The organism is Paraburkholderia franconis, from assembly GCF_009362735.1.
GTDB classification, from domain to species: Bacteria; Pseudomonadota; Gammaproteobacteria; order Burkholderiales; family Burkholderiaceae; genus Paraburkholderia; species Paraburkholderia franconis.
In genome coordinates, this window is the sequence record NZ_WHNP01000006.1 from 107,205 (window position 1) to 164,552 (window position 57,348).

The 57,348-nt window shown below is 64.3% G+C and carries 52 protein-coding genes and 2 tRNA genes (2 of these 54 running past the window's edge); 26 read left to right on the plus strand and 28 right to left on the minus strand.

The genetic code is table 11. The features are described from left to right. Positions 1–932 carry the end of a valine--tRNA ligase gene (locus tag GCT13_RS08695; protein WP_152756958.1) on the plus strand. The gene continues 1,942 nt to the left of window position 1, outside the view, so only the last 932 of its 2,874 coding nucleotides appear in the window; the start codon falls outside the window, past its left edge; it ends in the stop codon at positions 930–932. Positions 933–1,003: 71 nt separating this feature from the next. After that, positions 1,004–1,885 carry a UTP--glucose-1-phosphate uridylyltransferase GalU gene (gene galU, locus GCT13_RS08700; protein WP_152756961.1) on the plus strand — a complete coding sequence of 294 codons (882 nt, stop codon included), beginning with the start codon at positions 1,004–1,006 and terminating at the stop codon, positions 1,883–1,885. A 142-nt stretch (positions 1,886–2,027) separates the two neighbouring features. Here galU and GCT13_RS08705 read toward each other — a convergent pair whose 3' ends face one another. The 4 genes from GCT13_RS08705 to GCT13_RS08720 form a co-directional block, all read right to left on the minus strand. Continuing rightward, positions 2,028–2,258 carry a sulfurtransferase TusA family protein gene (locus GCT13_RS08705; protein ID WP_087733718.1) on the minus strand — a complete coding sequence of 77 codons (231 nt, stop codon included), beginning with the start codon at positions 2,256–2,258 and terminating at the stop codon, positions 2,028–2,030. A gap of 138 nt (positions 2,259–2,396) precedes the next feature. After that, a complete protein-coding gene (locus GCT13_RS08710; protein WP_152756969.1) occupies positions 2,397–3,419 on the minus strand; it encodes a Gfo/Idh/MocA family oxidoreductase in 1,023 nt (340 codons plus the stop codon). Then, positions 3,419–4,438: an inositol 2-dehydrogenase gene (gene iolG / locus GCT13_RS08715; protein ID WP_152756978.1), complete on the minus strand. Its 1,020-nt coding sequence runs from the start codon at positions 4,436–4,438 to the stop codon at positions 3,419–3,421. The genes GCT13_RS08710 and iolG overlap by 1 nt, the downstream gene beginning before the upstream one ends. Then, complete coding sequence (locus tag GCT13_RS08720) at positions 4,431–5,312, minus strand: MurR/RpiR family transcriptional regulator (RefSeq protein ID WP_152756982.1); 882 nt, start codon at positions 5,310–5,312, stop codon at positions 4,431–4,433. The genes iolG and GCT13_RS08720 overlap by 8 nt, the downstream gene beginning before the upstream one ends. A gap of 274 nt (positions 5,313–5,586) precedes the next feature. Between GCT13_RS08720 and GCT13_RS08725 the strand changes: the two genes are divergently transcribed. The 7 genes from GCT13_RS08725 (at position 5,587) to iolB (ending at position 14,790) form a co-directional block, all read left to right on the plus strand. Then, a complete protein-coding gene (locus GCT13_RS08725; RefSeq protein ID WP_152756985.1) occupies positions 5,587–6,639 on the plus strand; it encodes a sugar ABC transporter substrate-binding protein in 1,053 nt (350 codons plus the stop codon). Between the two features lie 331 nt (positions 6,640–6,970). After that, positions 6,971–8,143, plus strand: a complete 1,173-nt coding sequence (locus GCT13_RS08730; RefSeq protein ID WP_152756986.1) for an ABC transporter permease — start codon at positions 6,971–6,973, stop codon at positions 8,141–8,143. A gap of 72 nt (positions 8,144–8,215) precedes the next feature. Next, positions 8,216–9,019 carry an ATP-binding cassette domain-containing protein gene (locus GCT13_RS08735; RefSeq protein ID WP_152756988.1) on the plus strand — a complete coding sequence of 268 codons (804 nt, stop codon included), beginning with the start codon at positions 8,216–8,218 and terminating at the stop codon, positions 9,017–9,019. A gap of 66 nt (positions 9,020–9,085) precedes the next feature. After that, complete coding sequence (locus GCT13_RS08740) at positions 9,086–11,116, plus strand: bifunctional 5-dehydro-2-deoxygluconokinase/5-dehydro-2-deoxyphosphogluconate aldolase (RefSeq protein WP_152756990.1); 2,031 nt, start codon at positions 9,086–9,088, stop codon at positions 11,114–11,116. Next, complete coding sequence (gene iolD, locus GCT13_RS08745) at positions 11,113–13,059, plus strand: 3D-(3,5/4)-trihydroxycyclohexane-1,2-dione acylhydrolase (decyclizing) (protein WP_152756992.1); 1,947 nt, start codon at positions 11,113–11,115, stop codon at positions 13,057–13,059. Before GCT13_RS08740 ends, iolD begins: the two co-directional genes overlap by 4 nt. A 10-nt stretch (positions 13,060–13,069) precedes the next feature. After that, entirely contained in the window at positions 13,070–13,990 is a 921-nt protein-coding gene (gene iolE / locus GCT13_RS08750) for a myo-inosose-2 dehydratase (protein WP_152756994.1), read from the plus strand. Then, complete coding sequence (iolB, locus tag GCT13_RS08755) at positions 13,987–14,790, plus strand: 5-deoxy-glucuronate isomerase (protein WP_152756996.1); 804 nt, start codon at positions 13,987–13,989, stop codon at positions 14,788–14,790. Before iolE ends, iolB begins: the two co-directional genes overlap by 4 nt. A gap of 676 nt (positions 14,791–15,466) precedes the next feature. On the opposite strand, the gene GCT13_RS08760 is transcribed toward iolB, so the two are convergent. The 8 genes from GCT13_RS08760 to GCT13_RS08795 form a co-directional block, all read right to left on the minus strand. Next, a complete protein-coding gene (locus tag GCT13_RS08760; RefSeq protein WP_152756998.1) occupies positions 15,467–16,180 on the minus strand; it encodes an ABC transporter ATP-binding protein in 714 nt (237 codons plus the stop codon). Next, positions 16,177–16,938 (minus strand): ABC transporter ATP-binding protein, encoded by a 762-nt coding sequence (locus GCT13_RS08765; protein WP_152757000.1) that lies wholly within the window; start codon positions 16,936–16,938, stop codon positions 16,177–16,179. Before GCT13_RS08765 ends, GCT13_RS08760 begins: the two co-directional genes overlap by 4 nt. Then, complete coding sequence (locus GCT13_RS08770) at positions 16,935–18,185, minus strand: branched-chain amino acid ABC transporter permease (RefSeq protein WP_152757002.1); 1,251 nt, start codon at positions 18,183–18,185, stop codon at positions 16,935–16,937. Before GCT13_RS08770 ends, GCT13_RS08765 begins: the two co-directional genes overlap by 4 nt. Further along, the gene (locus GCT13_RS08775) at positions 18,178–19,137 is read right to left on the minus strand and encodes a branched-chain amino acid ABC transporter permease (RefSeq protein WP_321574258.1); all 960 of its coding nucleotides are present in this window, start codon (positions 19,135–19,137) and stop codon (positions 18,178–18,180) included. Before GCT13_RS08775 ends, GCT13_RS08770 begins: the two co-directional genes overlap by 8 nt. Before the next feature lie 3 nt (positions 19,138–19,140). Next, positions 19,141–19,620, minus strand: coding sequence for an acyl-CoA thioesterase (locus tag GCT13_RS08780; RefSeq protein WP_152757004.1), 480 nt, complete (start codon positions 19,618–19,620; stop codon positions 19,141–19,143). A 31-nt stretch (positions 19,621–19,651) separates the two neighbouring features. Continuing rightward, positions 19,652–20,800, minus strand: a complete 1,149-nt coding sequence (locus tag GCT13_RS08785; protein ID WP_152757006.1) for an iron-containing alcohol dehydrogenase — start codon at positions 20,798–20,800, stop codon at positions 19,652–19,654. A gap of 227 nt (positions 20,801–21,027) precedes the next feature. Beyond that, complete coding sequence (locus GCT13_RS08790; protein ID WP_152757008.1) at positions 21,028–22,059, minus strand: threonine aldolase family protein; 1,032 nt, start codon at positions 22,057–22,059, stop codon at positions 21,028–21,030. Between the two features lie 151 nt (positions 22,060–22,210). Then, positions 22,211–23,449 (minus strand): YbfB/YjiJ family MFS transporter, encoded by a 1,239-nt coding sequence (locus GCT13_RS08795; protein ID WP_152757010.1) that lies wholly within the window; start codon positions 23,447–23,449, stop codon positions 22,211–22,213. A gap of 136 nt (positions 23,450–23,585) precedes the next feature. On the opposite strand from GCT13_RS08795, the gene GCT13_RS08800 reads away from it, so the two are divergent. Further along, positions 23,586–24,497: a LysR family transcriptional regulator gene (locus tag GCT13_RS08800; protein ID WP_152757012.1), complete on the plus strand. Its 912-nt coding sequence runs from the start codon at positions 23,586–23,588 to the stop codon at positions 24,495–24,497. A 101-nt stretch (positions 24,498–24,598) separates the two neighbouring features. On the opposite strand, the gene alaS is transcribed toward GCT13_RS08800, so the two are convergent. Continuing rightward, entirely contained in the window at positions 24,599–27,223 is a 2,625-nt protein-coding gene (gene alaS / locus GCT13_RS08805; RefSeq protein WP_152757014.1) for an alanine--tRNA ligase, read from the minus strand. Between the two features lie 319 nt (positions 27,224–27,542). On the opposite strand from alaS, the gene GCT13_RS08810 reads away from it, so the two are divergent. Beyond that, the gene (locus GCT13_RS08810) at positions 27,543–28,763 is read left to right on the plus strand and encodes a CaiB/BaiF CoA transferase family protein (RefSeq protein WP_152757016.1); all 1,221 of its coding nucleotides are present in this window, start codon (positions 27,543–27,545) and stop codon (positions 28,761–28,763) included. A 145-nt stretch (positions 28,764–28,908) separates the two neighbouring features. Here GCT13_RS08810 and GCT13_RS08815 read toward each other — a convergent pair whose 3' ends face one another. After that, a complete protein-coding gene (locus GCT13_RS08815) occupies positions 28,909–29,460 on the minus strand; it encodes an RBBP9/YdeN family alpha/beta hydrolase (RefSeq protein WP_152757018.1) in 552 nt (183 codons plus the stop codon). Positions 29,461–29,513: 53 nt separating this feature from the next. Beyond that, entirely contained in the window at positions 29,514–31,367 is a 1,854-nt protein-coding gene (ggt, locus tag GCT13_RS08820) for a gamma-glutamyltransferase (protein WP_152757020.1), read from the minus strand. A 450-nt stretch (positions 31,368–31,817) separates the two neighbouring features. On the opposite strand from ggt, the gene GCT13_RS08825 reads away from it, so the two are divergent. Continuing rightward, positions 31,818–33,539, plus strand: a complete 1,722-nt coding sequence (locus GCT13_RS08825) for a glutamine--tRNA ligase/YqeY domain fusion protein (protein WP_152757022.1) — start codon at positions 31,818–31,820, stop codon at positions 33,537–33,539. 161 nt (positions 33,540–33,700) lie between these two features. Beyond that, entirely contained in the window at positions 33,701–34,615 is a 915-nt protein-coding gene (locus GCT13_RS08830; protein ID WP_152757024.1) for a transporter substrate-binding domain-containing protein, read from the plus strand. Positions 34,616–34,667: 52 nt separating this feature from the next. Here GCT13_RS08830 and GCT13_RS08835 read toward each other — a convergent pair whose 3' ends face one another. Beyond that, positions 34,668–35,126 carry an NUDIX hydrolase gene (locus GCT13_RS08835; RefSeq protein WP_152757026.1) on the minus strand — a complete coding sequence of 153 codons (459 nt, stop codon included), beginning with the start codon at positions 35,124–35,126 and terminating at the stop codon, positions 34,668–34,670. Then, positions 35,123–35,512 carry an RT0821/Lpp0805 family surface protein gene (locus GCT13_RS08840; RefSeq protein WP_152757029.1) on the minus strand — a complete coding sequence of 130 codons (390 nt, stop codon included), beginning with the start codon at positions 35,510–35,512 and terminating at the stop codon, positions 35,123–35,125. The genes GCT13_RS08835 and GCT13_RS08840 overlap by 4 nt, the downstream gene beginning before the upstream one ends. A 315-nt stretch (positions 35,513–35,827) precedes the next feature. On the opposite strand from GCT13_RS08840, the gene GCT13_RS08845 reads away from it, so the two are divergent. Then, positions 35,828–36,058 (plus strand): hypothetical protein, encoded by a 231-nt coding sequence (locus GCT13_RS08845; protein WP_152757031.1) that lies wholly within the window; start codon positions 35,828–35,830, stop codon positions 36,056–36,058. Here the strand turns inward: GCT13_RS08845 and GCT13_RS08850 are convergent. Further along, complete coding sequence (locus GCT13_RS08850; RefSeq protein ID WP_152757033.1) at positions 36,037–37,467, minus strand: cytochrome-c peroxidase; 1,431 nt, start codon at positions 37,465–37,467, stop codon at positions 36,037–36,039. The genes GCT13_RS08845 and GCT13_RS08850 overlap by 22 nt on opposite strands. Positions 37,468–37,658: 191 nt before the next feature. Here GCT13_RS08850 and GCT13_RS08855 point away from each other — a divergent pair, with 191 nt between their 5' ends. Further along, the gene (locus GCT13_RS08855; protein ID WP_152757035.1) at positions 37,659–39,236 is read left to right on the plus strand and encodes an acid phosphatase; all 1,578 of its coding nucleotides are present in this window, start codon (positions 37,659–37,661) and stop codon (positions 39,234–39,236) included. 196 nt (positions 39,237–39,432) lie between these two features. On the opposite strand, the gene GCT13_RS08860 is transcribed toward GCT13_RS08855, so the two are convergent. From GCT13_RS08860 to GCT13_RS08870, 3 genes are all read right to left on the minus strand, one after another. Continuing rightward, positions 39,433–39,507, minus strand: a tRNA-Arg gene (locus GCT13_RS08860). Between the two features lie 234 nt (positions 39,508–39,741). After that, complete coding sequence (locus tag GCT13_RS08865; RefSeq protein WP_321574259.1) at positions 39,742–40,572, minus strand: undecaprenyl-diphosphate phosphatase; 831 nt, start codon at positions 40,570–40,572, stop codon at positions 39,742–39,744. A 273-nt stretch (positions 40,573–40,845) separates the two neighbouring features. Then, positions 40,846–41,142, minus strand: coding sequence for a hypothetical protein (locus tag GCT13_RS08870; protein WP_152757037.1), 297 nt, complete (start codon positions 41,140–41,142; stop codon positions 40,846–40,848). Here GCT13_RS08870 and GCT13_RS08875 point away from each other — a divergent pair. The 5 genes from GCT13_RS08875 to GCT13_RS08895 all read left to right on the plus strand — a co-directional run bounded on the left by GCT13_RS08875 (position 41,141) and on the right by GCT13_RS08895 (position 45,954). Next, positions 41,141–42,058, plus strand: coding sequence for an aldose epimerase family protein (locus GCT13_RS08875; RefSeq protein ID WP_152757045.1), 918 nt, complete (start codon positions 41,141–41,143; stop codon positions 42,056–42,058). The genes GCT13_RS08870 and GCT13_RS08875 overlap by 2 nt on opposite strands. Positions 42,059–42,199: 141 nt before the next feature. Further along, positions 42,200–42,925: a peptidoglycan DD-metalloendopeptidase family protein gene (locus tag GCT13_RS08880; protein ID WP_193727615.1), complete on the plus strand. Its 726-nt coding sequence runs from the start codon at positions 42,200–42,202 to the stop codon at positions 42,923–42,925. Between the two features lie 250 nt (positions 42,926–43,175). Further along, complete coding sequence (locus GCT13_RS08885; protein ID WP_152757047.1) at positions 43,176–43,505, plus strand: hypothetical protein; 330 nt, start codon at positions 43,176–43,178, stop codon at positions 43,503–43,505. Between the two features lie 746 nt (positions 43,506–44,251). Continuing rightward, positions 44,252–44,560, plus strand: a complete 309-nt coding sequence (locus tag GCT13_RS08890; protein ID WP_152757049.1) for a DUF2288 domain-containing protein — start codon at positions 44,252–44,254, stop codon at positions 44,558–44,560. 38 nt (positions 44,561–44,598) lie between these two features. Beyond that, positions 44,599–45,954 carry an MATE family efflux transporter gene (locus GCT13_RS08895; protein ID WP_227746771.1) on the plus strand — a complete coding sequence of 452 codons (1,356 nt, stop codon included), beginning with the start codon at positions 44,599–44,601 and terminating at the stop codon, positions 45,952–45,954. A gap of 47 nt (positions 45,955–46,001) precedes the next feature. Here the strand turns inward: GCT13_RS08895 and GCT13_RS48255 are convergent, their stop codons facing one another. Beyond that, on the minus strand, positions 46,002–46,175 hold the full coding sequence (locus GCT13_RS48255; RefSeq protein ID WP_193727617.1) for a YajG family lipoprotein: 174 nt from the start codon (positions 46,173–46,175) through the stop codon (positions 46,002–46,004). Between the two features lie 162 nt (positions 46,176–46,337). Between GCT13_RS48255 and GCT13_RS48260 the strand changes: the two genes are divergently transcribed. The 5 genes from GCT13_RS48260 to GCT13_RS08915 all read left to right on the plus strand — a co-directional run bounded on the left by GCT13_RS48260 (position 46,338) and on the right by GCT13_RS08915 (position 48,868). Next, entirely contained in the window at positions 46,338–46,511 is a 174-nt protein-coding gene (locus GCT13_RS48260) for a hypothetical protein (protein ID WP_162849234.1), read from the plus strand. Positions 46,512–46,845: 334 nt separating this feature from the next. Continuing rightward, positions 46,846–47,004: a DUF3309 family protein gene (locus GCT13_RS08900; protein ID WP_152757054.1), complete on the plus strand. Its 159-nt coding sequence runs from the start codon at positions 46,846–46,848 to the stop codon at positions 47,002–47,004. A gap of 134 nt (positions 47,005–47,138) precedes the next feature. Continuing rightward, positions 47,139–47,215: transfer RNA gene (locus GCT13_RS08905), tRNA-Pro, on the plus strand. A gap of 214 nt (positions 47,216–47,429) precedes the next feature. Further along, a complete protein-coding gene (locus GCT13_RS08910; protein ID WP_152757056.1) occupies positions 47,430–47,888 on the plus strand; it encodes a SixA phosphatase family protein in 459 nt (152 codons plus the stop codon). Between the two features lie 164 nt (positions 47,889–48,052). Beyond that, positions 48,053–48,868 (plus strand): GNAT family N-acetyltransferase, encoded by an 816-nt coding sequence (locus tag GCT13_RS08915; RefSeq protein WP_152757059.1) that lies wholly within the window; start codon positions 48,053–48,055, stop codon positions 48,866–48,868. Between the two features lie 198 nt (positions 48,869–49,066). Here GCT13_RS08915 and ppx read toward each other — a convergent pair whose 3' ends face one another. After that, positions 49,067–50,656 (minus strand): exopolyphosphatase, encoded by a 1,590-nt coding sequence (gene ppx / locus GCT13_RS08920; RefSeq protein WP_227746772.1) that lies wholly within the window; start codon positions 50,654–50,656, stop codon positions 49,067–49,069. Between the two features lie 198 nt (positions 50,657–50,854). On the opposite strand from ppx, the gene ppk1 reads away from it, so the two are divergent. After that, complete coding sequence (ppk1, locus tag GCT13_RS08925; protein WP_152757062.1) at positions 50,855–52,918, plus strand: polyphosphate kinase 1; 2,064 nt, start codon at positions 50,855–50,857, stop codon at positions 52,916–52,918. Between the two features lie 100 nt (positions 52,919–53,018). Here the strand turns inward: ppk1 and phoR are convergent, their stop codons facing one another. The 5 genes from phoR to pstA all read right to left on the minus strand — a co-directional run. After that, positions 53,019–54,332: a phosphate regulon sensor histidine kinase PhoR gene (gene phoR, locus GCT13_RS08930; RefSeq protein WP_152757064.1), complete on the minus strand. Its 1,314-nt coding sequence runs from the start codon at positions 54,330–54,332 to the stop codon at positions 53,019–53,021. 102 nt (positions 54,333–54,434) lie between these two features. Next, positions 54,435–55,136: a phosphate regulon transcriptional regulator PhoB gene (gene phoB / locus GCT13_RS08935; RefSeq protein ID WP_007748110.1), complete on the minus strand. Its 702-nt coding sequence runs from the start codon at positions 55,134–55,136 to the stop codon at positions 54,435–54,437. Positions 55,137–55,208: 72 nt separating this feature from the next. Further along, positions 55,209–55,913 carry a phosphate signaling complex protein PhoU gene (gene phoU, locus GCT13_RS08940; RefSeq protein ID WP_152757066.1) on the minus strand — a complete coding sequence of 235 codons (705 nt, stop codon included), beginning with the start codon at positions 55,911–55,913 and terminating at the stop codon, positions 55,209–55,211. A gap of 31 nt (positions 55,914–55,944) precedes the next feature. Next, positions 55,945–56,793, minus strand: a complete 849-nt coding sequence (gene pstB / locus GCT13_RS08945) for a phosphate ABC transporter ATP-binding protein PstB (protein ID WP_152757068.1) — start codon at positions 56,791–56,793, stop codon at positions 55,945–55,947. Between the two features lie 15 nt (positions 56,794–56,808). After that, positions 56,809–57,348 carry the 3' portion of a phosphate ABC transporter permease PstA gene (gene pstA, locus GCT13_RS08950; RefSeq protein ID WP_152757070.1) on the minus strand. Its footprint extends 357 nt past the window's final position, so only the last 540 of its 897 coding nucleotides appear in the window; the start codon falls outside the window, past its right edge; it ends in the stop codon at positions 56,809–56,811.

Below are 57,348 nucleotides of genomic sequence, written 5' to 3' on the forward strand. Positions count from 1 at the left end.
GCCACGACTGCGGCTTCTCGAAGCCGGGCGCGTGCCAGCCTGGCGATTGCGGCCCGGGCGGCTACACGGACTTCTCGCAGGCCGACCGCTGGATCGTGTCGCTGCTTCAACGCGTCGAAGCCGAAATCGAAAAAGGCTTCGCGGATTATCGTTTTGACAATGTGGCGAACGCCCTATACAAGTTCGTGTGGGACGAATACTGTGACTGGTATCTCGAACTCGCGAAGGTGCAGATCCAGACGGGCACGCCGGAACAGCAGCGCGCCACGCGCCGCACGCTGTTGCGTGTGCTCGAAACGGTGCTGCGGCTCGCGCATCCTGTGATTCCTTTCATCACGGAAGCGCTGTGGCAGAAGGTGGCGCCGCTCACGGACAAGTATCCCGAAGGCAAGGCGGAAGGCGAGGCATCGATCATGACGCAGCCCTACCCGATCGCGGAGACGGGCAAGATCGACGAAAAGGCCGAGCAGTGGGCCGCCGATCTGAAGGCTGTGATCGACGCATGCCGAAATCTGCGTGGCGAGATGAACCTGTCGCCGGCGACGAAGGTGCCGCTACTCGTGACGGGCAACGCCGAGCGGCTCACGTCGTTCGCGCCCTACGCGCAGGCGTTGGCGCGTTTGTCGGAGGTGCAGATCATCGCCGACGAAGCAACGCTCGATGCACAGGCACATGGCGCGCCGATTGCTATCGTAGGGACGGACAAGCTCGTGTTGAAGGTGGAAATCGATGTCGCCGCCGAACGCGAACGCCTGTCAAAGGAAATCGCCAGACTGAATGCAGAGGTTTCGAAATGTAACGCCAAGCTCCAGAACGAGAGCTTTGTTGCAAAAGCACCGCCGGCGGTCGTTGAGCAGGAGCAAAGAAGGCTGGCAGAATACCAGACCACGATTGGCAAGCTGACGGCACAACTGTCGCGCTTGCCGGCCTGATTTACGCCCCATGCGTGCCGCGCCAGGCGGCGCATCCACGCATTCCAAACCAGAGGACGCAGGGTACACACATGCTAAAAGTTACTAAGGCAGTTTTTCCGGTCGCGGGTCTCGGTACGCGCTTTCTTCCTGCCACGAAGGCGAGCCCGAAGGAGATGCTGCCTATCGTCGACAAGCCGCTGATCCAGTACGCAGTCGAAGAGGCGATGGCAGCGGGCATCACCGAAATGATCTTCGTGACAGGCCGCAGCAAGCGCGCGATCGAAGACCATTTCGATAAGTCGTACGAAATCGAGGCCGAGCTGGAAGCGCGCGGCAAGGACAAGCTGCTGGAGCTGGTTCGCAGCATCAAGCCGAGCCACGTCGACTGCTTCTACGTGCGTCAGCCGGAAGCGCTGGGTCTCGGCCACGCCGTGCTGTGCGCGGAAAAACTGGTCGGCGACAACCCGTTCGCCGTGATCCTCGCGGACGACCTGCTGTACGGCAAGCCGCCCGTCATGCAGCAGATGATCGAGGTGTTCGATCACTATCACAGCTCGGTGATCGGCGTCGAAGAGATTCCGCCGTCGGAGACGAAGTCGTACGGTATCGTCGACGGCAAGGAGTGGGAAGACGCGATCATCAAGATGTCAGGCATCGTCGAGAAGCCGGCGCCCGAAGTCGCGCCGTCGAATCTCGGCGTGGTCGGCCGCTATGTGCTGAAGCCGCGCATCTTCGATCACATCCGCGCGCTGAAGCCGGGCGCGGGCGGCGAACTGCAACTGACGGACGCGATCCAGTCGCTGCTCGCCGATGAGCAGGTGCTCGCGTACAAGTATCACGGCACGCGCTTCGACTGCGGCAGCAAGCTCGGCTATCTGAAGGCGACCGTCGAATTCGCGCTGCGCCACCCGGAAGTGGCCGCGGACTTCGAAGAGTATCTGCGTACGCGTTCGCCCGTGCTGGAGGGCTGATCGAACGTTCGGCCAGCGTGCAAGTAGCACTGCGGGCCGTCATGCAAGCATGAAGAAAAAGGCGCTGCGCCCCATCGGGGACGCAGCGCCTTTTTTCATGAGCTTGTGACGCGAGATGGCTAAATACAGCCGCGAAGAAACCTCAGCGCCGCCGCATCAGGAAAACGAACACTTTATCGGGCAGCGTCGACGACTCGACGATCTCGTTGCCCGTCTGCTTCGAGAACGCGGCGAAATCGCGCTGCGAGCCGGGATCGGTGGCGAGCACCTTGAGTATCTGGCCGCTTTCCATATCGGCCAGTGCTTTTTTCGCGCGCAGAATGGGCAGCGGGCACTTCAAGCCGCGCGCATCGACTTCCTTGTGAATCTGAATTTCCATCGACGATGACCTTCGTGAGGCGGCGCCCGTGTTCCGCTCGAATGTTCGCGAAAGCGGCGCCATGCAGAGGGTCAAATTCTAACGCATGCGCTTCGAGCGCGCCCAGGCCGCGACAGTCTGGACGTGCTTCGCTTACAGATCGACAGCCCGTCCGCTTGCGAGCGATTCGCGCAGCGCAAAGCCGATGCGTGTCGCCTCCATCGCGTCCGCGAGCGTCGCGCCGCTCTGCCGCCCTTCCCTCACTGCGGCGACGAACGCCCGCGCTTCGCACAGGAACGCCTCTTCGAAGCGATCGAAGAACGTCGGCGTGCACTCGTTGCGGATGCCGCTCGCGTCGGCGATCTCGACGCGGTTCGCGCGCGGATTACGCCCGACATACAGCGCGCCCGCCGTGCCGATCACTTCGCTGCCCGTGTCGTTGCCGTGCGCGAGCGTGCGCGACGCGTAGAACATCGCGATGCGTCCGCCCTCGAACTCGCAGATCGCGACGCCGTTATCGACGTCGCCGAATTCGCGCAGGCCCTCGTGCAGCGCGACCACGCCGCTCGCATAGACGCGCTTCGCTTTCGGCATGCCGAGCAGCCAGCGCGCGACGTCGATGTCGTGCACCGTGCAGTCGAGAAAGATGCCGCCCGAGGTCGGCGCAAAGCGCACGAAAAAGCCTTCGGGATCGTTCTGATCGCAAGTCTGCGAGCGCACCATGAACGGCCGCCCGATCGCGCCCGCCTCGATCTTCTCGAACGCGTTGCGATAGCTCGGATCGAAGCGGCGCATGAAGCCGATCGTCGCCTGCAACTGCGGATAACGCCGCGCCTCTTCGATCACGCGCTCGCATTCGGCGAGATCGAGCGACAGCGGCTTTTCGCAGAACACGTGCTTGCCCGCGCGCAACGCATCGATGATCTGCTGCGCGTGCAGCGCGGACGGCGTGACGAGCCACACGGCATCGACGTCGCGATCGCCGAGCAACGCGTGATAGTCGTCGTAGACGCGCGGCGCGGGCAGCGCGTCGCGCGCCCACGTCCGCTCCGCTTCGACGGGACTGCACGCGGCCACGAGCGCCGCGCCCGACACGCGATACGCAAGATTCTCCGCGTGCCGCTTGCCGAGCCGCCCCAGCCCCACCACGCCAACACGCAATGGCCCCGCGCTCATCACAGCGCCTCGTTGAGCTTGACGGCGCGCCCTTCGCGCCACGAAAGCGTCGCGGCTTCCGCGAGTTCGAGCGCCTTCATGCCATCGGCGACCGTCGTGCGCACCGGCTTGCCTTGCGTGATGGCTTCGAAGAAATGCGCGATTTCGAGCGCGTACGCGGCGCGATAGCGTTCGAGGAAAAAGTGCTCGGGCACGTCGCTGGAGACGGCCGTCTTCGAGTACGCGGTCACTTGCGTCGGACGCACGTTGCCCGCCTGCAGCATGCCGTCGCTGCCAAGCACTTCGAAGCGCTGGTCGTAGCCATACGCGGCGCGCCGCGCCGTATTGATCTGGCACAGACGTCCGTGCTTCGTGCGGATCGTCACGGCTGTCGAGTCGATATCGCCCGCATCGGCGATCGCGGGATCGGACAGACAGCTGCCCGTCGCGTGCAGCGTGTCGGCTTCGTCGTCGAGAATCCAGCGGAAGATGTCGAAGTCGTGAATCAGCATGTCCTTGAAGATGCCGCCCGAGTGCTTGATGTACTCGACGGGCGGCGCGCCGGGATCGCGGCTCGTCACGACGAGCATTTCCGGCGTGCCGATCTCGCCCGCATCGAGACGCGCCTTCAGCGCGGCGAACGTCGGATCGAAGCGCCGCTGAAAGCCGATCATGCACACGACGCCCGCTTTCGCGACGGCATCGGCACAGGCGCGTGCGCGTTCCAGCGTCAGATCGACGGGCTTTTCGCAGAACACGTGCTTCTTCTGCGCGGCCGATTGCAGGATCAGCCCGGCGTGCGTATCGGTGCTCGAACAGATGACGGTCGCGCCCACTGACGCATCGCCCATCGCGCCGTCGACATCCGCGACCTGCGCGCCAAATTGCGCGGCGAGCGCGGCCGCCGCGTCGCGATTCACATCGACCACATATTTGAGCCGCACGCCCGGCTGCCGCGCGAGATTCGACGCATGAATCTTGCCGATGCGTCCCGCGCCGAACACAGCCACGTCGATCGTCTTGCCTGCCACATCAGTCATCGTATCCTCCAGTGTCTGTCGACTCTTCTACGTTCAGTTCCAGCTTGTACGCGAGCGCGATGAACAGCGCCTGGCACAGGCAGATCGTGCTGGTCAGCGAGCGGAACGCGAACGCGCTGCCCTCTTTCACATACAGCTGCGTCGTCGCATAGCGCGCGAGCGGCGACAGCTGGCTATCCGAAATGACGAGTGTCTTCGCCTGATGATGATGCGCGACGCGCAGGCAGTACTGCGTCTCCTTGCCATAGGGCGCGAAGCTGATCGCGATCACGACGTCGCCCTTCTTCACGCTGCGAATCTGCTCGCGATACATCCCGCCGAAACCCGACACGAGATGCACGCGCTTCGGCGTGTGCTGCAACGCATAGACGATGTAGCTCGCGACGGGAAACGAGCGCCGCACGCCGACCACGTAGATGTTCTCGGCCTGCTGCAGCATCTTCACGGCGGCGTCGAACTGCGCGTCGTCGAGCGAGCGGTCCAGCTCGTCGAGACCGTCACGGCACGCAGCGATGAATTCGCGCGCGACGCTGCCGCCCGACAGCCGCCCCGGCTTCTCGTCTATCAGCTTGCGAATGCGCTGTTGATAGCTCTGCGACGACGCGCCCTGCGTCGTGTACGCCTGGCGGAACACCGCCTGCAAATCGGAGAAACCCGAAAACCCGAAACGCTGCGCAAAGCGCACGACGGCGGACGGATGCACGCCGCAACTCATCGCGATGTCACTGGTGCGATCGACCATCACGCTCGACCGGTGCTGCTCGATATACGTCGCGACGCTCTTCAACTGACGCGGCAGCGACTCGTAGTTCTCCGCGATGCGTTGCATCAATTCATCGACGCTCGGCAATTCTTCTGTGCTGTCTTCCGCCATGGTCCTGACCTCTGTGCTTTTTGCAGCGCAAAACCGCGTGCCGCAAGCGTTCGCGGCAATCTCGACGCGCTGTCCCGACGATGCCGAGTATAGGCATAAGCGAAAGCAAATGGAATGGATTTTCCATTTTTCTTTGACATGAAATTTTCATTGCAACTCTCGAAAAGTTGGCCTAATCTTGGTCCTGAGCGATGACGCAACGGCGAGCCGGCATCACCTCGCAAAGCGCCAGACGCTCCCCTCAAAAACGAACAGACCGAGAAAGGTGGAGACAATGAGACTTTGCAAGGGCAAGGCTTCGTTCAAGGTTCTGGCAGCCGCCATTACGCTGGCGGCGGGCATCGGCGCGATGACGGCGCCGGCGGCACAGGCGGCCGACGCTCACTTCGTGCTGATCAGCCACGCGCCGGATTCCGATTCGTGGTGGAACACGATCAAGAATGCGATCAAGCAGGCCGACGAGGATTTCAACGTCGAAACCGACTACCGCAATCCGCCCAACGGCGACATCGCCGACATGTCGCGTCTGATCGAGCAATCGGCGGCGCGCAACTATGACGGCGTGATCGTCACCATCGCCGACTTCGACGTGCTGAAGAGCTCGATCGGCAAGGTCACGGCGAAGAAGATTCCGCTCGTCACGATCAACTCCGGCACGGAAGAGCAAAGCGAGAAGCTCGGCGCGATCATGCACATCGGGCAGCCCGAATACGTGGCGGGCAAGGCGGCGGGCGAAAAGGCGAAGGCAGCGGGCGTGAAGTCGTTCCTGTGCGTGAACCACTTCGCGACCAACGCCGTTTCGTTCGAGCGTTGCCGTGGCTTCGCCGATGCGCTCGGCGTGAACTACAAGAGCTCGACGATCGATTCCGGCCAGGACCCGACCGAAATCCAGTCGAAGGTGAGCGCGTATCTGCGCAACCATCCGAACACGGGCGCAATCCTGACGCTCGGCCCGACGCCTGCGTCGGCGTCGCTGAAGGCCGTGCAGCAGATGGGCCTCGCGGGCAAGATCTACTTCTGCACGTTCGACTTCTCGGATGACATCGCGAAGGGCATCCAGAACGGCACGATTGCGTTTGCGATCGACCAGCAACCGTATCTGCAGGGTTATATCCCCGTCGCCGTGCTCGCGATCGTGAAGAAGGAGCACACGACCGACCCGGCGAAGATCAAGCAGATTCTGGAGGCCAATCCGAAGTTCAAGGCGCGCATGCAAACGTACGGCCTCGAGCCGTCGTATGGGCCGAAGAACATTCGCTCCGGTCCGGGTTTCATCACGAAGGCGAATATCGACACGGTCGTCAAGTACGCGGGCCAGTACCGCTAAGCGACTGACCTTTTATCTGGTCATACGCGGTACCGGGCGCGCCAGCCAATGCGCGACCCCGGCGGCCTCTTGCACTTTCGCAATTTCGCGCTTCGCATTTCGCGTGCGATTTGCAGCCGCCATCGTCGGGCGCCCCGGCCGCGAGATTGACCGGCCTTCTGCGCACTCTCGCCACTCTCACGAGTGAACCGCGCAGCGAGGCCGGGCATCAGCAACTATTCTGCATGTGACGGGAGCAGGCGCTCGCGCACCCACTCCCGTCGACCGCAATTGCTTGCATGGCCCCGAGAAAGGCGCTGACGCGCCGACTCGGGTCCACAAAGGAGACATCATGGGCGTAGCCGGCAAACACTTTCCTTCGCATCGTCACGACGCGGCGGGCAACGACGCGCAATCGTCGCAGTCGGTCCCGGCACCGGCAGGGGACGAGCGAATCAGAAAGGAATCGTTCTTCGGACATCTGCTGAACCGGCCGGAATTCGCCGCGATTTCCGGCACCGTGCTCGTGTTCCTCGTGTTCGCGATCGGCGCGAGCGGCTCGGGGATGTTCAACCTCGATGGCGTGATGAACTGGTCGCAGGTGTCCGCGTATCTGGGCATTCTCGCTGTCGGCGCCTGTCTGCTGATGATCGCGGGCGAGTTCGATCTGTCCATCGGTTCGATGATCGGTTTTGCCGGCATGATGGTCGCGATACCCGCCGTCTATTTTCACTGGCCGATCTGGGCCTCGATTATCTTCGCGTTCGCCGGATCGATGGCGCTCGGTGCGTTGAACGGCTACCTCGTGATGCGCACGCGTCTGCCGTCGTTCATCGTGACGCTCGCGTTCCTGTTCATTCTGCGCGGCCTCACGCTCGCGCTGTCGATCATGGTCGCGGACCGCACGATCATCTCGGGCGTCGGCGATCTCGCGCAGGCCGACCCTGTGACGAACTTCCTGTTCCATGGCGTCGCGCTGCATGGCCTCTTCACGAACCTCGCGCACATGGGCATCGGCTCGCTGCTCGACAACGGCCAGCCGCTCGTGCCCGGCATTCCGAAAGTGCTGCTGTGGTGGTTCGCGCTCGCGGCCATCTGCGCATTCGTGCTCGCGAAGACGCGCTACGGCAACTGGATGCTCGCGGTCGGCGGCGATGCGAACGCCGCGAAGAACGTCGGTGTCCCCGTGCGCCGCGTGAAGATTTCGCTCTTCGTGCTGACGGCCTTCTGCTCGTGTCTTTTCGCCGTGCTGCAAGTGTGCGACATCGGCTCGGCCGCCGCCGACCGTGGTCTGCAAAAGGAATTCGAAGCGATCATCGCCGCAGTGATCGGCGGCACGCTGCTGACGGGCGGTTATGGCTCGGTGGTGGGCGCCTGCTTCGGCGCGCTGATCTTTGGCGTCGTGCAGATCGGCATTACCTATACCAATGTCAGTTCCGACTGGTTCCGCGTGTTCCTCGGCGTGATGCTGCTGATCGCGGTGCTGTTCAACCACTATGTGCGCCGCCGCGTATCTCAATCGTGACCCGGCCGTGACCTTGCAACCCTGACTCTGCAATCGTAACCACGCCATCGCACCAGACACGAGGAAACGGCCATGTCCGACACTCTCAAGCAAGACGACATCATTCTCTCGCTCGAAAACGTCAGCAAGTATTTCGGCAAGGTGATCGCGCTCTCGGGCGTCACGCTACGGTTGAAGCGCGGCGAAGTGCACTGCCTGCTCGGCGACAACGGCGCGGGCAAGTCGACGCTCATCAAGACGCTCGCGGGCGTGCACCAGCCCTCTTCCGGCGACTACCTGGTGGACGGCAAGAAGGTCGTGTTCGAATCGCCGAGCGACGCGCTCGACCTCGGCATCGCGACCGTGTATCAGGATCTCGCGCTCGTGCCGTTGCTCTCGGTCGCGCGCAACTTCTTCATGGGACGCGAGCCGCAGAAGAAGCTCTTCGGCCTCGTCAACGTGATGGACCTCGACACGAGCGCGCGCATCGCACGCGACAAGCTCGCAGAAATGGGCATCATGGTGCGCGATCCGCATCAGCCGATCGGCACGATGTCGGGCGGCGAGCGGCAATGTCTCGCGATTGCGCGCGCGATTCACTTCGGCGCGCGCGTGCTGATTCTCGACGAACCGACTGCGGCGCTCGGCGTGAAGCAGAGCTTCAACGTGCTGAAGCTGATCCACAAGGCGCGCGCGAAAGGCATCTCCGTGATCTTCATTACGCACAACGTGCACCACGCGTATCCGATCGGCGATTCGTTCACGCTGCTCAATCGCGGCAAGTCGATGGGCACCTTCACGAAGGAAACCATCACGAAGGACGAAGTGCTCGACATGATGGCGGGCGGCGCCGAAATGCAGAAGATGATCAGCGAACTGGAAGGCGCAACGATCTGATTCACGCGGCTTGCCGCTGCATCCCTACGCCCTTCTCGCTGCGCGCACCACACTCAGGACATACCTATGGCTCTCACCGGCACACCCAACGCTAACAGCACGAGCCGCTTCGCGGCGGGCCGCAGCCGCGACATCGTCTGCCTCGGCCGGCTCGCCGTCGATCTGTACGCGCAACAGGTCGGCGCGCGGCTCGAAGACGTCGCGAGCTTCGCGAAATATCTGGGCGGCTCGTCGGCGAACATCGCGTTCGGCTGCGCGCGGCTCGGCCTCAACGCATCGATGCTCGCGCGCGTCGGCAACGACCACATGGGCCGCTTTCTCACCGAAACACTCACGAAGGAAGGCTGCGACGTCAGCCACGTGCGCGTCGATCACGAGCGGCTCACCGCGCTCGTGCTGCTCGGCCTGAAAGACCGCGACACGTTTCCGCTGATCTTCTATCGCGAGAACTGCGCGGACATGGCCGTCGACGAAGCCGATTTCGACGAGACGTACATCGCATCGTCGAAAGCGCTGCTCATTACGGGCACGCACTTCTCGACGGAACAGGTGAACCGCACGAGCCGCCGCGCGCTGGAGTACGCGCGCCGCAACGACGTGCGCACCGTGCTCGACATCGACTACCGGCCTGTGCTGTGGGGCCTGACGGGCAAGGCCGACGGCGAGACACGCTTCATCGCGAACGACAGCGTGAGCGCGCACATTCAAGGCATCCTGCCCCTCTTCGATCTCGTGATCGGCACGGAAGAAGAGTTTCGCATCGCGGGCGGCAAGGACTCGCTGATCGAATCGCTCGCGCAGGTGCGCAACGTGACGCCCGCGACGCTCGTCGTGAAGCGCGGGCCGCTCGGCTGCCAGATCATCGACGGCGACGTGCCCGCTTCGATCGACGATGCACCGATTCACGGCGGCGTCGAAGTCGACGTGCTGAACGTGCTCGGCGCGGGCGATGCGTTCGCGTCGGGCTTCCTGTCGGGCTGGCTGCGCGACGAGCCGCTCGAAGCGTGCGCGCGCGCCGCGAATGCGAGCGGCGCGCTCGTCGTGTCGCGTCACGGCTGTGCGCCCGCGATGCCGACGCCCGCCGAACTCGACTACTTCTTGCGCGAAGCGAAAGCGAACCCCGCACGGATGCGCCGCCCCGATCGCGACGCAACGCTCGCGCGTCTGCATCGCGTGACGCCCGCGCGCAAGGCCTGGGATGAAGTGCTCGGCTTCGCGTTCGATCATCGCAACCAGTTCTTCGAACTCGCGCAGCAAACAGGCGCGGACACCGCGCGCATTTCGAAGCTGAAGAGCCTGTTCGTCGAGGCCGTCAAGCAGACGGAAGAAGCGCTCGGCTTGCAGGGTCGCATCGGCGTGCTGATCGATGATCGCTACGGCCAGGATGCACTGAACGAAGCGACGGGACGCGGCTGGTGGATCGGCCGCCCTGTCGAGCTGCCGGGCTCGGTGCCGCTCGTGTTCGATCATGGGCGCTCCGTCGGCACGACGCTCACCAACTGGCCGCGCGAGCACGTGGTGAAGTGCCTCGTTCAATTCCATCCCGACGAGCCGATCGAACAGCGCATCGAACAGGAAGCGCAACTGCGTTCGCTCTATGACGCCGTGCAGGAATCCGGCCACGACCTACTGCTCGAAGTGATTCCGCCGAAGCATCTGCCCGTCGGACCGGACATCGTGTTTCGCGCGTTGAAGCGCCTCTACAACATCGGCATCTATCCAGAGTGGTGGAAGCTCGAACCGATGGAAGCATCGCAGTGGCAAGCCGTCGATGCCCTCATCCACGAGCGCGATCCGTACTGCCGCGGCGTCGTGCTGCTCGGCCTGTCGGCGCCTGTCGAGCAGATGATCGAAGGCTTTCGCTCGGCTGCACAATCGACGACGTGCAAAGGCTTCACGGTCGGCCGCACGATCTTCCACGAGCCGAGCCAGGCGTGGCTCGCAGGCGGGATCGGCGACGACGAAGTGATCGCGCGCGTGCGCCGCACGTTCGAAACGCTGATCCAGTCGTGGCGCGACTCGCGTGCAACGGCTGGCGCGGGCGGCACGTCGAATGCGGCATCGCCGCGTAACGTTCATCAGGAGCAGGTGGCATGAATCAGCGCGTGTTGCATCACGATGTGGCGGCCTCGTCCGACGCGGCCGCGCAAGTGTCGGCGGATGGCACGATTCGTCTGACGGCAGCGCAGGCCGTCGTGCGCTATCTCGCTGCGCAACTCGTCGAGACGGAAGACGGCGAGAGTACCGAGCCGCTCTTCGGCGGCGTGTTCGCGATCTTCGGGCACGGAAACGTCGCGGGCCTCGGCGAAGCGCTCTATCAGCATCGTCACGAACTGCCGACGTATCGCGCGCACAACGAGCAGGCGATGGCGCACAGCGCGATTGCGTTTGCGAAGGCGCATTTCCGCCGACGGATGATGGCCGTCACGACGTCGATCGGTCCGGGCGCGACGAACCTCGTCACGGCGGCCGCGCTCGCGCATGTGAACCGCTTGCCCGTGCTGCTGCTGCCCGGCGACATCTTCGTGTCGCGCGCGCCCGACCCGGTCTTGCAGCAGGTCGAAGACTTCCACGACGGCGGCATCTCGGCCAACGATGCGTTCAAGCCCGTGTCGCGCTACTTCGATCGCATCGTGCATCCGGCGCAACTGATCAACGCGTTGCCGCGCGCGATTCGCGTGCTGACGGATGCCGCACTGTGCGGTCCCGTGACGCTCGCGATGCCGCAAGACGTGCAGGCAACCGCCTACGACTACCCCGCCGTATTTTTCGAACCGCGCGTCGTCAAGTTGCATGCGCCCTCGCCCGTCGCGAGTGAAATCGACGATGCGCTGCTGGTGCTACGCAACGCGAAGCGTCCGATGATCGTCGCGGGCGGCGGCGTACTGTACGGCCGCGCAACGGAGGCATTGCGCGCGTTTGCGAACAAGCACGGCATTCCCGTCGCCGAGACGCAGGCGGGCAAGAGCGCGCTCGCCTGGGACGATCCGCTCAATCTCGGCGCGCTCGGCGTGACGGGTTCGCCGGGCGCGAACGAGCTTGCGCACGAAGCCGATTGCGTGCTCGCCATCGGCACGCGCTTGCAGGACTTCACGACGGGCTCGAACACGCTCTTCACGCAGGCGCAGGTGATCGGCATCAACGCAAACGCGTTCGATGGCCTCAAGCATCGCGGCTGCATCGTGCAAGCCGATGCGCGCCTCGCGCTCGAAGCGCTCACGTCGCAACTCGAAGGCTGGCAAGCGGATGCATCGTGGACCGCGCGCGCCCAGCAGCGCGCGAACGAATGGCGAGACATCGTGCACAAGCTCACGCACACGCCGCAACGCGTGGAGAATCCAGGCGTGCTTCCCTACGATGCCGACGTGATCGGCGCCGTCCAGCGTTCGAGCGCGCGCTCGACGACGGACGACATCGTCGTCTGCGCGGCGGGCACGCTGCCCGCCGAGTTGCACAAGCTGTGGCGCGCGGGCCGGCCGGGCGCGTATCACGTCGAGTATGGCTACTCGTGCATGGGCTATGAGATCGCAGGCGGTCTCGGCGCGAAGCTCGCGCGGCCCGAGCGCGAAGTGATCGTGATGGTCGGCGACGGCAGCTATCTGATGATGAACAGCGAGATCGCGACCTCGGTGATGCTCGGCGCGAAGCTGATCGTCGTCGTGCTCGACAATCGCGGCTATGGCTGCATCAACCGGCTGCAACAGGCGTGTGGCGGCGCGCCGTTCAACAACATGTTCGACGACTGCGTGCAAGGCGCGCCCGGTGCGCCAAACATCGATTTCGCCGCGCATGCGCGCGCGATGGGCGCGCAGGCTGAGCATGTCGCCAACGTGCAGGAACTCGAGGCCGCGATGCAGCGCGCGCGGGCCGCGGACCGCACCTACCTGATCTGTATCGATACCGACGCCGCGCGCACCACCGACGAAGGCGGCTGGTGGTGGGAAGTCGCCGTGCCGGAAGTGTCGCCGCGTGAAGGCGTGCGCGACGCGCGCGCCGACTACGAGGCGCACATGAACGCACGCGGCCGGGACAACCAGTGAGGAAGCGCACATGAGCCAGTTCGAAGTACGCATCGGCATCAATCCGCTGTCGTGGATGAACGACGATCTGCCGTCGCTCGGCGGCGAGACGCCGCTCGAAGTCGCGCTCACCGAAGGACGCGAAATCGGCTATCAGGGGTTCGAGCTCGGCAACAAGTTTCCGCGCGAACCCGAGGCACTGAAGGCGCTGTTCAAGCAGTACGATCTCTCGCTCGTCTCCGGCTGGTATTCGGGGCGGCTCGCGGATTTCAGCCGCAGCATCGAAGACGAATGCAAGGCCGTCGATTCGCATCTGGAACTGCTGTCGAAAAACGGCGCGACCGTGATGGTCTACGGTGAAGTGCACAACACGATTCAGGGCTCGCCCGTGCCGCTCTATCAGCGTCCGCGTTTCTTCACGGACGAGCAATGGAACACGTATGCGAAGCGGCTCGACGAATTCGCGCGCTATACGTTGAGCAAGGGCGTGCGCGTCGCGTATCACCATCACATGGGCGCGTATGTCGAAACGCCTGCCGACGTCGACCGCCTGATGGCGCTGACGAGCAATGATGTTGGCCTGCTGTTCGACGCGGGGCACATTACGTTCGCGGGCGGCGATGCGCTGACGGTGCTGAACAAACATATCGGCCGCGTTTGTCACGTGCATTGCAAGGACGTGCGCCCGGCCGTGATGAAGCTCGCGCGCAACCGCAACTGGAGCTTTCTCGATGCCGTGATCGCGGGTGCGTTCACGGTGCCGGGCGATGGCGCCGTCGATTTCGCCGCGATCATCGATACGCTCAAGCGGCACGGCTATCGCGGCTGGCTCGTCGTCGAAGCGGAGCAGGACCCGACAGTCGCGCCGTCGTATGCTTATGCGCAGAAGGGGTATCGCACGCTGCGCACGCTCGTCGATGCGCCCCTCGATGTCGCACAGGAGGCAGCATGAGTTTGCTCGTGAAAGCACAGCGCGAAGGTCAGACGATCGCGCGCGTCACGCCCGATACGGCGGGCTGGAAGTACGTCGGCTTCGCCGCGTACCGGATGGAGCCGAACGAAGTCGTGCACGTGCTCGAAGCGTCGCGCGAAGTGTGCATCGTCGTGATGGCGGGTGCCGTCGATGTCGAATCGGATGCACAAATATGGACGGGGCTCGGCTCGCGCGACAGCGTGTTCGAAGACAGTGCGCCCGTCGCCGTCTATCTGCCGCCCAACACGCGTGCAACGATCCGCGCGAACAGGTATGCCGAAGTGGGCGTCGCCAGCGCGCCGGCGAAGGGCGACTACGCTGCGCGTCTGATCGAGCCTTCGCAGATGAAGCGTTCGGTGCGCGGCAAGGGCGCGAATACGCGCTACGTGTGCGACATTCTTCCGCAAACGGAGCTTGCGGAGTCGCTGCTCGTCGTCGAAGTGCGCACACCGGGCGGCCACTCGTCGAGCTATCCGCCGCACAAGCACGACACCGACAACATCCCGACGGAAAGCTCGCTCGAAGAGACGTACTATCACCGGCTCAATCCGCCGCAAGGATTTGCGTTTCAGCGTGTCTATACGGATGAGCGCGATATCGACGAATCGCTCGCCGTCGAGGATCACGATGTCGTGATGGTGCCGCGTGGCTATCATCCCGTCGTCGTGCCGTATGGATACGACTCGTACTATCTGAACGTGATGGCGGGACCGACGCGTACGTGGCACTTCAAGAACGATCCAAAGCATGAGTGGATCGTGGAGAGGGATAAGGGGTGATGGTTTTGGTCTGCGACGCTGGTTGGTTTTTTTAGCGTGCCTCTGGCATCCGCAATGCGGTGTTTGTCTGCGACGGCTTTTGTTTTGGTCTTTCTGGCTTGCTGCCAGCATCCGCGTTGCGCCTCGCGGCGCGGGTGTTGCCCCTGTGCGGGGCGGCACCTACTTTTCTTTGCCGCCGCAAAGAAAAGTAGGCAAAAGAAAGCGGGCTCACACCGCCAGTGCTTGACGATTACCCACGGGCTCTCAACGTCCCCATACTTCATGCGGCAGTGTGCTGGCTGATGTTCATCGCCAACGTTCAGGCTAAGCGCCTCACCCGCTTCATGCACCTGTGGCACGGCTAAGGGCATCGAACGCTTCAGCGCCGCCTTGCGGTAGTGAATGCAGATTGCTGGGGCGCACAGGACGCCGCCCGCACTCGTAGCCGCATCGCGTAGAAGGTGTCCTGTGCGTCACGATGCGCGCGTATCCATCGTCGATCACGTCTCCTCCTATCGCGGCTCGTTCGGCGATGCGCCTTCGTCTTCGTTTGTCCACGCGCCACCGACACGATTTCTCGAGGACGCTCACCAAACGCGAGCCCGTGATCAACGCAATAGATCGCTCCGTGCAACGTTGCCGCGCAACCCTTTGCGGGCTCGTGATCGTTCGAGTCAAACAGGAAAAAGTATGCGCTTCATCCCACGCCCAGCCATTCGTGCATCACATCGGGACGCTGGCGAAACAGATCGAGCGGACCGTCGAACACGATTTCGCCATGCCCCATCACGGCGACACGGCTCGCAAGCCGGTCGGCGATCACGAGCCGCTGTTCGATCAGCAGCATCGCGACGCCGCGCTCGCGCAACAGCTTCAACGCGGCCGCGAGCTGCTCGACGACCTGGCCCGCGAGCCCTTCCGTCGGCTCGTCGATCACGACGAGATCGGGATCGCCAAGCAATGCGCGCGCAACCGTGAGCATCTGCTGCTCGCCGCCCGACAGTGCGCCCGCCTTCGTGCGCGCGCGTTCGCGCAACGCGGGAAACAGCGCAAAGGCATCGTCGAGCGTGAAGCGTGCCGCGCGCTGCTTGCCGCACGGCTTCAAGCCGAGTTGCAGATTCTCGCGCACGGAAAGCGTCGGAAACACGTCGCGCTGCTCGGGCACGTATCCGATGCCGAGCCGCGCGATTTCGAACGCGCGCCGTCCCGCGAGCGATCGGCCCGCGAACTCGATCGCGCCCCGCGTGCGCACAAAACCCATGATCGCCTTCGCGAGCGTCGAGCGGCCCGAGCCGTTGCGGCCCGCGAGCGCGACGGCCTCGCCCGCTTCGATATGCAGGTTCACGCCGTGCAGCACCTGGCTCGCGCCGTACCACGCGCACAGATCGCGCATCGCAAGCAACGCGGTCATCGCGTGTCTCCTGGCGGCGCGTCGCCAAGGTACGCGGCGCGCACGGCGGGATCGGCGCGGATCGCATCCGGCGTGCCCGTCGCGATCACCTGCCCTTGCACGAGCACGCTGACGCGATCCGCGAGCCCGAACACGACATCCATGTCGTGCTCGACCATCAGCAGCGTGCGGCCCGCCGTCGCCACACGGATCAGCTCGACCGCGCGCGCCGCCTCCGCGCGGTTCATGCCCGCCGTCGGTTCGTCGAGCAGCAACGTGTGCGCGCCGCTCGCGAGCGCGAGACCGAGATCGAGCGCGCGCTGTTCCGCATAGCTCAGCGTGCCCGCGATCACGTCGCGTCGCGCGCCGAGCCCGACAGCATCGAGCACTTCTTCGGCGTGCGCATCGGCGGCGCGCGTGACGGTGAAGCGCTGCCACCAGCGCGCGCGGTCGCGATCCGCGATCTGCGCGGCGCAGCACAGGTTGTCGAACACGCTGAGCTTCGCGAAGAAACTCGTCGTCTGGAAACTGCGCGCGAGACCGCGCCGGCAGATCGCCGCGGGCGCGAGACGCGTGATGTCGGCGCCGTACAGTTCGATGCGCCCCGCACTCGGCCGCTTTGCGCCCGCGATCAGATTGAAGAGCGTCGATTTGCCCGCGCCGTTCGGCCCGATCAGCGCATGACGTTCGTGCGGTTCGATCGACAGATCGACGCCGCGCAAAATGCGTGTCGCGCCGAAACGCTTTTCGATGCCGCGCACCGCGATCGCGGGAATCATGCGCGCACTCCTGCGCGCGCATCGGCAGGGCGCTTTCTTTCGAAGCGCTGGGCGATGTTCATCGCGAGCCAGCCGATCGCAGCGAGACTCAGCACGCCGATTGCCAGCCACGTGAAGCCGATCGTCGAGACGAACGCCGCCTGTTCTTCCGTGCCGAAGCGTCGCGCGTACGTCCATTGCACGCACAGCACGAGCGCGAGCGACCACGCGCATGCGCTCGCCATCCGCAGGACGAGGGGCGGCAGCGACGCGCGCCAGCCGTCGCGTGCGAAACGGGCCGCCTGGCGCTGCAACCATCCCGCGATCCCGTCGGGCGAAGCCATCACGACGACAATGAAGAACAACCCGAGATACAGGAGCCATGCGCGCGTCGCGCTCGCGACGACGACACTGAAAAACGTCAGCACGACAGCACCCGCGACGGGTCCGAAGAACGCGCCGCTGCCTCCGATCACCGTCGCGATCAGCACCGAGCCCGAACGCAACATGCCGACGCTTTCCGTCGATACCAGCTCGACATTGATCAACCCCAACGTGCCCGCGATGCCCGCAAAGAACGACGACCACACGACGACCTCATAACGCACGCGCCTCGGAAAGCAGCCGATGGCCGCCGCGCGCACCGGGTTGTCGCGCACGGCATGCGCGAGCCGCATGAACGGCGTGCGCGACAGCGCGTACATCGCGAGCACGGACAGCGCGCACCATAGCGCAATGAGCGCATACGCTTCACGCGCGGGTCCGAACGTGAAGCCCGGCACGGCGACGCCCGCCGCGCGATCGATCGCGACGCCCGCTTCGCCGCCGAACCAGTCCGGCAAGGTCCACGCGGCGGCCGCGACGAGTTCGCCGATGCCGAGTGTGATCATCGCGAACGTGGTGCCCGCGCGGCGCGTCGCGACGAGTCCGTACAACGCGCCGAACAGCGCGCCGCCGATGCCGCCCAGCAACGGCAGCAACGGCAAGGGCACGCCGATGCGATTGAACAGATGCGCCGCAATCAGCGCGCCGATACCCGCCGATGCCGCATGCCCAAACGACAGCAGCCCCGCGCCGCCGAGCAGCAGGTTGTACGAGAGCGCGAACACGATCATCGACACCGTTTGCGCGAGCCACGCGACGAGCCAGCTCTGCGCCGACACACAAGGCGGCACGACGAGCAGCAACGCGAGCGCGGCCCATGGCGTGATGGCGCGCCAACGCTGCACGCGCTGAGAACGACGCGGCGCATCGTGGACGTTATGCATCGTCTTCGCGCTGTCCGAAGAGCCCTCGCGAACGCACGGCGAGCATCGCGACGAGCAGCAGATACGGCACGAGCGGCGCAAGTTGCGCGACGGTCAGCGCGCTCCATGCGGCGGGCAGCGTGCGGTCGCCGTCGCCCAGAAGACCGGGCAGATCGCCGAGCAGATCGCCAAGCGAGACGTCGCTCGCGACGGCCAGGGTCTGCACGCAGCCGATCACAAGCGACGCGACGAGCGCGCCGCCCAGCGAACCCAGTCCGCCGATCACGACGACGACGAACACAATCGAGCCCACCGATTCCGCCATCGCCGGCTCGAGCACGAAGAGCGGCGCACCGATCACGCCCGCCAGCGCCGCGAGCGCCGTGCCCGCCGCAAACACGCAGGTGAACACGCGCGGCACGTCGTAGCCGAGTGCCTCGACGGCATCGGGATGCGTGAGCGCCGCGCGCACGACGAGCCCCGCCTTCGACACGCGCAGCACCGCATGCAACGCGACAAGCATCGCGACGGCCACGGCCATCATGAACACGCGATAACGCGAGAACGCAATGCCGTACACGTCGAACAAAGGACCTTCGAGCGCCTTGGGCACGACGGTGCTCAACGCCTGCAGGCCCCACACGAGCTTCACGCCTTCGCCGATCAGATATGCCGCGCCGAAGGTCAGCAGCAGTTCCGCGAGATGTCCGTGCGGTCGCACGCGCCGCAGCAGCCAGCGCTCGAGCGCCGCGCCCATCAGCCCGACGGCGAGCGGCGCCACGACGAGCGCCCACCAGAATCCCGCGCGCGCCGCGACGGAAAAGCCGACATACGCGCCCAGCATGTAGAAGCTCGCGTGCGCGAAGTTCAGCACGCCGAGCATGCTGAAGATCAGCGTCAGTCCCGCCGACAGCATGAACAGCAGCAGCCCGTAGCTGACGCCGTTCAGCGCATCGATGACGAGCGACTGCACGCGTCAGTCCGCCTGCGCACTACGTACGACGGGCACGTCGGGCACGAGGGGCACGACGAGCGGTTCGAGCGCGGCGCGCAGCTTGTCGGGCAGCGCAACGGGACGACGCGTCTCGCGATCCACGTAGACGTGCACGAAATGCCCTTGCGCGGCGGGCGCGTCGTCGCCTTCCCTGAAGAGACCCACTTCGTAGCGCACGCTCGATGTGCCGAGGCGCACGACGCGCAGTCCCGCGTCGATGCGGTCCGGAAACACAAGCGGCGCGAAGTAGTTGCACTGCGTCTCGACGACGAGCCCGATCGTCGTGCTGTGCCCGATATCGAGCGCGCCCGCGCGGATCAGATACTCGTTCACGACGGTATCGAAGTAGCTGTAGTAGACGACGTTGTTCACGTGACCGTAGACGTCGTTGTCCATCCAGCGCGTGCCGATGGCGAGAAAATGCGGGTAGGCGGCGCGCGCCGCGGGAGCCGGTTTGTTCATGTCGTGTGCGTCAGGCGTAAAAGTGGCGCGTTCACATCGACTCGGTCAGCATCCGGCGATAGTCGTCGGCCGTCGCTTCGCGCGGGTTCGTCTTGTGGCAATGATCGGCGAGCGCGCCCTTGATCACCTTGTCGAACACGCTTTCGTCGACGCCCATTTGCCTGAGACCCGTCGGCAGGCCGAGGCGCGCCGTCATGTCGTGCAGCGCCTGCGCGAGATCGGCATTGTCCGGCAGGTTCATCACGCGCCGCATCCGGGCATAGCGTCGATTTGCGACGACCGTCTCCGCGCTTTCGTTGAAGCGCAGCACGGCAGGCAGCACAACCGCGTTCAGCGTGCCGTGATGCAGCGACGTGCGCCCGTTCACAGGCACACCGCCAAGCGGATGCGACAGCGAGTGCACGCAGCCCAGTCCCTTCTGGAAAGCCATCGCGCCCTGCATCGACGCGCTCATCATGTGCAGGCGCGCGTCGCGGTTCTGGCCGTCGTGCGTCGCGAGCTCGATGTTCGCCCACGCGCGTTCCAGCCCGTCGAGCGCGATGCCGTCGGCGGGCGGGTTGAACGACGGCGCGAGAAACGTCTCGATGCAATGCGCGATCGCATCCATCCCCGTCGCGGCCGTCAGCGTCGCGGGCAGGCCGAGCGTGAGGCCGGGATCGCAGATGGCCGCCTTCGGCAGCAGATGCCACGAATGAAACCCGAGCTTGCGACCGTCGTTGAGGATCACGATTGCGCCGCGCGCGACTTCGCTGCCCGTGCCCGCCGTAGTCGGCACCGCGATCAGCGGCGCGGCCTTGTCGGTGATCCTGTTGCTGCCGCCTTCGATGGTCGCGTACTCCGTCATCGTGCCCGGATGCGTCGCCATGATCGCGACGCCTTTCGCGAGATCGATCGACGAGCCGCCGCCGACCGCGATCAGTCCGTCGCAACCCTCTTCGCGATAGCGCTGCGCGGCCGCCATCACCATCGCTTCCGTCGGGTTCGAAGGCGTGTCGTCGAAGACGGGCACGTGGGGCAGCTTTAGCGCATCGATCGCCTGCTGCGCGACGCCCGCCGCCATCACGCCCTTGTCCGTCACCACGAGCGGCCGTTTGATGCCCGAGCGCTCGCACTCCGCAGGCAACTGCGCGAGCGCGTCGTAGCCGAGATGAATGTGCGTCAGATAGTAGATGTAGGCCATGTCGGTGTGTCTCCTTTGTTATCGAAGATGAAGCGGCGCTGTGCTCCAGCGAAGCCGCCGCGTGTGACTACGACCAGCGCGGCGACGGGTACCCGCCTGGTGCCGCGATCGCCCGTTCGTCTCGTCTGCCAGGTTCGACTAGCGGTTTCGTCGGACGCGGCGCGTGCTCGGGCGTGGGCTTGCATAGGGCCGGGTTCAGCGCATGCCGCGAACGCCGACGCGTCCGCTCACACTGCACACAGCGCGCGGACATCGGCGGCAAAGCGCTCGACGGTCTCGGGCTGCGTGTCCCACGCGCACATCAGCCTGCAGCCGCCCGCGCCGATGAACTCATAGAACTTCCAGCCGTGCGTGCGCATCGCCTTTGCGACGTGCGGAGGCAGTTGCGCGAACACAGCATTCGATTCCGTCGGGAACATGATGCTCACGCCCGGAATTTCCGCGAGCCGCGACTCCATCAGCTTCGCCATCGCATTCGCATGACGCGCGTTGCGCAGCCAGACGTCGTTGTCCAGCAGGCCGAGCCACGGCGCGGAAATGAAGCGCATCTTCGACGCGAGCTGGCCCGCCTGCTTCAGGCGATACGCGAAATCGTCGGCGAGCGCGCGGTCGAAGAACACGACCGCCTCGCCGACGGGCAAGCCGTTCTTCGTGCCGCCGAAGCACAGCACGTCGACGCCCGCGCGCCACGTGATCTCGGACGGATGCACGTTCAGCGCGGCGACCGCGTTCGCGAAGCGCGCGCCATCCATGTGCACCTTCAGATGACGGCGTTTCGCAATCGCGGCGATCGCGCGGATTTCCTCGACGCTGTAGACGGTGCCCACTTCCGTCGATTGCGTGAGCGTGACGACTTTGGGCTTCGGGTAGTGAATGTCGGCGCGGCGCGTGACGACGGCTTCGATCGCGTCCGGCGTGAGCTTGCCGCCGACGCCCGGCGCCGTCAGCAGCTTCGAGCCGTTCGAGAAGAACTCGGGGCCGCCGCATTCGTCCGTTTCGATGTGCGCGAGTTCGTGGCAGATCACCGAGTGATACGACTGGCACAGCGACGCGAGCGCCAGCGAGTTCGCCGCCGTGCCGTTGAAGACGAAGAACACTTCGCAGTCGGTCTGGAACAGGTTGCGCAGGCGGTCGCAGACCTGCTGCGTCCATGAGTCGTCGCCGTAGGCGGGCTCGTGGCCGCTGTTGTTGGCGGCGATCAGCGCTTCGAGCGCCTCGGGGCAGATGCCGGCGTAGTTGTCCGACGCGAAATGTTGCATGGCAGGCGGCGCGCCCGGCGACAGGCGCGCGGAGATGACGGGAAAGCGGTCATTTTAGTGCGGCGGGTGCTGAATTTGTTTTTGTCGGATGCTGCGTCCGCTTTTCTGTGTGCTTGTTTCGTCCGTTGCCGCTCCCGTCGCGCCCGTTGGCTCAGGCGCGCGGCCGCCGGCGCACGAGTGCGACCACGACGAGGCCCACCGCGCCCGCCAGCAGAGCGCCCGCCGCCAGCAACAACGCGGGCGTGAACGAACCGGTGTGCGAGGCGATCGGCGCGGCGACGAGCGGTCCGGCGATCTGTCCGAGGCCATACGCCGCCGTCGCGTAACCCATCAGGCCCGCCGCATCGTCGCCATGCAAACGGCGTGCTTCGCGCATCGCGAACAATGTAATCGCGGTGAACGGCAAGCCGATCAGCGCGCTGCCGAGCGCGAAACCACCCGCCGTCGGCGACGCGATGCCCGAGACGATGCCGAGCGCCTGCAGCACATAGCAGCCAGCCAAAAGCATGCGGTTGTCCCAGTGCCCGGGAAGTCGCGCGCCCGCGAGCGCGCCGACGACCAGCGCGCCGCCTAACAGCGGCCAGAACAGATCCGGCCACGGCGAGCCTGCCGGTAGCGCCGCGCGGGCGATCACGGGCAGAAACGTCGCCGTGATGATGTAGCCGAAGCCGGGCACGCCATAGAGGACGATCAGCCAGAAAGCGTCGGCGCGATGCAGATGTGCGTGATGCGATTGAGCGCGCGTCCTTTGCGCCGTGTTGCGCGTGTCGCGCGATGCGGCCGTCATGGTCGGCGTCGAAGCGAACGTGCGCCACACGAGCGCCGTCAGCGCGGCCGACACGAGCCCGAAACCGATCCAGCCCGCCGACGCACCGTATCCACCATGCGCACTCGCCGCGCTGACGAGCAGCCCCGTCGCGGCAATGCCGACGCCCGGCCCTGTGTAGATCACGCCGCCCCACTCGTTTGCGCCGAGTTCGGCGAGCCGCCGCAAGCCCCACTGCGACGCGAACACGAAGGTCCACGCGCTGACGGCGCCCGCGACGAAACGCACGGCCGCCCAGATCCAGAACTGGTCCGTGACGCCCATTGCCAGCACCAGCAGCACCGTCAGCGCAAGGCCCGTCTTCACCATGCGCGAGGCATCGACACGCAAGGCCGCACAAGCGATCGCGCCGAGAAAATAGCCCGCGTAGTTCAGCGACGCGAGCCAGCCGCCATGTCTGATATCGAGCGCGCCGCCATGAAGCATCAGCGGCAGGAGCGGCGTGAACGCAAAACGCCCGACCCCGAGCGCGACGGCCAGCGCCGCCATGCAGGCGAGCGCGGCACGGCGGGCGGAGTGCGGCGACGCGTGGGGCTCAAAGGTACGGGTAGCGAATTCGGTCATCGATGACAGCTTGATATTGGTCCGTCGGCCGGATCGGCGGTAGCGTGAACCCGGCTTTTCAATGTGCCATCGTAGCTTGACCATTCAATCTCATAAAATGAATAATATGGATAGATTGAATCTCTCGGAGAGATTGATGGATCTTGCCGCCCTGACCATTTTCCGCGCCGTCGTGCGCGAAAACGGCGTGACGCGTGCCGCCGCGAAGCTCAACCGCGTGCAATCGAACGTGACGACGCGCATCAAGCAGCTCGAAGAGCAGCTGGGCACCGAGCTTTTCATCCGTGACGGACGCCGTCTGGTGCTGACACCGGCGGGCGAAACGCTTCTGTCCTATGCCGAACGGCTGCTCGCGCTCGCCGACGAGGCGCGGCATGCTGTCAAGGATGCGCGTCCGAGCGGACGTTTGCGGCTCGGCACGATGGAGAGCGTCGCCGCGACGCGGCTGCCTGGTCTGCTCGCGCAATACCATCAGACATGGCCGGACGTCGCGCTCGAACTGGAGACGGGCACGACAGGCAAGCTGATCGAACGCGTGCGCGAATTCGAGGTGGATGCGGCCATCGTCTCGAGGCCGCTTGATCCCGCATCGCTCGGTGATCTGTTCGAGATCGTGCCCGTGTATCGCGAAGAACTCGTCATGCTGAGTCCGCGCGGGCATCGCCCCATTCTCGATCCCCGCGATATCGCGCTATCGACGCTAGTCGCGTTCGAGCAGGGTTGCGCGTATCGGATCTACGTCGAGAACTGGTACATGCAGCATGGCGTCCGGCCGGCGCGTGTGCTGGAGCTCGGGTCGTATCACGCGATCGTCGCGTGTGTCGCGGCGGGCGCGGGCGTGGCCGTCGCGCCGCGCTCGGTGCTCGCGCTGCTGCCCGAATCGAACGATATCGCCGTGCATACGCCCGAAGGGCTCGGCAGCATCGATACGCTGCTGATCTGGCGGCGCGGGCATTTTTCGTCGGCATTGAATGCGTTGCGCGGGATGCTCGTCGAGAGCAGCCACGCCGATGACACCGTGAAGGCGACAATGGCGATGGCTGTCTGATACCGGGCCAGGACGCCTGACTGATCTTCTGAAAGCAAAAAGCCGCGAGTCTCATCGACTCGCGGCTTTTTATCGCTTGATGCGAATGTCGTCCGATGCGCTTAAAGCTGCGCTTCGACCCAGCCCTTCACGCCAGCCAGCGCGGCGGGCAGATTGGCGGGCTCGGTGCCGCCGGCCTGCGCCATGTCCGGGCGGCCGCCGCCCTTGCCGCCGACCTGCTGCGCGACGAAGTTCACCAGTTCGCCCGCCTTCACCTTCTTGCTGGCATCAGCGGTGACGCCCGCGATCAGGCTGACCTTGCCGCCTTCGACGGACGCCAGCACGATGGCCGCGCTCTTGAGCTTGTCCTTCAGCTTGTCGACGGTTTCGCGCAGCGTCTTGACGTCCGCGCCTTCCAGCGTCGCGGCCAGCACCTGCACGCCCGACACGTCGATCGCCTGGCCCGCCAGTTCGTCGCCCTGGCTCGATGCGAGCTTCGACTTCAGCGCGCCCAGTTCTTTTTCCAGCAACTTCACCTGGTCCTGGACCTGCGTGATGCGCTGCGTGAGTTCCGCCGGCTGCGCCTTCAGTGCTGCGGCTGCGGCGTTGATACGCGCGTCCAGTTCCTGCACGAAACGCACGGCGTTATCGCCCGTGATCGCCTCGACCCGACGGATGCCCGCGGCGACGCCGCCTTCCATCACGATCTTGAAGAAGCCGATATCGCCCGTGCGATGCACGTGCGTGCCGCCGCACAGTTCGCGCGAGAAGCCCAGATCGAGCACGCGCACTTCGTCGCCGTACTTCTCGCCGAAAAGCGCCATCGCGCCGCCCTTCACCGCTTCGTCGTACGGCATCACGCGCACGATGCCCGGCGCGTTCGCCAGCACTTCGGCGTTGACGATTTCTTCAACGCGGCGGATTTCGTCGTCCGTCATCGGCGCGTTGTGCGCGAAGTCAAAGCGGGTCTTGTCCGCGTCGACGAGCGAGCCCTTCTGCTGCACATGGCCGCCGAGCACTTCGCGCAACGCCTTGTGCATCAGGTGCGTGGCCGAGTGATTGCGAGCCGTGCGCGCGCGGCGCACTGCGTCGATTTCCGCCTTCACGACGTCGCCGACCTTCAGCGTGCCCTGTTCCAGCGTGCCGTGGTGGCCGACGACGTCCGCCTGCACCTTCAGCGTATCGGCGACGGCAAAGCGGACGGCCGCATTCGCGAGCACCCCCTGGTCGCCGACCTGCCCGCCCGATTCCGCGTAGAACGGCGTGTGGTCGAGCACGACGACAGCCTGCTGGCCCTTCGTCACCTCGTTGACGGACGAGCCGTCGACGTACAGCGCCGTCACCTTCGCGTCGTCGAAGACGATCTCTTCGTAGCCGTGGAACGTGGTCTTCGCGCCGGTGTATTCGAGGCCCTGCGCCATCTTGAACTTGCCGGCTGCCCGCGCCTGCTCGCGCTGGCGGGCCATCGCCTCGTCGAAAGCCGGTTCGTCGACGCTCACGCCGCGCTCGCGGCACACGTCCGCAGTCAGGTCGAGCGGGAAGCCGTAGGTGTCGTGCAGCTTGAACGCGACTTCGCCGTCGAGCGTCTTGCCGCCCTTGGCTTCGAGATCGGCCAGCGCGCTTTCGAGAATCGACATGCCGTGCTCGATGGTCTCGAAGAAGCGCTCTTCTTCCTGACGCAGCACGTCCGTCACGCGCTGCTCGGCGTCCTTCAGTTCGGGATACGCGCCGCCCATCTGCTCGACGAGATCGGCGACCAGCTTGTGGAAGAACGAACCCTTGCGGCCCAGCTTGTAGCCGTGACGGATCGCGCGGCGCACGATACGGCGCAGCACGTAGCCGCGGCCTTCGTTGCCCGGGATCACGCCGTCGACGATCAGGAACGAGCACGCGCGGATGTGATCGGCGATCACCTTCAGCGAGTTGTTCGACAGATCGGCGATGCCCGTTTCACGCGCGGCGGCCTTGATCAGCGCCTGGAACAGGTCGATCTCATAGTTGCTGTGCACGTGCTGCAGCACGGCCGCGATACGCTCGAGACCCATGCCCGTGTCCACGCACTGCTTGGGCAGCGGCGTCATGTTGCCCTGCGCGTCGCGGTTGAACTGCATGAACACGAGGTTCCAGATTTCGATGTAGCGGTCGCCGTCTTCTTCCGGCGATCCCGGCGGGCCGCCCCACACGTCCGGGCCGTGATCGTAGAAAATTTCGGAGCAAGGGCCACAGGGACCCGTGTCGGCCATCTGCCAGAAGTTGTCCGATGCGTAGCGCGCGCCTTTGTTGTCGCCGATGCGGATGATGCGCTCGGTCGGCACGCCCACTTCCTTCGCCCACATGTCGTACGCTTCGTCGTCTTCCTTGTAGACGGTGACCCAGAGCTTTTCCTTCGGCAGCTTGTAGACGCCCGTCAGCAGTTCCCACGCGTAGTGGATCGCGTCGCGCTTGAAATAGTCGCCGAACGAGAAGTTGCCCAGCATTTCGAAAAACGTGTGGTGACGCGCGGTGTAGCCGACGTTTTCCAGATCGTTGTGCTTGCCGCCCGCGCGCACGCTGCGCTGCGCCGTCGTGGCCCGCGAGTACGGACGCGATTCGGCGCCGAGAAACACATCTTTGAACTGCACCATGCCCGAATTGGTGAAGAGCAGCGTCGGGTCGTTGCCGGGCACGAGGCTCGACGAGCGGACGATCGTATGGCCCTTCGATTCGAAGAACTTGAGGAATTTCTCGCGGATTTCGGCGGCTTTCATAGCGTGCTTGGGGACGGTCCTGACTTGAGCCGACGGCTGCGGAAGACTTACCGGCCGTCGCAATAGATTGTTTCCTGAACGGTCGATTATACGGGATCGGCGCCCCCACGCGACGCCGCGGCGCGGCTTGCGCCCGGCATTGGCCATACGGCCAGGTTTTCGACAAGGAAGCGCCCGAAGGCGGGCCTGGGCGGTCATTCGTCCTATGCCGTCAGGCCGAATGGGCGAGGCGCGTCCGATCGCTTAAGATGCACCACATTGATCGAATCGGGCGGCGCCCGCACGGCGCGCCTCATCACATGGGAGACAGAGACACAACATGGGCGCACTCAGTCATATCCGCGTGCTGGACCTTACCCGCGTGCTTGCCGGTCCGTGGTGCGCGCAAACCCTCGCCGACTTCGGCGCCGACGTGATCAAGGTCGAGCGGCCGGGAGCCGGCGACGACACGCGCCATTGGGGGCCGCCGTACCTGAAGACGCCGGACGGCGCCGACACGCGCGAGGCGGCCTACTACCTCGCGGCGAACCGCAACAAGCGCTCGGTGACGATCGACATCTCGACGCCGGAAGGGCAAAAGATCGTCCGCGAGTTGGCCGCGCAAAGCGACGTCGTGCTCGAGAATTACAAGGTCGGACAGTTGAAGAAGTACGGGCTCGACTACGAGTCGCTGAAGGCCGTGAAGCAGGACATCATCTACTGCTCGGTGACGGGCTTCGGGCAGACGGGTCCGTACGCGCAGCGCGCGGGTTACGACTTCATCATCCAGGGCATCGGCGGCTTCATGAGCATCACGGGCGAGCGCGACGGCCAGCCGGGCGGCGGCCCGCAAAAGGCGGGCGTCGCCATCGCGGACCTGATGACGGGCATGTACTCGAGCGTCGCCGTGCTGACGGCCCTCGCGCATCGCGAGCGAACGGGCGAAGGCCAGTACATCGACATGGCGCTGCTCGATGTTCAGGTCGCGATGCTCGCCAACATGAACTCGAATTTCCTCGCGAGCGGCAAGCCGCCCGTGCGCTGGGGCAACGCACATCCGAACATCGTCCCGTATCAGACGTTCCAGACGAGCGATAGCTGGATCATCGTCGCGGTCGGCAACGACGGACAGTTCCGCAAGTTCGTCGAAGCGGGCAATCGCGCCGATCTCGCCGACGACGACCGCTTCGCGACGAACCCCGCGCGCGTGCGCAACCGCGAGATTCTGGTGCCGATACTCGCGGAGATGGTCCGCACGCGCAGCAAGCACGAATGGATCGACGCGCTCGAAGCGGCGGGCGTGCCGTGCGGCCCGATCAACGATCTGGGCGAAGTGTTCGAGAATGAGCAGGTGGTCGCGCGCGGGATGCAGGTGCAACTGCCGCATCCGTCGGGCGGCACGGTGAAGCTGGTGCGCAATCCGATCCGGATGAGCGCGACGCCACCCGAAGCGCAAGCCCATCCGCCGACGCTCGGAGAACACACGGAGGCCATCCTGCGCGACGTGCTCGGCTACGACGATGCGCGCATCGAGGCGCTGCGGGATCAGTCGGTGATCTGACGGGGCGCCGGCGCGCGCGGAAGATGGCGTGGCAGACGGACGCCGCCGCGCGGCGCCACGCCTCAAACCATCGACACACAGGCGCAACGCGTCATGCGATCGCCGCATTCGATGCAGGTTGGCGCAAAAACCTCCGGCATCGATTTCAAGCCATCGACGCGAGCCAGCGCTGCCCTTCTTTCCAGTCGCCGAGCCCGCTGTCGGCATTGATGTGGCCGCGCGGGCCGATGCTCTCCCAGCCGCTGCCCCATGCCGCCGCGCAAGCCTGCGAGAACGCCACGCCACCGTACGGATCATCGGTGCTGGCGACGACGATCGATCCGAACGGAAGCCTATCCTGCGGCACGGCGCCGAAGCCGCTTGCATCGGCGGGAAATTCAGGCCCAGCCGGATCGGGCACCGCGACGAGCAGCGCGCCCGCCACTTTCGCCAGCGCATCGTTCGACGCATGGCGCGCCGCCCAGAACGCCACCGTCAGGCAACCGAGGCTATGCGCGGCAAAGAGAACGGGCCCCTTCGACGCTGCAACCGTCGCATTGAGCGTCTCGCACCATTCGTCGCAAACGGGATGGTCCCAGTCGCGCATCGGCACGCGGACAAAACTCGGATACCGCGCTTCCCAGCGCGTCTGCCAATGCCCGTCGCCGGAATTCATATAACCCGGCAACACGATCACGTTCTGCTGCTCCAGCGCCATACCTTTCCCCGTTATTCGTTTCGTTGTCGACAGGCGGCAGCGCGCCGCCTGTGCTATTGAATCACACGGCCCACGCCCGCGCCGCGCGGATCGGCGGCCGGCTGCGGCGTCGTGCCGTCGATGCGGATCATCTGCACGTCGCCGTTGAACGTCTGGCCCTGCAGCGTGTAGCCGCGCGCCTTCAGCTGCGCGGCGAGATCGCCGTCGATGGGGTGATACGGCTCGTAGAAGATCGTCTTCTGCGGCAGCAGCTGATGATGAAAGCGCATCGCGGCGAGCGCATCGGCGGGCGGCATATTGAAGTCGTACAGGTTCGTCATCACCTGGAAGATCGTCGTGAAGATACGCGAGGCGCCCGGCGTGCCGATCACGAGCGACACCTTGCCGTCCTTGAGCAGGATGGTCGGCGTCATCGACGACAGCGGCCGGCGGTTCGGTGCGATCGTGTTGACGTCGCCGCTCGTCACGCCCGACTGGTTCGGCACGCCCGCCTTCACTTCGAAGTCGTCCATCTCGTCGTTCAGCACGAAGCCGCCGCCGTCCACCACCACACCCGAGCCGAACGGCCCGTTCAGCGTGTATGTGTTCGAGACGGCGTTGCCCCACTTGTCGACGACGGAGAAGTGAGTCGTCTGCGCCTTCTCCGGCATCGAGTCGCCGAGGCCGGGCTTGACAGGCGCGGCGCCCAGCACTTCGTCGGGCGTGATGTCTTCGACGCGCTTAGCCAGATAGGCGTCGTCGATCAGCCTGTCGACGGGCACGCGATACGAATCGGGATCGCCCATGTACTGCTGGCGATCGGCGAACACGCGGTCTTCGATCTGCGCGATCAGATGGATGTACGGCTCCGAGTTGAGCGCAAGCCCGTCGAACTGCGGCTTCAGGTCCGCCTTCATCTTGAGCATCTGGATCAGCCCGACGCCGCCCGAGCTGGGCGGCGGCGCGGTGACGACCCGGTAGCCGTTCCAGTCGGCCGCGAGCGGCTGACGCCAGACGGCCTTGTACTGCACGAGGTCCGTCTTCGAGATCAGGCCGTGTCCGTACATCTGCTTCGCGATCAGGTCGGCCGTCTGTCCTTCGTAGAATTCACGGCCGCCGTCGGAAGCGATCCGCGACAGCGTCTGCGCGAGTTCGGGCTGGCGGAACACGACGCCTGTTTTCAGGTTCGAGAAGTAGGCGTCGAAATTGGTCTTGCCGGCGAACCCCTTCGCGGCAAGATCGCGGCGCTGCTGCAGCCACGCATCGACGGTGAAGCCGTCGGTCGCGTACTTGATCGCGGGCGCGAGCACCTGCTTCCATTTCAGCTTGCCGAAGCGCTTCTGCGCCTCCCACATGCCGGCCACGGTGCCCGGCACCGCCACCGCACGATGCCCGACGAGGCTCAGACCCGGGATCACATTGCCCTTCTCATCGAGATACATGTCGCGTGTCGCGCGCTGCGGCGCTGTCTCGCGGTAGTCGAGAAAGTACGGTTTGCCGTCCACGTACAGCGTCATGAACCCGCCACCGCCGATGTTCCCCGCGTCCGGATACGTGACGGCGAGCGTGAACGCGATCGCGACGGCCGCATCGACGGCATTACCGCCCGCCGCGAAAATCTGCTGCGCGGTATCGGCGGCATAGCGGTCGGGCACGGCGACGGCCGACGCGTCGAGCGCAGCCTTCGGTTGCGGCGTCTTTGCATCGGCGGCGGGCGCGGCGACGAAGCCGGCTGTCAGCACAGCCGTCAGCGACAGGGCCGTCGCGACACTCGCAGCACGTGCCAGACGCGCGGAGCGCCGGATCACGTTCGAGCAGGTGTCGGCACAGGTCCGGGCACCAGCATCGGTGCGGCTGCAGGCGCGGTTATCGCCGCGGTCATCGGCATCAGAAAGCGCGCGAAATGCGCGCAGCGTCGGAAAAGACATCCGAGAAACTCCGGGATCGGTGGACCTGTCGCCCGCGTGCGCAACGGCAGAGGCTTCTTCAAGGCTCAAGGCGAGGACAGATCGCGTCATGCGGCTGGCCAGCCGCCGCGTCACCCGGGCGAAGCACGCCCGGGCCCAGGACAGAATAACGGAAACGCGGCGCCGGCCGGAAAGACGGCGCCCAGCGCGAGGGCCACGCGAATCAGTTCGTATCGCGCGGCCGGCACGCAATAGCGCGCGTCGCATGCTAAGCGCCCGCCGCCGTTCGCGCCAACGCGATTTACCTCCTGTTACAGCGCCCGTTACGCCCCCAAAAGCGCCGATCCCGCGCCGATGTGGACCGCGCGCCGCACCACGCAAGCCTAAAGACTGTCGTCGAATGTGTCGTCAGGTAGAATTGACAGACCTACGGACGCATATAGTGTCCACGACCGACTTTCTCCTTCTCGCATGAACAACGAACGCAAAGACGCCGAGCGCAACGACGCGCCGGTTTCCAACTTCATCCGCAACATCATCGACGACGACAACCGCTCCGGAAAGTGGGGCCAGCAGGTGGAAACGCGCTTCCCACCGGAGCCGAACGGCTATCTGCACATCGGCCATGCGAAGAGCATCTGCCTGAACTTCGGCATCGCGCAAAGCTACGGCGGCGTCTGCCATCTGCGCTTCGACGACACCAACCCCGAAAAGGAAAGCTTCGAGTACGTCGAGTCGATCATCGACGCCGTGAAGTGGCTCGGCTTCGAATGGAACAAGGAAGGCAACGAGCACCTCTACTTCGCGAGCGACTACTACGACAAGCTCTACGAGTTCGCCGAACTGCTGATCACGCGCGGCAAGGCATATGTCGACAGCCAGACGGCGGAAGAGATGCGCCTGAACCGCGGCTCCGCGACGGAAGTCGGCAAGCCGTCGCCGTTCCGCGAGCGCAGCGTCGAAGAAAACCTCGACCTGTTCCGCCGCATGAAGGCGGGCGAGTTCAAGGAAGGCGAGCACGTGCTGCGCGCGAAGATCGACATGTCGTCGCCGAACTTCAACATGCGCGACCCGGTGATCTACCGCATCCGCTTCGCGCATCACTACCGGACAGGCGACAAGTGGTGCGTGTACCCGATGTACGACTACACGCACTGCATCTCGGACGCGCTCGAAAACATCACGCATTCGCTGTGCACGCTCGAGTTCGAAGATCACCGGCCGCTGTACGACTGGATCCTCAACGAACTCGCCGACGCCGGCATCTTCACGCGTCCGCTGCCGCAGCAAATCGAGTTCTCGCGTCTGAACCTCACATACGCGATCACGAGCAAGCGCAAGCTGCTGCAACTCGTCAACGAAGGCCATGTCGACGGCTGGGACGACCCGCGCATGCCGACCATTGTCGGCGTGCGCCGGCGCGGCTTCACGCCGGACAGCATCAAGCTGTTCTGCGAGCGCATCGGCATCACGAAGGTCGACTCGTGGATCGACATGAGCGTGTTCGAAGGCGCGCTGCGCGACGATCTCGACGAAAAGGCGCCGCGCGCGACCTGCGTGCTCGATCCGCTCAAGCTGATCATCGACAACTATCCGGAAGGCCAGACGGAAGCGTGCAGCGCGCCCGTCCATCCGCATCATCCCGATCGCGGCGTGCGCACGTTCCCGTTCTCGCGCGAACTGTGGATCGAGCGCGAAGACTTCAACGAGGCCGCGCCGAAGGGCTATTTCCGCCTGTTCCCGGGCAACCGCGTGCGGCTGAAGTACGGCTATGTCGTCGAATGCACGGGCGCGGACAAGGACGAGCACGGCAACGTCGTCGCCGTGCACTGCAACTACTTCCCGGACAGCCGCTCGGGCACGGAAGGCGCGAACAACTACAAGGTCAAGGGCAACATCCACTGGATCAGCGCAAGCGAGGCCGTGCCCGTCGAAGTGCGCGTCTACGATCGCCTCTTCAAGGAAGCGCAGCCCGACGCGGGCGGACGCGATTTTCTCGAAGCGCTCAACCCGGATTCGAAGCGGATCGTCAATGCGTACGTCGAGCCGGGTCTGCGCGACGTCGAGCCGGAGCAGCGCTATCAGTTCGAGCGTCACGGCTACTTCGTCGCGGACCGCTACGACACGAAACCGGGCAAACCCGTATTCAATCGCATCGTCAGTCTGCGCGACAGTTGGGGAAAGCCGGCGTAAGCCATATGTTTGGCGCGCGTCGCGTGTATCGATGATCCGGCACGGTCCGGCGTGCTGCGCGCAACAACGCGCAAGCATGCCGGCAAGCTGACGTCACGCGCGAACACACGCGGCGGCCGTCACGTTGCAGCCGGGTGATCGCCGCCGGCCCAGGGGGAACGATGAAGGTTGCAATCAAGAAAAAACTGGTGGCGATCGGGACCGTGGCAGCCATGGCGCTGGCGTCGCTCGCACCGCCAGCGCACGCCGACGAACTCACGGGCACGCTCAAGAAGATTCACGACGACGGCACGATCGTGCTCGGCGTGCGCGAAGCGTCGATCCCGTTCTCCTATGCGAACGGCGACCGCACGATCGGCTACTCGCAGACGATCGCGCTCGCCATCGTCGATGAAATCAGGAAGACGCTCGGCATGCCGAACCTGCGCGTGCGCGAAGTGACGATCACGTCGGCGAACCGCTTTCTGATGCTGGTCAACAATCAGATCGACCTCGAATGCGGCTCGACCACGCACACGCGCGAGCGCGAAAACGTCGCGGCGTTTTCGAACAGCTTCTTTCAGTACGCGGTGCGGATGATCGCGCGCAGGAACGCGGGCATCACCGATTTCGCCGATCTCGCGGGCAAGCCCGTCGTCACCACGGCGGGCACGTCGGACGAACGCCTCGTGCGTCAGCTGAACAGCGACAAGCAGTTGAACATGCGCATCGCGAGCGTGAAGGATCATTCGGACGCGTTCGCCGCCGTGAAGGCCGACCGCGCGGTCGCGTTCGTGATGGACGAGCCGATCCTCTATGGCTTTCGCGCCACCGACCCGCGCCCCGACGACTTCGTCGTGACGGGCACGCCGCTCGGCTACGAAAGCTACGCATGCATGTTCCGCAAGGGCGACGAGCCGTTCCGCGAGCTGGTGAACCGCGTGATCGCGAAGATGCAGACGTCGGGCGAGGCCGAGCGCCTCTACAACGTCTGGTTCACGCAGCCGATTCCGCCGCACGGCATCAATCTCAACTATCCGCTGTCGGCGGAAATGCGCACGCTGTTCGCGCATCCGAACGACAAGGCGCTCGATTGATGCGCTTTTGCGTGAAATGACTGGCGTGCGTTACGCCACAGTTACGACACGGTTATGGCGCGTCGAGTGTCCGGTGCAGCTCGGCGAGCGATAGCGTCGTCTGAAAGAGCCGCGTGAGACTGCGGCTCGCGTAGTGCTCGACTTCATCGGGCGCGCACCAGCGGAACGCGTCCATCTCGGGAATCATCGTGCCGTCGAAGCGGCGCGGAAACATTGACGTGCACGTGCAACGCGTGAGGTCGAGCTCGTCGGCGCGGGCACGCGCGGCGAACAGATGCAGATCCTTGTCGCGCCGGTAGACGAAAAGGCCGAGATCCTTCAGACGCCCGGCCGCCACGACGATGCCCGTCTCCTCCTCCAGTTCGCGCAGCGCGGCGACGTGCGGCGCTTCGCCCTCTTCGCCCTGGCCTTTCGGAATGTCCCAGTGACTGGTGTCGGTGGCGTGCGCCAGCAGCACTCGACCGTCCGGGTCGAGCAGCACGACGCCACAGGAAACAGTGCGCGCGCTCAATGCTTCTTCTGCAGCACCCACGAGCCGCTGCCTTCGCGGCAGTACTGCGGGTTCAGGTTCATCGACTGCCCTTTCGCGCTCAAGACGACGCGCAGCGAACGGCAGGTGCGGTCGCCCGTCTTCGACGTGGCGTCGGGTGTGATCTGCGCGTCGATCTTCGTGCTGTTGCGCAGGCCGTCGTTGTTCCAGGCGGCCGTTTCGCTGTCCTGCTTCTTGTTGAGCGCGTCGATGGCGGCCGCTCTCAACGAGTCGATATCGGCCTGCTTCATGTACGACATCGGCGTGTCGTTCAGAAAACCAAGATTGGCAGCGTGCGCACCGATTGCGCTCGCGAGTAGCAGCCCGCCCAAGGTGAATTGAAACGCGGCTCGGGTTCGCATCGACATGAAGAGTCTCCGGGGAAATCGGGTTCGGCAGGATTGGCGGCCATGCCTATCGGCGCGCGATCTGGACCTCAAAAGGATAGCACGCGGATAGCACGCCGCCGACGCGCATGCCACGTTTGGACGTCCGTCTGCCGATCTGGTCGAGCTTCGCGCGCAAGCGATAACGAGATGGCGTTTTCGGCGCCGCGCCTATGCCAGTCAACGTCTTGAACGCAATTTTAGGACACGTCTCATTGGCGCTTGAGCAGGCGATCCCTAACATGAGCCGCGGCAAATCCCGCAGCCGTTTCCGCTTACGCATCGAGGCTCACGCTCATGGACCTCTTGTTCGCTCTCCAGTTTTTTGCCGCGATGCTGACGCTGATCTGCATCGCGCTCGGCATCATCGTGATGCGCATCGATCCCGCGCCGATGCCGACCGTCGTGCGCATCCACGGCATGCGCCGCAGCAAGTGGCCGTGCGTGGTGACGCGAGCGGGCCTCGTGTGTCTGCTCGCGTCGTTCGCGCTGCTGGTCGCCGGCTGCTATTTGCTGCTGACGATATGAGCGTCGGCGTGTTGCTCGGGCGCATCGGGCTGATAGCCGTCCGTCAGCGTCTTAAGAAACGCGACCACGTCCTTGATCTCTGACTCATCCATTGCTGGCTTGTCGCCCGGCTTGCGATCGAACGGCGGATCGGTATTCAGATTCGCCCAATACTTCTTCGGCAGATCGTCGAACTTTTGCACCTTCCCCTTCACGACCGGATAGAACTTTTCCGGATTCGTATCGCGCTGCGCGTAAAAGCGGACGACGTCTTCGAGCGAGTGATAAATCCCGTTGTGGAAGAACGTCTTGCGCAACGCGACGTTGCGCAGCGTCGGCGTACGGAAGATTCCGCAGTACTCGTCGCGTCCCTTCAGATCCGTACGCTCGGGACCGCACGCGCCCAGATCGTAGAAATGCGAATCGCGATTCGCCGGCAGCGCGCGATTGCGCGGCACGCCGATTGCGATCAGGCCGAAGTCGGTGAACGCGGGCGGCGCGCCGTCGAGTGCGCGCTGGCTCAGGTGACAGCTCGCGCAGTTGCCCTTCTTTTCGTCGTTGAAGAGTTGCAGGCCGTGCATTTCGGCCTTGGTCAGCTGCGCCTTGCCCGCGAGGTATGCGTCGTACTTGCTCGAATACGGGTAGAACAGTTCCGGCGTCTGCTCGAAGACTTCGAGCGCTTGAAGTACGGCCTTGAACGTCGCGTCGTCGCTGTCGAAGACGTGCTGGCCGAACGCGTAGCGGAACTGGTCCGCATATGGCGCGGCCTTCACGGCCGCCGCCACTTTCCGCGGATTGCTGCCCATCTCGAACGACGACGTCAGCGGAAAGCGCGCCTGCGCGTGCGCACTGTTCACGCGGCCGTCCCACATCAGGCCGCCCGTCGGCCCGGCATCGACGCTCTCGTCGCCCTCGTCGTCCGAATCGTGGTAGTGCTCGGTGAACGCCGGCACGTTCTGCAGATACTTGATGTTCGGCGCCGCGCGCAAACCCTGCTGGCGCATGTCGTGGCCGCCGAGTTGCACGGAGAGCGCATTCGGCGGACCGAACGCATGCTGCGGGCTATGACACGATGCGCATGCAAGCTTGCCCGAGCCCGATAGCGACGGATCGAAGAATAGCTGTTTGCCGACAGCCGTCATTTTCCTGACGGACTCGAACACCTGGGCGCGCGTCTGACCGCCTGCCGGCACCGCAGCCGCACTGTCCGCCGACGACACTTTCTGCGTCTGCGCTCCGCTCGCGTTCGCTGCCGCTGCCGCTGCCTTTGTCGACCCGGCCGCGCCGTCCTCCGATGTGCCGCGCGCATCGCACGCCACCAGCATCACCGACAACATCACCGACAGACAAGCCACGCCAATCCATCCGGCGCGCTGCGCGCCTTCCTTCGACAACCACTCTTTTCGAATCCCCGTCACATCGCGCCACATGGTCTTGTTACCTGCTCGTTAAATCGACGGGACGAGCGTATTTCACGGACATGTCGTGTAAATGACATAAAGCCGACGACGCACAGAAAACCACAAGCAAAACAGAAGTTATATGTAAGAAATTAATCGTTCTGTCAAAACCGCTTGCGACACTCTCGCCGCCGGTCCCCTACGCGAGAGAGAGAGAAACCATGAACAAAAAACTGATCTGCGCGACGCCTATTGCGCTCGCCGCAGCTATCGGGCTGTACGCATGCGGTGGTAATTCGGATTCCACACCGACGCTTTCGTCGGTCAAGAACGTCGTGGTTATCTATGCGGAAAACCGCAGCTTCGACAACCTCTACGGCAATTTCCCCGGCGCCAACGGTCTGCAGAACGCGACGGCCGCGAACTCGCGCCAGCTCGACCGCGACGGCTCTGTGCTCGCGACGCTGCCGCAGGTCTGGGGCGGCCTGACGATCGCAGGCGTGACGCCCGTCATCACGCAGGCGATGACGGCGAACCTGCCGAACGCGCCGTTCGCGATCGACGATCCGAACGGCTTCAACGTGCCGCTCAACGTCACGACGCGCGACCTGTATCACCGCTTCTACGAGAACCAGATGCAGATCCACGGCGGCAAGAACGACATGTTCGCCGCGTGGGCCGATTCGGGCGGCCTCGTGATGGGCCACTACACGCCCAACGCCGACAAGCTGCCGCTCTACAAGCTCGCGCAGCAGTACACGCTCGCCGACAACTTCTTCATGGGCGCGTTCGGCGGGTCGTTCCTGAATCACCAGTGGCTGGTCTGCGCGTGCACGCCGTTCTATGCGAACGCGAACACGAGCCCGGCCAAGGGCTCGATCTCGGCAGTCAACGCCGACGGCGTGAGCCTGACGCTCGCATCGACGTCGGCTGCATCGGCGCTGACCGACAAGCCGACCTTCGTCAACTCGGGCAACCTCACACCGGACTTCTACGCGATCAACACGATGCAGCCGCCGTATCAGCCGAGCGGCAACAAGGCGGCGGCCGGCGGCGACGCGACGCTCGCCGATCCCTCCAGCGCGACGACGCTGCCGCCGCAGACCGCGAAGCACATCGGCGACCTGCTGAACAACGCGGGCGTCTCGTGGGCGTGGTACAGCGGCGCATGGGCGCAGGCGCTGAGCGCCGCGCAAAGCGGCACATCGGGCGTGATCTACGGCGCGAACAACAGCGCGCCTAACTTCCAGCCGCATCACCAGCCGTTCAACTACTTCGCCGATCTCGCGCCGGGCACCGACAACCGCGCGAAGCACCTGCTCGACGGCGGCGTGAACGGCGCGGAGTTCATCAAGGCCGTCGACGCCGGCACGCTGCCGCAAGTGACGTTCTACAAACCGCAGGGCAACCTGAACGAGCACGCGGGCTACACCGACGTCGCGCAAGGCGACCAGCACATCGCCGATGTGATTGCGCATCTGCAGAAGAGCCCGCAGTGGAACAACATGGTCGTGATCGTCACGTACGACGAGAACGGCGGCTTCTGGGACCACGTCGCGCCGCCGAAGGGCGACCGCTGGGGTCCGGGTTCGCGGATTCCCGCGATCATCGTGTCGCCGTACGCGAAGAAGGGCTTCGTCGATCATACGCAGTACGACACGACGTCGATCCTGCGCTTCATCACGCATCGCTTCAATCTGCCGGCTCTGCCGGGTCTGACGGCGCGCGACAACGCGCTCGTCGCCAGCGGCGGCCAGGCGATGGGCGACCTGACGAACGCGCTCGACATCAAGAAGTAATCACGCAGGCAGGCCCGTCACCGGTAACGGGCACGCAACAGTCGCGCACTTCTCCACGTTCGGTGCGCAACGCTTCGGGGCAGCTTCGGCTGCCCTTTTTTGTTGACGCTCGCCGCTCGCGATGGACGTGGAGCGCGAAAGGGCGTGAACGTTGGGAGAAGAAGAGGAGTTCGCGCCGGACGGCGCAAGGGCTGGATGGCCCCCCCACGAGGAATCGAACCTCGATTTCAGGTTTAGAAGACCCGTGTTCTATCCGTTGAACTATGGGGAGGCGAAACCAGAATTTTAACCTGGCCAACGACGGCAGGTTGAGCGCCAGACACGCATCGGATGCATCGCGCGACGCGAACGCGATCACGCGCGCACCGGGTAACACGTTGACAAGAGCGCGCTTCGACACGCGGAATACTGCGAACACCACGCCGTCGCCCGGAAACAAAAAGGCCCGGCGTCGCTGCCGGGCCCGCGATTATAACCGATCGTTTTAGCCGATCGTATGCAGCCGTCAGACGGGCTGCGGATGGGTCATGAACCAGCCGAGAAACGCCACGCCCGCGATCACGCAGTACACGCCGAACGACGCCAGCCGCCCGCGCCCTTCGAAATAGCGCATCAGGAAGCGCACGCTCAGATAGGCGGCGATGGCCGTCAGCACGCCGCCGAGCAACGCGTCGGCGAGCTGGCCCGGCGCATGGAAGAGCTTCGGCAGTTCGAGCACGCCCGCCGCGAAGATGATCGGCGTGCCGAGCAGAAACGAGAATTCAGCCGCCTTCTCCGCGGTGAGCCCGGCGCCGTTGCCGGCGATCATCGTCAGGCCGCTGCGCGAAAAACCCGGGATCAGCGCGCCGACCTGCGCAAGGCCGACCAGAAACGCCTGCTTGAAGGTCAGCTTCTCGGGCGGACGATGCGCGCGTGAGCGCTGCAGGCGATCGCCGAGCCACAGCAGGATGCCGTTGACGATCAGCGCGATCGCCACGATCCGCAGATCATGGAAGATGCGTTCGAGCCGCTTTTCGAGCACGAGACCCACCAGACCCGCCGGAATCGTCCCGATGATGAGCGCCCACATCATATGGCCTTCGTCATTGCGGCGGCCCGACAGCGACGCGAAAAAGCCGCCGAAAAGGGCAATCCAGCGATCACGGAAGTACCACAGCAGCGCGAACGCGGTGCCGAGATGCAGCGCGACGAGGAACGGCAGCAGTTGAGGCGCATGCTTGTCGATATGCATGCCGAAGACAGCGGGAACGAGCAGCGTGTGACCAAGACTGCTCACCGGAAACAGTTCCGTGACGCCCTGCAGCACGCTCAAAAAGATCAAAAACGACAGGCTCACTCGTCGGTCCTTTTGAAAGGTTGGGAGGAAAAACAGCACGCCGGAGCAAGGTGTCCGGTGTACGAAGGCGGGTCCGATTATGCCGGTGCGACCTGGTCGCGCCAAGGACAAAAGTTCGCCTTTACGCGAACTTCGCCGCGTCGCAACAATTCCGAAAGGCTTATTACGACGATGAAAGCAAAAAGGCCCGCCTTGATGGCGGGCCCGTGTGCGGAGGCTGCGTGGACCGTCGATTCGTGCCGACGGCTCAACGTGGAATCTCGTCGCCCCGTTTCAGCGTGTAAATTTATAGAAGAAATAAATCGTACTGCCCGTGAACATGCCGAACAGTGCCACGCTCATTGCCATTGCGAGATCCATCGCCCCTCCCAAAAACCGAGTGTTCGCAATTGACGGCTGCCCGTCGCTGTACACATTATTGATTGCGCCGACTGTGCGGTAACACCCGCAATTTCCCCAGAAGGGTTTCCCCGTAGCCCAAAGGGGCGCAAAATCGGCGTTCGCCGCGCCGCTGCGCCGGAACCGTGCACGCCGACTTCTTCTCAACCGCTTTCTATCGCCCATTGCCATGCCTCAATTCCAGCAACAGGACATCATCGAGATCGCCAGCGACGGCTCCCTGCTCCGCTTCGCGCCGCAGGCGGGCGGCCGCCTGCTGTCGTGGGACATCGACGGCCAGTCGGTGATTTTCTGGCCCGAGCGCGCGGACTGGAGCCAGCCCGCGCGCGTGCGCGGCGGCAATCCGCTGCTCTTTCCGTTTCTCGGGCGGCATTTCGTCGACGGCCAGATCGGCCGCTGGAAGGACGAGCAAGGCACCGTGCGCGATCTGCCCATGCACGGCTTCGCGCGCGATCTGCCGTTCGAGGCGATAGTCGACGACACCGCCCGCTCGATCAGCATGACGCTGACCGACAGCGATGCGACGCGTGCGGGCTATCCGTTCAGCTTCCGCTTCGAGGCGAAGTACACGCTCGTCGACGCACACACGCTCGACGTCGATTTCGTCACGACCAACACGGGCGCCGCCGGCAGCGCGCCGCTGCCCTATTACGCCGGCCACCACTTCTACTTCACGCTGCCGCATACGCAGCGCGGCGAGACGGTGCTCGAACTGCCGCGCACAGTGCGCCGGCATCAGGAGCCGGACGGCTCGCTCAGCGCGGGCGAAGCGGGCCAGCCGGACTACCGGCTCGACGATCCGGGCATTCTGGACCGCTTCCATTGCCTCGACGGCGCGCCTGACCACCTCGTGCGCGTGGTCGCACTCGGCCTGAACCGCAGCATCACGATCGATCTGCGGCGCCCCGGCTCGGTGCCCTGGTTCGCCGTCACGACGTGGACCGAAAAGCCCGAATCGGATTTCTTCTGCGTCGAACCGTGGCTGGGTCTGCCCGATGCGATCCACAATCATCAGGGCCTGCGCTGGCTCGAGCCGGGCGACACGGAAACGGCTGCGCTGCGTATCGTCGTCGGCACACTGCCCTGAGCGCGTCACGCCGCGCGCGGCCCGTTCTTCGCGCCGCGCTGCGGCCGAAAACGCGGCATGCGTTGCAAACCCGTTAGAATTGGGCGTTTTTGCATCCGCCGCGTGATCGGGATCGCGCGCGGTGGCGTCTTGCGAGGTCCAATGTTGACAACAAGAATCCGACGGCTGGTCTGCGTGTCGATGATCGCAGCACTGGCCGCATGCGGCTCGGCCCCCGTGGGTCCGGGCTATTATCGCGTCGAACGGGGCGACACGCTGTACAAGATCGCGCGCAGTAACCGCACGTCGGTACAGAGCATCGCACGCTGGAACAACCTGTCGAACCCCGACTCGCTCGAGGTCGGCCAGGTGCTGCGCGTCGCGCCGCCGCCCGGAACGGCAACGGCAAGCACGAGCCCGGCAGGTTCGGCAAAGAGCAGTGGCAGCGCGGCGGCTTCGTCGGGCTCGTCATCGTCATCGACGCGCAGCGCCGCCGCCGAGACACCCTCGACACCCGCGTCGTCGATCTCGCTGATCTGGCCGACGAGCGGCAATGTCATCCGCAGCTTCGACGGAACGAACTCGAAGGGCATCGACATCGCGAACGTCGCGGGCACGCCCGTGTTCGCCGCGGCGGGCGGCACGGTGGTCTATGCGAGCAATGGTCTGCGCGGCTACGGCAACCTGCTGATCATCAAGCACAACGCCGACTATCTGACGGCGTACGCGCACAATCGCACGCTGCTCGTGAAGGAAGGCGAGACGGTGCAGCAAGGCCAGAAGGTCGCCGAGATGGGCGACTCCGACAACGACCGCGTGATGCTGCATTTCGAGCTTCGCTACGACGGCCGTTCGATCGATCCGACGCGCTCGCTGCCGCCGCGCTGAGCATGCCGACGGCTTGCTCGCGACGCCGCGCATGAGGCGTTGCGTGCAGCATGCGGCTCGCGTGCGACACAGAGCACAGGCGAGGGCCACCGGTACAGGCCGTGGCAACGACGCGCAATCGCGCACACCGAGCAAGGGAACCCGACGGCCCTCGCGCGGCTCCATCAGTCAGTCAGGCATGCGGGCACGTTCGTTGCCACGCGTGCCGGCACTACGCGAATGCGCGCAACGATACAGAGAGGACATTCCGATGAAAAACGCCCTTGCGGCAATTCGTGCGGCGGCGGCCAGCGCCGCGATCGTCGCGCTGGCCGGCCTCGCGGGCTGCGCCAGCTCCGGCTCGACGACGCTCACCTATCTGCCGAACGGCGACACCGGCTTCGCGATCAACTGCAGCGGCAGCGACGCGAGCCAGAACTGGGGCGAATGCTACAGGCGCGCCGGCGAAACGTGCGGCGCGTATGGCTACGACGTGATCTCGAAGGACGTCGACAATGGCGCCACGGCGGGCGGCTCGCTCGGCGGCGTGCTCGGCGCGAACGTGAAGAACCGTTCGATGGTGGTTCGCTGCAAGCGTTAGCGGCTAGCGCCCCAGCTATCGGCCATTATTGTCGTCTGATGTTTATCGCGTATGGCAAAAAAAGGCCCGGCGCAAAGGCCGGGCAAACGGGGGTTCGGCGCATATCGGCAAAGGACCGGTTCACCATGCGCCGAAACGAAATCTAGCAACGCGCCTATAGCCACGCAATCGATTAATTGTGCGAATAATGTGAGTCGGCGCACGGTTTGAAGTCGAACTGAATGACGCGGCACTCAGTTTGGAAACCGAATCAACTCGATTCTTTTAGTCGGATGGTTAGTGCGCGCAATAGCCGATTGCCCGCAAACCCACGCATAGCGTGCCTTTCAGAAGTTCATAGAAATAGCGCGTGCGAATCGGCTGACACTGGCACATTGAGCGGATTCACGCATTTCACTTCGATGATGACATGCGCGAAACTTGGTGCGCCAACGCACCCTTCCGCTGCGATTCTTTGCGGGATTTTTGTCAGATTTATCGAATGAAGATCGAGTGTCATTCGGCCATTTACGACGTTTATCGGAGCGGTATTAAAGCGCAAACGTTCGGCGATTAATCGGCTCATTGACGTCGTGGTTCGGGCATCGCGGAACTGGCTTCGATATTGCGCCGCGGCGCTTCACGACGGCAAAGAAAAGCCGCGCGGCCAAAAGGCCGCTCGTCGCCTATGGTTTATAGTTACGCCCGCCCGTGTCGGCGCTCGCCGCCCGCACGCCCCAGTCACACCATGCTGTTCAACGATCGCCATGACTTCCTCCGATACGCCACAAAGCCCGCTCTACCAGAAACTGCTCGGTGAAACCGCGAAGATCGGCTGGACGGAACTCGAACGCTTCTTTGCGCGCGGCATGCTGTTGCGCGTCGCGCGCGATCTCGATCTCGTGAGCGTCGCCGAGGCGATCGCCAACGACGATACGACGCAGGTCACGCAATGGCTGTCGGCGGGCCTTGTCGAGCGCGTGCAGTCGAAGACGGCCGCCGACTTCGCCGCACGCGATCCGGACCTGTGGGCCGTTGTCGTATCGCCGTGGGTCTGCGTGCAGGAGCGCGGTTGAACGGTCGCGCGAACGATCGCGCCGAAGACCCGGCCGCGCTGGACCCTCCGTCCACATCCGAGGTGCCCGTGCGCTGGCATCGGCGCGTACTGACGCTCGCGTTTCCGATCGTCCTCGCCAATCTGACCCAGCCGATTCTCGGCGCCGTCGATACCGCCGTCGCCGGGCATCTGGACAGCGCGTCGTACCTCGGCGGCGTGGCCCTCGGTGGACTCTTCTTCAACTTCGTGTTCTGGGGATTCGGCTTTCTGCGCATGGGCACGACGGGGCTCGTCGCGCAGTCGTTCGGCGCCGACGATCAGGCCGGCCTGCGCATGAACATCGTGCGCGCGCTGCTGCTCGCATTCGCGATCGGCGCGGTCGTGCTGGCCTTGCAGGTTCCGCTGATCGACTTCGCGGTGCGCGCGATCGGCGGCAGCGATGAAGTGCAGCGCCATGCGCGCACCTACTGTCACGCGCGCATCTGGGCCGCGCCGCTTGCGCTCGCGAACTATGTCGTGCTCGGCTGGCTGCTTGGCACGCAGCGCGTGCGCGTCGCGCTCGTCACGCAGGTGTTCATCAACTCCGTGAACATCGTCGCCGTGCTGCTGTACGTGTATGCGTTCCATTGGGACGTCGCGGGCATCGGCGCGGCGACCGCGACAGCCGACGCGCTCGGCTTCGCGTTCGGCGCCGTGCTGCTGTGGCAGATGCGTCCGCGCGGCCTGCCGCCGCTCCAGCGCGCGGCGCTGCTCGATCGCGATGCGTTGACGCGCATGGTCGCGATCAACCGCGATATCTTCGTGCGCACGATGTGTCTGCTCGGTACATTCGGCTGGTTCGCGCATCTCGGCGCGCGGCAAGGCGACGCCACGCTCGCCGCGAACGCGCTGCTGCTCAACTTTCAGACCTTCATGGCGTATGGGCTCGACGGCTTCGCGCACGCGGCCGAGGCGCTCGTCGGCGCGGCGATCGGCGCGCGCAATCGCGATGCGTTCCGCCATGCCGTCAAGGCGACGATGCTCTGGTCGGCGCTCGGCGCGCTGTGCTTCGCGATCGTCTATTGGGCGGCGGGAGCATGGATCGTCGAAGGACTCACCGATCAGCCCGCCGTACGCGCGACCGCGCAAGCCTTCCTGCCATGGACCGCGCTTTCGCCCGTCGTTTCGGTGTGGGGCTTTCTGCTCGACGGCGTGTTCATCGGCGCGACGCGCACGCGCGATCTGATGACGTCGATGATCGTGTCGCTGGGCGTGTTCCTCGCGGCGTCATGGGCGCTCGTCGGCCCATACGGAAATCATGGGCTCTGGGCCGCGCTGCTGCTCTTCATGGCCGCTCGTGGCCTCACGCTGGCACGCTTGCTGCCGCGTCTCGCGCGTGACGTCGGGCCGGACGCAACTGGCCGTCACGGCTGAGCGGCGTTTGTCTCGTGCCGAAGCAAATCGCGCCCGGAGCGCGCGCTTCATTTCGGGGCGACGGGTGCGTCGATCATCGCGGGCGGGCGATCGTCGGTCGGTACGCCGTGATAGTCGGCCGGGTCCTTCGGCGGCACGCGATGATGAATGGTCGGATCGTCGGCGCACGCCGACAGGGCGAACAGCGAAAACAGCGAGGCAGCCAGCAGGAAGCGCTTCATAAACATGTCGAACGGGTGTGAGCATCGACGAATGACGTTGGGGCCACGAGTCTACCTGCAAAGCGCATTGTGCGTCGCATAAGCGGTCTTCATCCGCGTTGCGCCAACTGGCGGCGGTTGTCCTACTATGTAGCATGGTTGCAGTCGCCGAAGGAGACAGCCATGGATGCTGAATCGATCGCAGGCCTGATTGGACTCGCCGTGGGATTGCTGGTGCTCGTCGCACTGTCGGTTTTCGAATCGCGCACCTATCGCCGCGAACATCACGGCGAAGGGATGATGCACCACTGGCTCGCCGAGCATCACGTCTTCGACAAGATGCGCCGCAGACACTGAGTCCTACGCGCCGCGCTTGCGGCGCGCGTTTTTTGTTCGCCTGAACTTTCGCCGGGCACTGTGCCTCGTCGTAACCGACGCACAGCGCCTGCATGCGCGTTCCCGCGTTTGCCGGGCGCGGCGTTTATGCGCGTTCAACGCGCGCTTTCCTCTCGCGTTCCGCCCCTTCCCTCCCGTCGTCTCCACTACTCGCCGGGCATATGCCTTGCTGATTTGTAAGCCATGAAACGCGCATCGTGCGCGTTCGACAATCGGCCCGGCGGCCGCGCGTCGTCATGCTGCTCGCGCGCGCGTCGAACGGTCTCCGTGGCCCGGCCATATAAGGAGAGATAACATGACCCTCGGAACCATTCTGTTGATCGTGGTGATCCTGCTCTTGATCAGCGCCCTCCCAAGCTGGCCCTATAGCCGAGAATGGGGCTACCGTCCGACGGGGCTCGTCGGCGTGGTGCTGATCGTCGTCATCGTGCTGCTGTTGATGGGGCAGATATGACCGCCATGCGAGAGCAATCGATGCGAAGTGGTCCGTCGCCCTGTCGGTCGCCTGGTCCGCGATGCTCCAAGTCGGTTCGTTGCGGCCGAGATTGACGCGCGATCATTAATACAGATACAATCTCTGGCTCGCGTCGGAGCGTAGCGCAGCCTGGTAGCGCATCTGATTTGGGATCAGAGGGTCGTAGGTTCGAATCCTATCGCTCCGACCACCAATAAGCTGTCGATAAACCCGTGGCACCTTTGGTGCCACGGGTTTTTTCTTTTCAGCGTCGTCTGCGCGCGACGTTCGAAGCCGCCCACGGCCGCCAACCGCATCCCCGAATACGTCCGTCGACACAGCGTCCGTCGACAAAACAAAACTCCCCTCACCGCGCGTTGTCCATACTGTCGATATCAGCCGATACGAGCCCTGGAGACATCGCAATGAACCTGATCCTCTGGCGTCACGCCGAAGCCGAAGACGTCGCGTCGAGCGACCTCGCCCGCCAGTTGACGGCACGCGGCCGCAAGCAGTCGCAGGCGTCCGCTAAATGGCTGCGCGCGCACCTTCCCGACGATGCCGTCATTCTCTCGAGCCCCGCCACGCGCACGGTGCAGACGGCTGAATCGCTGACTGACCAATACCGCGTCGTGCGCGAGATCGCACCGGACGCCAGCGCCACCGATGTCCTCACGGCCGCCGGCTGGCCTGACGGCATTGCGCCGACAGTCGTGGTCGTCGGCCATCAGCCGACACTCGGCCATATCGTCGCGCGCCTGCTCGCCGATAGCGGCGCGAGCTGGTCGATCAAGAAATCGGCGATCTGGTGGATAGAAAGTCGCAACCGCGGCAACGACGAACAGGCGGTCCTGCGCGCGGTGATCGGCCCCGATTTTCTGTGATCCGCGCCGCGTGGCGGAAAAACAGCGAATGACCGTCGAAGGCGCCGCGAAAGCGTCGGCCTTACGACACGTCATCGAATCGTCATAGCATTGCCACGTGAGCGTCACCGGGCATTACTACATTGGCGTCGAAGCGAATTTCACATTTTCGACCAGGAACGCCAATGCGAGAACTGCCGACGCCAACCCTGCCCTTCGCATCGATCCTCGAGCCGCGGCGCCGCCTGCCGCGCACGGAAGAAACGGTCACTGCCCAGCATCGTCTGCAAGTGTCGTGGGCGCGCACCGACGAGGAGCTTCGTGAAGCACAGCGTCTGCGTTACCGCGTCTTCGCCGAGGAAATGGGCGCGCGCCTGTCCGGTCCCGCCGGCCTCGACGTCGATTCGTTCGACGCTTACTGCGATCACCTGCTTGTCCGCGATCTCGACACGCTCAAGGTGGTCGGCACCTACCGCGTGCTGCCGCCGCACCAGGCGGCGCGCGTCGGCCGCCTGTATGCGGAGGGCGAGTTCGACATCTCGCGCCTCACGCACTTGCGCTCGAAGATGGTCGAAGTGGGGCGCTCGTGCGTGCATCCCGACTATCGCAGCGGCTCGGTGATCATGTCGCTGTGGGCGGGGCTCGGCTCATATATGCAGCACAACGGGTACGAAACGATGCTCGGCTGCGCGAGCGTCGCGATGGCCGACGGCGGCCACTACGCGGCGAACCTGTACGCGTCGCTGCAAGACGACGTGCTGACCGCGCCGGAATATCGCGCGTTCCCGCACACGCCGCTGCCCGTCGACGAATTGCAGACGGGCGCGAAGGTCGCACCGCCGCCGCTCGTCAAAGGCTATCTGCGCCTTGGCGCGAAGATCTGCGGCGCACCGGCCTGGGACCCCGACTTCAACACAGCCGACTTCCTGACGCTGTTCCGCCTGTCGGAAATCAACGCGCGCTACGCCCGCCACTTTCTCGGCGACGCGCTGCCGCGCTAAGCGTCTTCGCGAACGCATTGCGCGGTTCGCGCCGCGCGATGCGCAACCATGCGGCCATCGCACCACGTTCGCAGCATCGAAGCGACACATTGAAGCGAAAAACAAAAAAGCCCGGCATCGACGGGCTTTCCTCTTTGCAGCACGAGATGCGATGCACTCACGCAACTTCCACATCGAAAGCGCGTGCCGCCTGAGCGATCAATCGTCCGTATAGACGACGCGATACGGCGTGCGAATCTTCTCCCACTCCGCCGCTTCCTGGATCAGGCTGTAGTCGGTCAGCGGATTGTTCGCGACCCACGAATTGGGCAGGCGCACTTCGTAGCCGCCGTTCGCTTGCGTGACGTGTATCTCCGGCAAGCCGGCGTCTGCGCGGCGACGGCAAAACAGCGCCGCGAGCCGCAGACAGAACAGCAGCTTCCATTCGAGATCGCGCGTCTGCGCGAGCTTGCCGAGCTTGCCCGCATGACCGACGACGAGTGCCGCAAGGCGTGCCTGATCCGTGCGCGAGAAGCCCGGCATGTCCGCGTTGCTCGCGATATACGCGGAATGCTTGTGATACGCGCTGTGCGAAATCGACAGCCCGATTTCATGCAATGCCGCGGCCCAGCCGAGGAACATCCGGTTTTCTTCGCGTACTTCCGCGTCGGGCTCGTCGAGCTGATCGTAGAAGTTCACAGCGAGTTCGCCGATACGGCTCGCCTGCGCGCGATCGATGCCGTAGCGCCGCATGAAGCCTTCGACCGTGATCGTGCGCATGTCCTGATGCTGCGAGCGGCCGAGCAGGTCATACAGCACGCCCAGGCGCAATGCGCCGTCCGTCGTATCCACGTAGTCGACGCCGAGCTCGTCGAACACGGCGATCATGATCGAGAGGCCGCCCGCGAGCACGGGCACGCGATCTGGCTTCAGCGCGACGAGCTTGAGCCGGTTGACGTTCTCCGCCTTGATCAACGCACGCTTCAGGCGCTCGAGGCCGCCGCGCGAAATGCCGTGCGTGATGCCCGGATCGTTGAAGCCGTTCGCTTCGACCAGCTCAGCGAGCGCGCGCGCCGTGCCCGACGAACCGATGCCCTGGTCCCAGCCCGTCGCCTTGTAGTCCGCCGAGATGATCTGGATTTCGCGCGAGGCCGCGAGCTCGGCCTGACGCATCGTGTATTCGTCGACGTTGCCCGACGGGAAGAACTGCCGGCTATGGCTCACGCAGCCGATATACAGGCTCTCCATCCTGATCGGCGTGTAGTGCGAACCGATGATGAATTCCGTCGAGCCTCCACCGATATCGACAACGAGCCGCTTGCCCGCGCTCGCCGGCACCGAATGCGCGGCGCCCGCGTAAATAAGGCGCGCTTCTTCGCGGCCTGCAATGACTTCGATGGGGAAACCGAGCGCCGCTTCCGCTTCGCCGAGAAATTCCGGTGCATTCTTCGCGACGCGCAGCGTATTGGTCGCGACGGCGCGCACATGATCGGGATGGAAATCGCGCAGACGCTCGCCGAAGCGCTTGAGCGCATCCCAGCCACGCACCTGCGAAGCACGGTCCAGCATTTTCTCGCGCGACAGTCCGGCTCCGAGCCGCACCGGTTCGCGCAGCGCGTCCACCTGGTAGATCTGGCTGCCCGCATCGGTTTCTTCGACGCGGCCCACGATCAGGCGAAAGCTGTTCGAGCCGAGATCGACGGCGGCGAGGAGTGGCGGAGTATTGACCATCGGAAAGGGGGACCTCATGCGCGCGGATGCTGCGCCCGTGACGGGCACATTTGTCACCGCGTTGTTCAAAGTCGCCATTTTAAGCGTACTGGACATCGCGCTGTCACCTCCGCCATTGTCGTGCGCTATCGTCACATATAGTTACGTCATATTTACGACACGCGGAGTCAAAAGCGTAAAATTGCGAAAAACCTCAATTCACGCACCTGTCATCATACTGTGAGAATTTCCGAGCGTCCTTTCGAGTCACCTCCCGATCTCTCATTCTCACCGCCGATGTCCAACCGCTACCCTCTTTTGAATCGCGAGCTGGGCATTCTGGGGTTCAACGAACGTGTGCTCGCACAGGCTGCGGACCCTGCTGTACCTCTCCTCGAGCGCTTGCGCTTCATCTGCATCACCAGCAGCAACCTCGATGAATTCTTCGAAGTCCGCATGGCCGGCCTTCAGGAACAGATGCGCGACAACCCCGGCGCGCTATCGCCCGACGGCATGTCGCTGCAGCATGTGTACGACCTCGTCGTCGAGCGTGCGCAGAAGCTGGTGCATCGTCAGTACACGATGCTGCAGGACACCGTGCTGCCCGCGCTCGAAGACGAAGGCATCTACTTTCACGGCACGGAAGCATGGAACGAAGCGCAGACGCAATGGGCGCGCAACTACTTCTTCGATGAACTGCTGCCCGTCCTGACGCCGATCGGCCTCGATCCCGCGCACCCTTTCCCGCGCGTGCTGAACAAGAGCCTGAATTTCGTCGTCGAGCTGGAAGGCAAGGACGCGTTCGGCCGCCAGGCCGTGATGGGCATCGTACAGGCGCCGCGCGCGCTGCCGCGCCTCGTGCGCATGCCGCAGGAACTGTCCGGCTATCCGCATGGCTTCGTGCTCCTCAGCTCGCTGCTGCAACGCTTTGTCGGCGAACTGTTTCCGAATCTGGTCGTGCGCAGCTGCAACCAGTTCCGCATCACGCGCAACAGCGAACTGTTCGTCGACGAAGACGAAATCACGAACCTGCGGGTCGCGCTGCAGGGCGAACTGCCCGCGCGCCATCTGGGCAATGCGGTGCGGCTCGAAGTATCGGCGGAAACGCCCGCGCATCTCGTGCGGCGCCTGCTCGACGAAAGCGGCCTCACGCAGAAGGACTGCTATTACGTCGATGGCCCCGTGAATCTCGTGCGTCTGATGCAATTGCCCGAGATGGTCGACCGGCCCGATCTGAAGTTCGTGCCGCACATTCCCGCCACACCGCCGCAGATCGCTAACAGCGCGAGCCTCTTCGACGTGATCGATCAGGGCGACGTGCTGCTGCATCATCCGTACGAGAGCTTCCAGCCGGTGCTCGAATTGCTGCTGCAGGCCGCGAAGGACCCGAACGTCGTCGCAATCAAGCAGACCATCTATCGCACGGGCACCGATTCGCCGCTGATGGACGCGCTGATGCAGGCCGCGCGCAACGGCAAGGAAGTGACGGTGGTCGTCGAGCTGCTCGCGCGCTTCGATGAAGAGACGAACATCAACTGGGCGTCGCAGCTCGAAGCAGTGGGTGCGCACGTCGTGTACGGCGTGGTCGGCCACAAGTGCCACGCGAAGATGATGCTGATCGTGCGGCGCGTGTCGGAAGGCGGCAAGTCGATCCTGAAGCGCTACGCGCATCTGGGCACGGGTAACTATCATCCGCGCACGGCACGGCTCTATACCGACTTCGGCCTGATGACGGCCGATCAGAATATCTGCGAAGACGTGCATCATGTGTTTCAGCAACTGACGGGCATCGGCGGCGAGCTGCCGCTGCATGAGCTGTGGCAGTCGCCGTTCACGCTGCATCCCAAACTCGTCGACGCGATTCGCGCCGAGGCCGAGCATGCGCGAGCCGGCAAGCGCGCGCGAATCGTCGCGAAGATGAATGCGCTGCTGGAGCCGACCGTCATCGCGGAACTGTACGAGGCCTCGCAAGCGGGCGTGAAGATCGATCTGATCGTGCGCGGCGTATGCTCGCTGCAGCCGGGCGTCGAAGGGCTGTCGGAGAACATCACGGTGCGCTCGATCGTCGGCCGATTTCTCGAGCATCACCGCATCTTCTACTTCCACGACGACGGCCGCGAACAGGTCTATCTGTCGAGCGCCGACTGGATGGACCGCAACTTCTTCCGCCGCGTCGAAGTCGCGTTCCCGGTCAACAACCGGCGCCTGAAACGCCGCGTGATCGCGGAAGGCCTGTCGGCATTCCTCGGCGACAACCAGGCCGCGTGGCTGATGCAAAGCGACGGCCACTATCGCCGGCGCCGTCCGGGCAAGTCGTCGCGCAATGCGCAGATGAGTCTGTTGACGAAGTTCTGTTCGTAAGCGCCGCGTTCCGCGATCGGGCGGACGTGCAAAAAAGGCCCGCAAATGCGGGCTTTTTCGTTTCACCTGGTCGTGTTGCGCCTGAACGTTCTGCTGAGTCTCAGGCGGCCGTCGTATGCAGCAGCGCCGTGCGAGCGGCCGGAAAGCGCACCGTGAACGTGCTGCCGCGCCCTTCTTCGCTCTTTACTTCGAGCTGCGCGTCGTGCCGTTGCAGCACGTGCTTGACGATTGCGAGTCCGAGGCCCGTGCCGCCCGTGTCGCGCGAACGGCTGCGATCGACGCGATAGAAGCGCTCCGTCAAACGCGGAATATCCGCAGCGGGAATGCCGAGGCCGCTGTCGGCGACGATGAACGTCGCCTGTCCGCCTTGCACGCGCCAGCTCACATTGATCGAGCCGCCATCGGGCGTATAGCGGATCGCATTCGTGACGAGATTGCCGAACGCGCTGAGAATTTCCGTTTCGACGCCCGTGACCGTGAGCGCTTCGTCGGCATCGAACGAGATCCGATGGCGTCCCGCCGACAGGCTTTCCGCATCTTCCTGCAGATGCCTGACCACCGCGCGCATATCGACCATCTGGTTGCTCGGCGGCTTGTTGTCGCCTTCGAGCGTCGCGAGCACGAGCAGATCGCTGACGATGTGCTGCATCCGCTGCGCCTGTTGCATCATCAGGTCGAGGTAGCGCGCGCGTTCATCGTCGTCGAGCGGAATATCGCGCATCGTTTCGAGAAAACCGGCGAGCACCGTCAACGGCGTTTTCAGTTCGTGCGACACGTTTGCGACGAAATCGCGGCGCATCGCGTCGGTGCGCTCGAGCTCGGTGATGTCCTGCGACAGCACGAGCTTGCGGTTCTCGCCATACGGGAACACCTGCACGGAGAGCACGTTCTGCCGCTTGTCGCCCATCCCGCGCATGATCAGCATCTCTTCGTATTGATGCGAGTTCAGGTAGCGGACAAAGTCGGGATGACGCACGAGATGCGTGATGTGCTGACGCAAGTCGCGTTTCGCGTCGAGGCCGAAGTGCTGCTCGGAGATCGCGTTGCACCACTCGATCTGATCGTGATCGTCGAGCATCGCGACGCCGTTCGGCGATGCCTGGATCGCCTGAATGAAACGCGAGTGCTGCTGCTCGACCTGGCGCACCTGCGCATGCCAGCGCTTCGCGAGCTTGTGCAGCCGGTAGTAGATTTCGCCCCAGATGCCCGGCGCGCTCGGCACCTCGCCATAGACGGGCGCATCGAGTAGCCGCCACAGACGCTGCTTGTGGAACGTGCTGAAAATGCCCTGCGCGAGCAGCGCGATCACAGCGAGGCTCAGCGCCGCCTTCGTGTTGACGAATACGCCGACCGCCACGCACAGAACAGCGAGGAGCACGAGCGATACCAGGGAGCGCGCCCAGATGATGTTCATGTGTTCCTGCGACGTTAGAGACCAGACCTTGAGACATCTGAGACAACAAAGCGCGCTGCGGTGAGGCCTCGCAGCGCGCTTCGTATTACCGACCAGTTTACCTTAGGCGCTCTTGGCCAGACGATAGCCGCTGCCACGCACCGTCTCGATCATCGCATCGCAACCCGCGGGCTTGAGCGCCGCGCGCAGCCGCTTGATATGCACATCGACCGTGCGCTCTTCGACGAACACGTGATCGCCCCACACCTGGTCGAGCAATTGCGTGCGGCTGTGCACGCGTTCCGGATGCGTCATGAAGAAATGCAGCAGGCGGAATTCCGTCGGACCGAGATCAAGCTTGATCTCGTTGCCTTCCGCATGCGCGGCGACGCGGTGCGTTGCGGGGTCGAGCTTCAGGCCGTTGATCGCGACGACGTCTTCCGTCAGTTGCGGCGCGCGACGGCGCAGCACCGCCTTGATGCGCGCCATCAGCTCCTTCGGCGAAAACGGCTTCGTGACGTAATCGTCGGCGCCGATCTCGAGGCCGAGCACCTTGTCCTGCTCGTCGCCGCGCGCGGTCAGCATGATGATCGGGATGTGCTTCGTGCGCTCGTTGTTGCGCAGGTCGCGCGCGAACGCGATGCCCGATTTACCCGGCAGCATCCAGTCGAGCAGCACGAGGTCGGGAAGCACATCGCTGATCAGGTTCTGCGCCTGTTCGGCGTTGTACGCACGAATCGGACAATGGCCCGCATGTTGCAAGTTGACCGAGATCAGCTCGGAAATCGCGGGTTCATCTTCGATAACGAGAATACTGCTGGGCATCGGCGCCTCTTGATAAACGTAATGCTATGGGAACGGTTGGCCGGATTCGATCGATTGCGTATCAAGGGCGCATCAGCTGAGCGCTTCGCGCTCGAGCGCGTCACGGCCCTTGTGCCGCACGTCGGTGCCCTTCACGACGTAGATGATGAACTCGGCGATGTTCTTTGCGTGGTCGCCGATCCGCTCGATCGCCTTCGCGATGAAGAGGAAATCGAGGCCCACGGAAATCAGCCGCGGATCTTCCGTCATGTACGAAATCAGCTTGCGGACGAAACCGCGGAATTCCTCGTCGATCGCCTTGTCGTCGCGCACGATCTGCGCGGCGGCCACGGTGTCGAGGCGCGCAAACGCGTCGAGCGCGCGGCGCAGGATGCTCACGGCCATCTCGCCCGACAGCTTGATTTCGGCGATGTTGATCGTGCGCGCCGCGCCATCTTCCGCGAGGCGCTTCGTGCGCTTCGCGATCTTTTCGGCCTCGTCGCCGGCGCGCTCGAGATTCGTGATCGTCTTCGAGATCGCCATCAGCAGGCGCAGGTCGCGTGCCGCCGGCTGACGGCGCGCGATGATGTTGCTGCACTCTTCGTCGATCTCGACTTCCATCGTGTTCAGGCGGTCTTCGGCTGCGATCACCTGGTCGGCGATGCCCGTGTCGAAATCGTTCAACGCGTTCATCGCGGCGACGATCTGCGCCTCGACGAGGCCGCCCATTTCGAGCACCTTCGAGGACACCAGATTCAGGTCTGCGTCGAACTGGCTGGACAGGTGTTTATCCGTCATGTCGTACTCCCTAAGCTCGTGCGCCGTGCGCTTAGCCGAAGCGGCCCGTGATGTAGTCTTCCGTTTCCTTGCGGACGGGCTTGATGAAGATCTTCTCGGTGTCGCCGAATTCGATCAGCTCGCCGAGGTACATATATGCAGTGTAATCCGAGCAACGCGCGGCCTGCTGCATGTTGTGCGTGACGATCACCACCGTATAGTCGCTCTTCAGTTCGGCGATCAGCTCTTCGATGCGGCCCGTCGAAATCGGGTCGAGCGCCGAGCACGGTTCGTCGAGCAACAGCACTTCCGGACGGATCGCAATGCCGCGCGCAATGCACAGGCGCTGCTGCTGGCCGCCCGACAGGCCGTAGCCGCTCTGGCCGAGCTTGTCCTTCACTTCGTTCCACAGCGCGGCCTTCGTCAGCGCCCACTCGACGCGGTCGTCCATCTCCGAGCGCGACAGCGTTTCGAACATCTTCACGCCGAATGCGATGTTGTCGTAGATCGACATCGGGAACGGCGTCGGCTTCTGGAACACCATGCCGATGCGCGCGCGCAAGAGCGAGATGTCGCGCTTCGACGCAAGCAGGTTTTCGCCGTCCATCAGGATTTCGCCTTCGGCGCGCTGCTCCGGATAGAGCGCGTACATCTTGTTGAACGTGCGCAGCAGCGTGGACTTGCCGCAGCCCGACGGGCCGATGAACGCCGTCACCTTGCCTTCGGGAATCTGCAGGTTGATGTTCTTCAGCGCGTGATACTTGCCGTAGAAGAAGTTCAGGTTGTTGACTTCGATTTTCGGTTGCGCGGGCGCTGCCGCGTGGCCGCTCTGGGCCGGGTCGAAACCAGCGGGTGACGCCGGGCGCTCGATGGGATTCAGGTGACTTTCTGCCATGTTCATCGGATCGCTCCGCCCTTACTTGTTCGAAAAGATCGTACGCGCGAGGATGTTGAGTCCCAACACCCCGAGCGTGATCAGGAATACGCCAGCCCACGCGAGCGACTGCCACTGCGCAAACGGGCTCATCGCGAACTTGAAGATCGTGACCGGCAGGTTCGCAACCGGCTGATTCATGTCCACAGAGAAGAATTGGTTCGACAGCGCCGTGAAGAGCAGCGGTGCCGTCTCGCCGGCGATACGCGCGACGGCGAGCAGCACGCCCGTGACGATACCCGCCACCGACGCCTTCAGCGTGATCGACAGCACCATCTTCCACTTCGGCGTGCCTAGCGCGAAGGCCGCTTCACGCAGTGCGTTCGGCACGAGCTTCAGCATGTTCTCGGTCGTGCGGATCACGATGGGAATCTGCAGCAGCGCCAGCGAGATCACGCCCGCCCAGCCGCTGAAGTGGCCCATCTTCGCGACGACGAGCGCATACACGAACAGACCGACGACGATCGACGGCGCCGACAGCAGAATGTCGTTGATGAAGCGCGTGATGCTCGCGAGCCAGCC

Bases quoted from the DNA above. Each gene is read 5' to 3' on its own strand.
- galU (WP_152756961.1), top strand. From the start codon at position 1,004: ATGCTAAAAGTTACTAAGGCAGTTTTTCCGGTCGCGGGTCTCGGTACG.
- GCT13_RS08710 (WP_152756969.1), bottom strand. From the start codon at position 3,419: ATGAGCGCGGGGCCATTGCGTGTTGGCGTGGTGGGGCTGGGGCGGCTC.
- iolG (WP_152756978.1), bottom strand. From the start codon at position 4,438: ATGACTGATGTGGCAGGCAAGACGATCGACGTGGCTGTGTTCGGCGCG.
- GCT13_RS08720 (WP_152756982.1), bottom strand. From the start codon at position 5,312: ATGGCGGAAGACAGCACAGAAGAATTGCCGAGCGTCGATGAATTGATG.
- GCT13_RS08725 (WP_152756985.1), top strand. From the start codon at position 5,587: ATGAGACTTTGCAAGGGCAAGGCTTCGTTCAAGGTTCTGGCAGCCGCC.
- GCT13_RS08730 (WP_152756986.1), top strand. From the start codon at position 6,971: ATGGGCGTAGCCGGCAAACACTTTCCTTCGCATCGTCACGACGCGGCG.
- GCT13_RS08735 (WP_152756988.1), top strand. From the start codon at position 8,216: ATGTCCGACACTCTCAAGCAAGACGACATCATTCTCTCGCTCGAAAAC.
- GCT13_RS08740 (WP_152756990.1), top strand. From the start codon at position 9,086: ATGGCTCTCACCGGCACACCCAACGCTAACAGCACGAGCCGCTTCGCG.
- iolD (WP_152756992.1), top strand. From the start codon at position 11,113: ATGAATCAGCGCGTGTTGCATCACGATGTGGCGGCCTCGTCCGACGCG.
- iolE (WP_152756994.1), top strand. From the start codon at position 13,070: ATGAGCCAGTTCGAAGTACGCATCGGCATCAATCCGCTGTCGTGGATG.
- iolB (WP_152756996.1), top strand. From the start codon at position 13,987: ATGAGTTTGCTCGTGAAAGCACAGCGCGAAGGTCAGACGATCGCGCGC.
- GCT13_RS08760 (WP_152756998.1), bottom strand. From the start codon at position 16,180: ATGACCGCGTTGCTTGCGATGCGCGATCTGTGCGCGTGGTACGGCGCG.
- GCT13_RS08765 (WP_152757000.1), bottom strand. From the start codon at position 16,938: ATGATTCCCGCGATCGCGGTGCGCGGCATCGAAAAGCGTTTCGGCGCG.
- GCT13_RS08770 (WP_152757002.1), bottom strand. From the start codon at position 18,185: ATGCATAACGTCCACGATGCGCCGCGTCGTTCTCAGCGCGTGCAGCGT.
- GCT13_RS08780 (WP_152757004.1), bottom strand. From the start codon at position 19,620: ATGAACAAACCGGCTCCCGCGGCGCGCGCCGCCTACCCGCATTTTCTC.
- GCT13_RS08785 (WP_152757006.1), bottom strand. From the start codon at position 20,800: ATGGCCTACATCTACTATCTGACGCACATTCATCTCGGCTACGACGCG.
- GCT13_RS08790 (WP_152757008.1), bottom strand. From the start codon at position 22,059: ATGCAACATTTCGCGTCGGACAACTACGCCGGCATCTGCCCCGAGGCG.
- GCT13_RS08795 (WP_152757010.1), bottom strand. From the start codon at position 23,449: ATGACCGAATTCGCTACCCGTACCTTTGAGCCCCACGCGTCGCCGCAC.
- GCT13_RS08800 (WP_152757012.1), top strand. From the start codon at position 23,586: ATGGATCTTGCCGCCCTGACCATTTTCCGCGCCGTCGTGCGCGAAAAC.
- alaS (WP_152757014.1), bottom strand. From the start codon at position 27,223: ATGAAAGCCGCCGAAATCCGCGAGAAATTCCTCAAGTTCTTCGAATCG.
- GCT13_RS08810 (WP_152757016.1), top strand. From the start codon at position 27,543: ATGGGCGCACTCAGTCATATCCGCGTGCTGGACCTTACCCGCGTGCTT.
- GCT13_RS08815 (WP_152757018.1), bottom strand. From the start codon at position 29,460: ATGGCGCTGGAGCAGCAGAACGTGATCGTGTTGCCGGGTTATATGAAT.
- ggt (WP_152757020.1), bottom strand. From the start codon at position 31,367: ATGTCTTTTCCGACGCTGCGCGCATTTCGCGCGCTTTCTGATGCCGAT.
- GCT13_RS08825 (WP_152757022.1), top strand. From the start codon at position 31,818: ATGAACAACGAACGCAAAGACGCCGAGCGCAACGACGCGCCGGTTTCC.
- GCT13_RS08830 (WP_152757024.1), top strand. From the start codon at position 33,701: ATGAAGGTTGCAATCAAGAAAAAACTGGTGGCGATCGGGACCGTGGCA.
- GCT13_RS08840 (WP_152757029.1), bottom strand. From the start codon at position 35,512: ATGTCGATGCGAACCCGAGCCGCGTTTCAATTCACCTTGGGCGGGCTG.
- GCT13_RS08845 (WP_152757031.1), top strand. From the start codon at position 35,828: ATGGACCTCTTGTTCGCTCTCCAGTTTTTTGCCGCGATGCTGACGCTG.
- GCT13_RS08850 (WP_152757033.1), bottom strand. From the start codon at position 37,467: ATGTGGCGCGATGTGACGGGGATTCGAAAAGAGTGGTTGTCGAAGGAA.
- GCT13_RS08855 (WP_152757035.1), top strand. From the start codon at position 37,659: ATGAACAAAAAACTGATCTGCGCGACGCCTATTGCGCTCGCCGCAGCT.
- GCT13_RS08875 (WP_152757045.1), top strand. From the start codon at position 41,141: ATGCCTCAATTCCAGCAACAGGACATCATCGAGATCGCCAGCGACGGC.
- GCT13_RS08870 (WP_152757037.1), bottom strand. From the start codon at position 41,142: ATGGCAATGGGCGATAGAAAGCGGTTGAGAAGAAGTCGGCGTGCACGG.
- GCT13_RS08880 (WP_193727615.1), top strand. From the start codon at position 42,200: ATGTTGACAACAAGAATCCGACGGCTGGTCTGCGTGTCGATGATCGCA.
- GCT13_RS08885 (WP_152757047.1), top strand. From the start codon at position 43,176: ATGAAAAACGCCCTTGCGGCAATTCGTGCGGCGGCGGCCAGCGCCGCG.
- GCT13_RS08890 (WP_152757049.1), top strand. From the start codon at position 44,252: ATGACTTCCTCCGATACGCCACAAAGCCCGCTCTACCAGAAACTGCTC.
- GCT13_RS48255 (WP_193727617.1), bottom strand. From the start codon at position 46,175: ATGAAGCGCTTCCTGCTGGCTGCCTCGCTGTTTTCGCTGTTCGCCCTG.
- GCT13_RS48260 (WP_162849234.1), top strand. From the start codon at position 46,338: ATGGATGCTGAATCGATCGCAGGCCTGATTGGACTCGCCGTGGGATTG.
- GCT13_RS08900 (WP_152757054.1), top strand. From the start codon at position 46,846: ATGACCCTCGGAACCATTCTGTTGATCGTGGTGATCCTGCTCTTGATC.
- GCT13_RS08910 (WP_152757056.1), top strand. From the start codon at position 47,430: ATGAACCTGATCCTCTGGCGTCACGCCGAAGCCGAAGACGTCGCGTCG.
- GCT13_RS08915 (WP_152757059.1), top strand. From the start codon at position 48,053: ATGCGAGAACTGCCGACGCCAACCCTGCCCTTCGCATCGATCCTCGAG.
- ppx (WP_227746772.1), bottom strand. From the start codon at position 50,656: ATGGCGACTTTGAACAACGCGGTGACAAATGTGCCCGTCACGGGCGCA.
- ppk1 (WP_152757062.1), top strand. From the start codon at position 50,855: ATGTCCAACCGCTACCCTCTTTTGAATCGCGAGCTGGGCATTCTGGGG.
- phoR (WP_152757064.1), bottom strand. From the start codon at position 54,332: ATGAACATCATCTGGGCGCGCTCCCTGGTATCGCTCGTGCTCCTCGCT.
- phoB (WP_007748110.1), bottom strand. From the start codon at position 55,136: ATGCCCAGCAGTATTCTCGTTATCGAAGATGAACCCGCGATTTCCGAG.
- phoU (WP_152757066.1), bottom strand. From the start codon at position 55,913: ATGACGGATAAACACCTGTCCAGCCAGTTCGACGCAGACCTGAATCTG.
- pstB (WP_152757068.1), bottom strand. From the start codon at position 56,793: ATGAACATGGCAGAAAGTCACCTGAATCCCATCGAGCGCCCGGCGTCA.